The 56387-nt window shown below is 72.4% G+C and carries 54 protein-coding genes (1 of these 54 running past the window's edge); 28 read left to right on the top strand and 26 right to left on the bottom strand.

Annotation, left to right across the window (positions count from 1 at the left end; all coding sequences use genetic code 11):
* Nucleotides 1-471, top strand: partial view of an aldo/keto reductase gene (locus BZB76_RS18450; protein ID WP_170180674.1) — the 3' portion only. The gene continues 489 nt to the left of window position 1, outside the view; the window shows 471 of its 960 coding nt (coding positions 490-960); its start codon lies off the left edge, out of view; its stop codon occupies nt 469-471.
* A gap of 13 nt (nt 472-484) precedes the next feature.
* On the opposite strand, the gene BZB76_RS18445 is transcribed toward BZB76_RS18450, so the two are convergent.
* The 9 genes from BZB76_RS18445 to BZB76_RS18405 all read right to left on the bottom strand — a co-directional run bounded on the left by BZB76_RS18445 (nt 485) and on the right by BZB76_RS18405 (nt 7830).
* On the bottom strand, nt 485-1702 hold the full coding sequence (locus BZB76_RS18445) for an RNA polymerase sigma factor (RefSeq protein ID WP_121435653.1): 1218 nt from the start codon (nt 1700-1702) through the stop codon (nt 485-487).
* Nucleotides 1699-2034, bottom strand: a complete 336-nt coding sequence (locus BZB76_RS18440) for a YciI family protein (RefSeq protein WP_121435652.1) — start codon at nt 2032-2034, stop codon at nt 1699-1701. Before BZB76_RS18440 ends, BZB76_RS18445 begins: the two co-directional genes overlap by 4 nt.
* Nucleotides 2031-2456: a rhodanese-like domain-containing protein gene (locus tag BZB76_RS18435; protein WP_246007039.1), complete on the bottom strand. Its 426-nt coding sequence runs from the start codon at nt 2454-2456 to the stop codon at nt 2031-2033. Before BZB76_RS18435 ends, BZB76_RS18440 begins: the two co-directional genes overlap by 4 nt.
* Nucleotides 2453-2905, bottom strand: coding sequence for a cysteine dioxygenase (locus tag BZB76_RS18430; RefSeq protein WP_121435650.1), 453 nt, complete (start codon nt 2903-2905; stop codon nt 2453-2455). The genes BZB76_RS18435 and BZB76_RS18430 overlap by 4 nt, the downstream gene beginning before the upstream one ends.
* Before the next feature lie 27 nt (nt 2906-2932).
* The gene (locus BZB76_RS18425; protein ID WP_121435649.1) at nt 2933-3907 is read right to left on the bottom strand and encodes a sulfate/molybdate ABC transporter ATP-binding protein; all 975 of its coding nucleotides are present in this window, start codon (nt 3905-3907) and stop codon (nt 2933-2935) included.
* Entirely contained in the window at nt 3907-4695 is a 789-nt protein-coding gene (locus BZB76_RS18420) for a sulfate ABC transporter permease subunit (protein ID WP_121435648.1), read from the bottom strand. The genes BZB76_RS18425 and BZB76_RS18420 overlap by 1 nt, the downstream gene beginning before the upstream one ends.
* Nucleotides 4688-5668 (bottom strand): sulfate ABC transporter permease subunit CysT, encoded by a 981-nt coding sequence (gene cysT, locus BZB76_RS18415; protein ID WP_211343066.1) that lies wholly within the window; start codon nt 5666-5668, stop codon nt 4688-4690. Before cysT ends, BZB76_RS18420 begins: the two co-directional genes overlap by 8 nt.
* Before the next feature lie 6 nt (nt 5669-5674).
* A complete protein-coding gene (locus tag BZB76_RS18410) occupies nt 5675-6679 on the bottom strand; it encodes a sulfate ABC transporter substrate-binding protein (protein ID WP_121435647.1) in 1005 nt (334 codons plus the stop codon).
* Nucleotides 6680-6795: 116 nt separating this feature from the next.
* Nucleotides 6796-7830 (bottom strand): LacI family DNA-binding transcriptional regulator, encoded by a 1035-nt coding sequence (locus BZB76_RS18405; RefSeq protein WP_211343065.1) that lies wholly within the window; start codon nt 7828-7830, stop codon nt 6796-6798.
* A gap of 126 nt (nt 7831-7956) precedes the next feature.
* On the opposite strand from BZB76_RS18405, the gene BZB76_RS18400 reads away from it, so the two are divergent.
* The 4 genes from BZB76_RS18400 to BZB76_RS18385 all read left to right on the top strand — a co-directional run bounded on the left by BZB76_RS18400 (nt 7957) and on the right by BZB76_RS18385 (nt 13122).
* Nucleotides 7957-9183: a hypothetical protein gene (locus BZB76_RS18400; protein WP_121435646.1), complete on the top strand. Its 1227-nt coding sequence runs from the start codon at nt 7957-7959 to the stop codon at nt 9181-9183.
* Nucleotides 9180-10826, top strand: a complete 1647-nt coding sequence (locus tag BZB76_RS18395) for an amidohydrolase (protein ID WP_121435645.1) — start codon at nt 9180-9182, stop codon at nt 10824-10826. Before BZB76_RS18400 ends, BZB76_RS18395 begins: the two co-directional genes overlap by 4 nt.
* A gap of 23 nt (nt 10827-10849) precedes the next feature.
* Nucleotides 10850-12193: an amidase gene (locus BZB76_RS18390; protein ID WP_211343064.1), complete on the top strand. Its 1344-nt coding sequence runs from the start codon at nt 10850-10852 to the stop codon at nt 12191-12193.
* 80 nt (nt 12194-12273) lie between these two features.
* Nucleotides 12274-13122, top strand: coding sequence for a S1 family peptidase (locus BZB76_RS18385; protein WP_121435643.1), 849 nt, complete (start codon nt 12274-12276; stop codon nt 13120-13122).
* Nucleotides 13123-13176: 54 nt separating this feature from the next.
* Here BZB76_RS18385 and BZB76_RS18380 read toward each other — a convergent pair whose 3' ends face one another.
* Genes BZB76_RS18380 through BZB76_RS18365 form a run of 4 tightly spaced genes read right to left on the bottom strand, consistent with a single transcriptional unit; the run spans nt 13177 to nt 17234 of the window.
* The gene (locus BZB76_RS18380; RefSeq protein ID WP_121435642.1) at nt 13177-14466 is read right to left on the bottom strand and encodes an FAD-dependent oxidoreductase; all 1290 of its coding nucleotides are present in this window, start codon (nt 14464-14466) and stop codon (nt 13177-13179) included.
* Between the two features lie 22 nt (nt 14467-14488).
* The gene (locus tag BZB76_RS18375) at nt 14489-15205 is read right to left on the bottom strand and encodes a maleylpyruvate isomerase family mycothiol-dependent enzyme (protein ID WP_121435641.1); all 717 of its coding nucleotides are present in this window, start codon (nt 15203-15205) and stop codon (nt 14489-14491) included.
* Complete coding sequence (locus BZB76_RS18370) at nt 15205-16053, bottom strand: fumarylacetoacetate hydrolase family protein (RefSeq protein WP_121435640.1); 849 nt, start codon at nt 16051-16053, stop codon at nt 15205-15207. The genes BZB76_RS18375 and BZB76_RS18370 overlap by 1 nt, the downstream gene beginning before the upstream one ends.
* Nucleotides 16050-17234 (bottom strand): cupin domain-containing protein, encoded by a 1185-nt coding sequence (locus BZB76_RS18365; protein WP_121435639.1) that lies wholly within the window; start codon nt 17232-17234, stop codon nt 16050-16052. Before BZB76_RS18365 ends, BZB76_RS18370 begins: the two co-directional genes overlap by 4 nt.
* Before the next feature lie 69 nt (nt 17235-17303).
* Between BZB76_RS18365 and BZB76_RS18360 the strand changes: the two genes are divergently transcribed.
* Nucleotides 17304-18080 (top strand): IclR family transcriptional regulator, encoded by a 777-nt coding sequence (locus tag BZB76_RS18360; protein WP_121435638.1) that lies wholly within the window; start codon nt 17304-17306, stop codon nt 18078-18080.
* Nucleotides 18081-18105: 25 nt separating this feature from the next.
* On the opposite strand, the gene BZB76_RS18355 is transcribed toward BZB76_RS18360, so the two are convergent.
* Nucleotides 18106-18765, bottom strand: coding sequence for a TetR/AcrR family transcriptional regulator (locus tag BZB76_RS18355; RefSeq protein WP_211343063.1), 660 nt, complete (start codon nt 18763-18765; stop codon nt 18106-18108).
* A gap of 153 nt (nt 18766-18918) precedes the next feature.
* Between BZB76_RS18355 and BZB76_RS18350 the strand changes: the two genes are divergently transcribed.
* The 3 genes from BZB76_RS18350 to BZB76_RS18340 all read left to right on the top strand — a co-directional run bounded on the left by BZB76_RS18350 (nt 18919) and on the right by BZB76_RS18340 (nt 22340).
* Complete coding sequence (locus tag BZB76_RS18350) at nt 18919-20493, top strand: bifunctional 3-(3-hydroxy-phenyl)propionate/3-hydroxycinnamic acid hydroxylase (RefSeq protein ID WP_121435636.1); 1575 nt, start codon at nt 18919-18921, stop codon at nt 20491-20493.
* Between the two features lie 63 nt (nt 20494-20556).
* Nucleotides 20557-21483, top strand: a complete 927-nt coding sequence (locus tag BZB76_RS18345) for a VOC family protein (protein ID WP_121435635.1) — start codon at nt 20557-20559, stop codon at nt 21481-21483.
* Nucleotides 21483-22340: an alpha/beta fold hydrolase gene (locus BZB76_RS18340; protein WP_121435634.1), complete on the top strand. Its 858-nt coding sequence runs from the start codon at nt 21483-21485 to the stop codon at nt 22338-22340. The genes BZB76_RS18345 and BZB76_RS18340 overlap by 1 nt, the downstream gene beginning before the upstream one ends.
* 94 nt (nt 22341-22434) lie before the next feature.
* Here the strand turns inward: BZB76_RS18340 and BZB76_RS18335 are convergent, their stop codons facing one another.
* Nucleotides 22435-23043 carry a dihydrofolate reductase family protein gene (locus BZB76_RS18335; protein WP_121435633.1) on the bottom strand — a complete coding sequence of 203 codons (609 nt, stop codon included), beginning with the start codon at nt 23041-23043 and terminating at the stop codon, nt 22435-22437.
* Between the two features lie 227 nt (nt 23044-23270).
* On the opposite strand from BZB76_RS18335, the gene BZB76_RS18330 reads away from it, so the two are divergent.
* The 6 genes from BZB76_RS18330 to BZB76_RS18305 all read left to right on the top strand — a co-directional run bounded on the left by BZB76_RS18330 (nt 23271) and on the right by BZB76_RS18305 (nt 30192).
* Nucleotides 23271-23945 carry a hypothetical protein gene (locus BZB76_RS18330; protein ID WP_246007038.1) on the top strand — a complete coding sequence of 225 codons (675 nt, stop codon included), beginning with the start codon at nt 23271-23273 and terminating at the stop codon, nt 23943-23945.
* Nucleotides 23942-24964, top strand: a complete 1023-nt coding sequence (locus BZB76_RS18325) for a heme/hemin ABC transporter substrate-binding protein (RefSeq protein ID WP_211343062.1) — start codon at nt 23942-23944, stop codon at nt 24962-24964. The genes BZB76_RS18330 and BZB76_RS18325 overlap by 4 nt, the downstream gene beginning before the upstream one ends.
* Nucleotides 24961-25992, top strand: coding sequence for a FecCD family ABC transporter permease (locus tag BZB76_RS18320; protein ID WP_121436184.1), 1032 nt, complete (start codon nt 24961-24963; stop codon nt 25990-25992). Before BZB76_RS18325 ends, BZB76_RS18320 begins: the two co-directional genes overlap by 4 nt.
* Nucleotides 25989-26819: a heme ABC transporter ATP-binding protein gene (locus tag BZB76_RS18315; protein ID WP_121435632.1), complete on the top strand. Its 831-nt coding sequence runs from the start codon at nt 25989-25991 to the stop codon at nt 26817-26819. Before BZB76_RS18320 ends, BZB76_RS18315 begins: the two co-directional genes overlap by 4 nt.
* A gap of 95 nt (nt 26820-26914) precedes the next feature.
* Nucleotides 26915-28591 carry an alkaline phosphatase family protein gene (locus BZB76_RS18310; protein ID WP_121435631.1) on the top strand — a complete coding sequence of 559 codons (1677 nt, stop codon included), beginning with the start codon at nt 26915-26917 and terminating at the stop codon, nt 28589-28591.
* On the top strand, nt 28495-30192 hold the full coding sequence (locus tag BZB76_RS18305; protein WP_121435630.1) for a phospholipid carrier-dependent glycosyltransferase: 1698 nt from the start codon (nt 28495-28497) through the stop codon (nt 30190-30192). The genes BZB76_RS18310 and BZB76_RS18305 overlap by 97 nt, the downstream gene beginning before the upstream one ends.
* On the opposite strand, the gene BZB76_RS18300 is transcribed toward BZB76_RS18305, so the two are convergent.
* From BZB76_RS18300 to polA, 3 genes are all read right to left on the bottom strand, one after another.
* Nucleotides 30173-30448 (bottom strand): hypothetical protein, encoded by a 276-nt coding sequence (locus BZB76_RS18300; protein ID WP_147449463.1) that lies wholly within the window; start codon nt 30446-30448, stop codon nt 30173-30175. The genes BZB76_RS18305 and BZB76_RS18300 overlap by 20 nt on opposite strands.
* A 225-nt stretch (nt 30449-30673) precedes the next feature.
* Entirely contained in the window at nt 30674-31174 is a 501-nt protein-coding gene (locus tag BZB76_RS18295) for an inorganic diphosphatase (RefSeq protein ID WP_121435628.1), read from the bottom strand.
* A 48-nt stretch (nt 31175-31222) separates the two neighbouring features.
* Complete coding sequence (gene polA, locus BZB76_RS18290) at nt 31223-33868, bottom strand: DNA polymerase I (protein WP_121435627.1); 2646 nt, start codon at nt 33866-33868, stop codon at nt 31223-31225.
* Nucleotides 33869-33930: 62 nt separating this feature from the next.
* Between polA and BZB76_RS18285 the strand changes: the two genes are divergently transcribed.
* Nucleotides 33931-34779 (top strand): LLM class F420-dependent oxidoreductase, encoded by an 849-nt coding sequence (locus BZB76_RS18285; RefSeq protein WP_121435626.1) that lies wholly within the window; start codon nt 33931-33933, stop codon nt 34777-34779.
* Nucleotides 34780-34862: 83 nt separating this feature from the next.
* Here the strand turns inward: BZB76_RS18285 and BZB76_RS18280 are convergent, their stop codons facing one another.
* Nucleotides 34863-36374 (bottom strand): M20/M25/M40 family metallo-hydrolase, encoded by a 1512-nt coding sequence (locus tag BZB76_RS18280; protein ID WP_121435625.1) that lies wholly within the window; start codon nt 36372-36374, stop codon nt 34863-34865.
* A gap of 246 nt (nt 36375-36620) precedes the next feature.
* Between BZB76_RS18280 and BZB76_RS18275 the strand changes: the two genes are divergently transcribed.
* The 4 genes from BZB76_RS18275 to BZB76_RS18260 all read left to right on the top strand — a co-directional run bounded on the left by BZB76_RS18275 (nt 36621) and on the right by BZB76_RS18260 (nt 40785).
* Entirely contained in the window at nt 36621-39227 is a 2607-nt protein-coding gene (locus BZB76_RS18275) for a sensor histidine kinase (RefSeq protein ID WP_121435624.1), read from the top strand.
* The gene (locus BZB76_RS18270) at nt 39224-39664 is read left to right on the top strand and encodes a roadblock/LC7 domain-containing protein (protein ID WP_211343061.1); all 441 of its coding nucleotides are present in this window, start codon (nt 39224-39226) and stop codon (nt 39662-39664) included. Before BZB76_RS18275 ends, BZB76_RS18270 begins: the two co-directional genes overlap by 4 nt.
* Before the next feature lie 7 nt (nt 39665-39671).
* Nucleotides 39672-40046, top strand: coding sequence for a DUF742 domain-containing protein (locus BZB76_RS18265; RefSeq protein WP_121435622.1), 375 nt, complete (start codon nt 39672-39674; stop codon nt 40044-40046).
* A 130-nt stretch (nt 40047-40176) separates the two neighbouring features.
* Entirely contained in the window at nt 40177-40785 is a 609-nt protein-coding gene (locus BZB76_RS18260) for a GTP-binding protein (protein ID WP_121436183.1), read from the top strand.
* Here BZB76_RS18260 and BZB76_RS18255 read toward each other — a convergent pair.
* Nucleotides 40777-41397 (bottom strand): TetR/AcrR family transcriptional regulator, encoded by a 621-nt coding sequence (locus tag BZB76_RS18255; RefSeq protein WP_121435621.1) that lies wholly within the window; start codon nt 41395-41397, stop codon nt 40777-40779. The two genes, BZB76_RS18260 and BZB76_RS18255, sit on opposite strands and share 9 nt — an antisense overlap.
* Before the next feature lie 71 nt (nt 41398-41468).
* Here BZB76_RS18255 and BZB76_RS18250 point away from each other — a divergent pair, with 71 nt between their 5' ends.
* Entirely contained in the window at nt 41469-42611 is a 1143-nt protein-coding gene (locus BZB76_RS18250) for an acyl-CoA dehydrogenase family protein (RefSeq protein ID WP_121435620.1), read from the top strand.
* Here the strand turns inward: BZB76_RS18250 and BZB76_RS18245 are convergent.
* From BZB76_RS18245 to BZB76_RS18235, 3 genes are read right to left on the bottom strand one after another with little or no spacing between them, the layout of a single operon-like run.
* Nucleotides 42586-43686 (bottom strand): ABC transporter ATP-binding protein, encoded by a 1101-nt coding sequence (locus BZB76_RS18245; RefSeq protein ID WP_121435619.1) that lies wholly within the window; start codon nt 43684-43686, stop codon nt 42586-42588. The two genes, BZB76_RS18250 and BZB76_RS18245, sit on opposite strands and share 26 nt — an antisense overlap.
* The gene (locus BZB76_RS18240) at nt 43683-45194 is read right to left on the bottom strand and encodes an ABC transporter permease (protein WP_121435618.1); all 1512 of its coding nucleotides are present in this window, start codon (nt 45192-45194) and stop codon (nt 43683-43685) included. The genes BZB76_RS18245 and BZB76_RS18240 overlap by 4 nt, the downstream gene beginning before the upstream one ends.
* Before the next feature lie 6 nt (nt 45195-45200).
* Nucleotides 45201-46178 carry an iron ABC transporter substrate-binding protein gene (locus tag BZB76_RS18235; RefSeq protein WP_246007037.1) on the bottom strand — a complete coding sequence of 326 codons (978 nt, stop codon included), beginning with the start codon at nt 46176-46178 and terminating at the stop codon, nt 45201-45203.
* 106 nt (nt 46179-46284) lie between these two features.
* Between BZB76_RS18235 and BZB76_RS18230 the strand changes: the two genes are divergently transcribed.
* The 4 genes from BZB76_RS18230 to BZB76_RS18215 are packed head-to-tail and all read left to right on the top strand — an operon-like array spanning nt 46285 to nt 51351.
* Nucleotides 46285-48810 (top strand): AMP-binding protein, encoded by a 2526-nt coding sequence (locus tag BZB76_RS18230; protein ID WP_211343060.1) that lies wholly within the window; start codon nt 46285-46287, stop codon nt 48808-48810.
* A 45-nt stretch (nt 48811-48855) separates the two neighbouring features.
* Entirely contained in the window at nt 48856-49695 is an 840-nt protein-coding gene (locus BZB76_RS18225; RefSeq protein WP_121435615.1) for a 4Fe-4S dicluster domain-containing protein, read from the top strand.
* Nucleotides 49692-50717, top strand: coding sequence for an NrfD/PsrC family molybdoenzyme membrane anchor subunit (gene nrfD / locus BZB76_RS18220; RefSeq protein ID WP_121435614.1), 1026 nt, complete (start codon nt 49692-49694; stop codon nt 50715-50717). Before BZB76_RS18225 ends, nrfD begins: the two co-directional genes overlap by 4 nt.
* A 40-nt stretch (nt 50718-50757) precedes the next feature.
* The gene (locus BZB76_RS18215) at nt 50758-51351 is read left to right on the top strand and encodes a TetR/AcrR family transcriptional regulator (RefSeq protein WP_170180673.1); all 594 of its coding nucleotides are present in this window, start codon (nt 50758-50760) and stop codon (nt 51349-51351) included.
* Here BZB76_RS18215 and BZB76_RS18210 read toward each other — a convergent pair whose 3' ends face one another.
* On the bottom strand, nt 51352-51879 hold the full coding sequence (locus BZB76_RS18210; protein WP_246007036.1) for a DoxX family protein: 528 nt from the start codon (nt 51877-51879) through the stop codon (nt 51352-51354). It abuts the gene before it with no gap.
* A 167-nt stretch (nt 51880-52046) separates the two neighbouring features.
* Between BZB76_RS18210 and BZB76_RS18205 the strand changes: the two genes are divergently transcribed.
* Nucleotides 52047-52685: a hypothetical protein gene (locus tag BZB76_RS18205; protein WP_121435612.1), complete on the top strand. Its 639-nt coding sequence runs from the start codon at nt 52047-52049 to the stop codon at nt 52683-52685.
* Between the two features lie 115 nt (nt 52686-52800).
* The gene (gene qcrB, locus BZB76_RS18200) at nt 52801-54489 is read left to right on the top strand and encodes a cytochrome bc1 complex cytochrome b subunit (RefSeq protein WP_121436181.1); all 1689 of its coding nucleotides are present in this window, start codon (nt 52801-52803) and stop codon (nt 54487-54489) included.
* 2 nt (nt 54490-54491) lie between these two features.
* On the opposite strand, the gene BZB76_RS18195 is transcribed toward qcrB, so the two are convergent.
* On the bottom strand, nt 54492-55052 hold the full coding sequence (locus tag BZB76_RS18195; RefSeq protein WP_121435611.1) for a TetR/AcrR family transcriptional regulator: 561 nt from the start codon (nt 55050-55052) through the stop codon (nt 54492-54494).
* A gap of 91 nt (nt 55053-55143) precedes the next feature.
* Here BZB76_RS18195 and BZB76_RS18190 point away from each other — a divergent pair, with 91 nt between their 5' ends.
* Nucleotides 55144-55530, top strand: a complete 387-nt coding sequence (locus BZB76_RS18190; RefSeq protein WP_121435610.1) for a DUF3291 domain-containing protein — start codon at nt 55144-55146, stop codon at nt 55528-55530.
* A gap of 28 nt (nt 55531-55558) precedes the next feature.
* On the opposite strand, the gene BZB76_RS18185 is transcribed toward BZB76_RS18190, so the two are convergent.
* Nucleotides 55559-56263: a Crp/Fnr family transcriptional regulator gene (locus BZB76_RS18185; RefSeq protein ID WP_246007035.1), complete on the bottom strand. Its 705-nt coding sequence runs from the start codon at nt 56261-56263 to the stop codon at nt 55559-55561.
* Nucleotides 56264-56387 lie beyond the last annotated feature (124 nt).

Raw genomic sequence — 56387 nt, 5'->3', positions numbered from 1 at the left:
CTCATCGACCAGTCCGGTGACCGTGACGTTCGCGAGTACTGCGCGCGGAACGGGATCGGGCTCGTCCCCTACAACGTCATCGAGTGGGGCCTGCTGACCGGCAGGACGCTCGACGGATGGTCGCTGCGGGACGGCGACATCCGCGGCGGGCTGCCGATCTTCGCGGACGAGCCCCGCGCCGTCCTCCGGGAGTGGGTGGTCAACGACCTGCGGCCCATCGCGGCGGACTGCGGTCAGTCCATCGAGGCGCTGGCGATCCACTGGGCGCTCAGCCAGCCCGGGGTGGCGTTCTGCCCGGTCGGCGCCACCAATGTCGACCAGATCACGTCGTCGCTCCGGGCGGCGGAGTTGTCCGGACGTACCGACATCGTCTCCGCGCTCGACGAGGCGTACGAGCGGCTCGTCCAGCAGGTGCGTGACAAGTCCGGCAAGGAGCTCAACGAGTTCCTGCGGAACTCCTACGGGGGGTGACCGGCCGCGAGGGTCAGAGGTCGCGGAGGCGGGCGGTCAGGTAGCGGCGTTCGGGCTCGGTGGGCGCGAGGTTCAGCGCCTCCTCGTAGGACGCCCTGGCCTCGGCGGCGCGGCCGTCCCGGCGGAGCAGGTCGGCCCGGGTCGCGGGCAGCAGATGGTAGCCGGCGAGCCGGCCCGACGCCGTGAGCTCGTCGACGAGGGCGAGGCCCGCCGGGACGCCGTCGGCCATCGCGACCGCGACGGCGCGGTTGAGCTCCACCACCGGGGACGGCGCCAGCCGTGCCAGCTCGGTGTACAGGACGGCGATCTGCGGCCAGTCCGTGCTCGCCGCGTCGGGCGCGGTGGCGTGGCAGGCCGCGATGGCGGCCTGCACCTGGTACGGGCCGGGACGGCCGAGGGCCAGCGCACGGTCGAGCGCCGCCACGCCCTCGGCGATCAGCTCCCGGTCCCATCGGGACCGGTCCTGGTTCTCCAGGGTGACCAGGACGCCGCCGCGGGTGCGTGTCGCGCGGCGGGCCTCGTGCAGCAGCATCAGCGCGAGCAGTCCGCGCGGCTCGGGCTCCCCCGGCATCAACGTCACCAGGACCCGGGCGAGGCCGATCGCCTCCGCCGTGAGCGCCGGGTGCCGGTCGTCCTCGTCATAGCCCTCGTTGAAGATCAGGTAGAGGACGGCGAGGACGGCGGCGAGCCGTTCCGGCAGGTGCTCGGCGGGCGGGACCCGGTACGGGATGCCGGCCTCCCGGATCTTGCGTTTCGCGCGGACCAGGCGCTGCGCCATGGCGGGCTCGGCGGTCAGGAAGGCTCGGGCGATCTCGGCGGTGCTCAGCCCGGCGAGCGTGCGCAGGGTGAGCGCGACCCGGGCCGGGAACGGCAGCGCCGGATGGCAGCAGGTGAAGATCAGCCGGAGTCGTTCGTCCGGGATCGGCTCCGGCGCCGGCTCTTCCGGCGGAGTCAGGGTGGCGAGCCCACGGAGTTTGTCCGTCCCCGTGGCGTCGCGGCGCAACCGGTCGATGGCACGGTTGCGGGCGGTCGTGGTGAGCCACGCGCCGGGGCGGCGGGGAATCCCGTCCCGCGTCCAGGTGGCCAGCGCGGCGGCGAACGCGTCCTGGGCGCAGTCCTCGGCCAGGTCCCAGTCGCCGGTGAACGCGATCAGCGTGGCGACCACCTGACCCCATTCGTCCCGGTAGGCGGCGTCGACCGCCGTCCGTACACGCTCTTCCGGGGCGGTCATTCCCAGAGGGGACGGATCTCGACGCCGCCCCAGCGGGCGTAGGGGTGGCCGGCGGCGATCTGGATCGCCTCGTCCAGGTCGGCGCAGTCGATGATCACGACTCCGCCGACGAAGTCCTTGGTCTCGGCGTACGGCCCGTCGGAGATCAGCGTCTCGCCGTCGCGTACCCGGACCGATGTCGCGTCCACCACGGGGCGCAACCTGACACCGGTCTCCCTGATGCCGCGCCGTGCCAGGTCGGCGCACCACGCCTGGTGCACCGGGTCGGCCGCGATCTCCTCGTTGCTCGGTGCGACGGACTCGTCGTCGCAGATCAACAGCGCATATCTCACACAGCCGATTCTGCCCGACCGGGCGCCGTGCGGTCACCACCGGTGACGGGCAGGCCCGCGGCGCGCCAGGCGCGGAAGCCTCCGGCCACGTCGGTCGCGTGGCTCAGGCCGAGGTCCTGCAGCGACGCGGCGGCCAGGCTGGAGGTGTAGCCCTCCGAGCACAGGACGATCACGCGCACGTCATGCCCGGTCGCCTGGGGAATGCGGGCGTCGGAGGCCGGGTCCAGACGCCACTCCAGGACGTTGCGTTCGATCACGAGCGCGCCGGGCACCTCGCCCTCGTCCGCACGCTGGGCGGCGGGCCGGATGTCGACCAGCAGGTCGCCCGCCTCCCACCGGGCGTGCGCCGCCTCGGGGGTCAGGCGCCGCAGGCGCGACCGCGCGTCGGTCAGGACGTCGTCGATGGTCCGTGGGCTGCTCACCACTGCGCGGCCTCCTCGGTGGCCAGGCGCACCAGCCGGTCGCCGACCAGGTCGTAACGGTTCATGGTCGCCAGGGGCGGCGAGTACACGTGCACGCTGACCGCGGGCGCGAACGACCCGTTGCGGACCTCGTGCACGTACTCGGGCCCGAACGCGCGGGCCCGCCCCGGCGTGATCTCGCGCACTCCGCTCAGATCCCGCTCCTGGAGACTACCGAGAGCGACCGCGAAGGCACCGCGCGAACCGCCGTGATCATGCAATCCCGTCGTCTGGCCGGGCAGCCAGCTGATCAGCCAGATCTCCTGATCGTCGTACCGGTGCAGGCGCTCGTACCAGCGCCCCTGTGGATCCAGCCGCACCCGCGGCAGCCATTCGGCGGAGCGTTCCGCCAGCTCGGCGGCGGTAGCGGCCAGTCCAGAACCCCGTGATGTGGTCGTGCTGATTGTCATGGGACGAGCATGGCAGCTATTTCCTACTTAAGCAATCTGAATACTATGCTTGATCGTCGGGCGGGGGCGAACGTGCACCTCGGCGCCCTCCTCGATCGCGATCCGCTCGACGGTCTCCCTGGTCAGCTGGGCCCAGGCGGCGTGTTCCCCGCCCGAGGCCCGCACCGTGAACTCGACCCTGACCTCGAACCCGAGGCGCACCACCCGCGTGATGACGGCCGGGCTCGTGCCCTCCCCCGGCTCGGTCCGGATCTCCACGTCGTGCGGCCGGATCAGCCGACGGTCGATCTCGGTGACGGGCCCGAGGAAGCGCATCACGAACGGGCTCGCCGGGTTGTCGTAGATCTCGGCGGGCGCCCCCTGCTGCTGGACGACCCCGTCGGCCAGCAACACGATCGTGTCGGCGACCTCGATCGCCTCCTCCTGGTCGTGGGTGACGAAGACGGTCGTCACGTGCACCTCGTCGTGCAGGCGGCGCAGCCAGGCCCGCAGCTCCTTGCGGACCTGGGCGTCGAGCGCGCCGAACGGCTCGTCCAGCAGCAGCACCTCGGGGTCCACGGCCAGCGCCCGCGCCAGGGCCATGCGCTGCCGCTGCCCGCCCGAAAGCTGCGCCGGGTACCGCTCGGCGAACTGGTCGAGGTGGACCAGGTCCAGCAGCTCTCCGACGCGCTTCTTGATCTCGTCCTTGGGACGCTTGCGGATCCGCAGCCCGAACGCGACGTTCTCGAAGACCGTCATGTGCTTGAACGCGGCGTAGTGCTGGAAGACGAACCCGACGTCGCGGCGCTGCGGCGGCAGCTGGGTCGCGTCCCGCCCGGAGATCACCACCTGGCCCGAGTCGGGACGTTCCAGGCCCGCGATCACGCGCAGCAACGTCGACTTGCCGCCGCCGCTCGGACCGAGCAGCGCGGTCAGGGAGCCGGAGGTCACGTCCACCGACACGTCGCGCAGCACGGCGGCGTCGCCGAAGGACTTGTTCACACCACGAATCTCGATCGCCATCAGGAGCCGTCCCTGGGTCGCAGAAGTTTGGTCGCCAACAGCCCGGCGACCGCGAGGACCGCCAGCGCGAGCGCGGCGGAGTAGGACGCATGTACGTCGAAGTTCTCGAATCGCTCCTCGACGAACAGGGTCAGGGTCTGGGTCTCGTCGACCGTCCGGCCGGAGACGACGGCGACCGCGCCGTACTCTCCCAGCGCGCGGGCGAGGGACAGCACGATGCCGTAGCCGAGCGCCGCCCGGATGCTGGGCAGGGTGACGCGACGGAAGGTCTGCCAGCCGCCCGCCCCCAGCGTCCGCGCGGCCTGCTCCTGCTCGTCTCCGAGCTCCTCCAGGACCGGGACGATCGAGCGCACCACCAGGGGCAGACACACGAACACCGTCGCCAGCACCATGCCCGGCGTGGAGAAGATGATCTGGACGCCGCGGCCCTCGAACCAGCCGCCGACCGGGCTGAACGTGCCGTACACGAGGATCAGCGCCAGGCCCACCACGACCGGGGACACCGCGAGCGGCAGGTCGATCAGCGCGTTGAGCAGGCGTTTGCCCGGGAACTCGTGCCGGGCGAGCAGCAGCGCGGCCACCACACCGAACACGGTGTTGAGGACCACGGCCCAGCCCGCGACCACGAGGGTCACCTGGAAGGCGTGCAGCGCCGAATGCGTCGTGAGCGCGTCGATGAACGGGCCGGGCCCGTCACCGAACGTCCGCCAGCCGATCAGCGCCACCGGCAGGATCAGCAGGAACAGCAGATAGAGCAGGACGATCACGCGGAGCACGTGCTTAACCACGGCGGGCCCCCCATCGGCGCAGCAGGTCGATCGCCAGCAGGACCAGCAGCGACAGCGTGAGCAGCGTCGTCGAGATCGCGGCGGCGGCGGCGGTGTTGTCGCTCTCGATCTGGCCGAAGAGGTGGACGGCGGCGACCTGGGTCTTGAACGGAACGTTCCCGGAGATCAGCACCGTCGAGCCGAACTCCGCGACGGCGCGGGTGAAGGCCAGGGCGGTGCCGGCCAGCATGGCCGGGACCAGGTTCGGCAGGATGATCCGCCGGAAGATCGTCCAGTTTCCCGCGCCCAGCGACGCCGCGGCCTGCTCCATCTCCTTGTCCAACTCCAGCAGGACCGGCTGGACGGTGCGGACCACGAACGGCAGCGTCACGAACAGCAGCGCCACCACCACGCCGATCCGCGTGTAGGCCAGCGTGATGCCGACCGGGCTGTCGGTCCCGTACAGCGTCAGCAGGACGAGACCCGCCACGATGGTGGGCAACGCGAACGGGAGGTCGATCAGCAGGTCGATCACGCCCTTCCCGGGGAAGGAGTCGCGCACGAGCACCCAGGCGATCAGCGTGCCCATGACCAGGTTCACCAGCGCCACGAACAGGGAGGCGATGACGGTGAGCTTCAGCGCGGCCCAGGCGTCCGGGGTGGTGATCGCGTCCCAGAACCCGCCGGGGCCCAGTTCGGCGCTTTTCCAGATCACGGCGCCCAGCGGAATCAGGACCACCGCGCTCAGGAAGATCGTCACGGTGCCGAGACCGATCGCGGTCCCGCCGCCGACCGGCCACCGCCCGGTGCCCGTGAACCTGCGGGACCGCCCGGCCGACCTGCCCCGCCTCGTCACGTCCCGGGGCACGTCATGCGTCGTCTCGTCATGCGTCGTCTCGTCCCGCGCCGTCTCATCCGGCGCCGTCCCGGTCGAGGGCGCGTCCTGGGACACGCCCTCGACCGACACGTCCGGGGTCGTCTCGCTCGTCGCCACGGAGTCCTAACCCTCCACCGAGACGCCGATGCTCTTCTCGACCTCGGCCATGATGCCGCTCTTGGGGTTGAAGAACTCGCTGGTGACCTTCTTCCATCCGCCCAGGTCGGCGATGGTGAACAGGCCGGACGGCCGCGGGAACTTCTCGGCGCCGGGAACGCCGTCGGTCACGGGCCGGTAGCCGTTCTTGACGAAGATCTCCTGCGCCTTCTTGGTGTACAGGAACTTGAGGAAGGCGCGGGCCTCCTCCGGGTTGGCGCTGTTCTTCGTCACCGCCACCGGGTTCTCGATCAGGAGCGTGGCGTCGGGCACCGTGTAGTCGAGGGGCTGCTTGCTCTGCTGCGCGAAGATCGCCTCGTTCTCGTAGGCGAGGAGCACGTCGCCCTTGCCGCCCGAGAAGGTCTGCAGCGACTTGCGTGCGCTGGAGTCCTGGACCGGAACGTTCTTGAACAGGGTGTGCAGGTACGCGGTGCCCGTCGCCTTGTCGGCGCCCTTGTTCGCCTTGGCTCCGTAGGCGGCCATCACGTTCCACCGCGCCCCACCCGAGGTGAAGGGGTTGGGGGTGATGACCTCGACACCGGGCCTGGTGAGGTCGTCCCACGTCCTGACGTTCTTCGGGTTGCCCTTGCGGGTGGCCAGGACCACCACGGAGTCGGTGACCATCCCCTTCTCCGGCCCGGTGTTCCAGTCGGGGGCGACGAAGCCGCCGTCGACGAGGCGCGTCATGTCCGGTTCCAGGGACAGCGCGACGATGTCGGCCTTCAGGCCGGACGCCACGGCCCGGCTCTGCTCGCCGGACGCGGCGAACGACTTGGTGAAGGTGACCTTCTTGCCCTCCGGCGTCTTGCGGTACTCCTTGATGATCTCCTCGTACGCGGCCTGGGGCGTGGAGTAGGCCACCAGCGAGAGCCGGACCTTCCCGCCCCCGGCGTCGGCCGACCCGCCGCAGGCCGCCGCCCCCGCGACGATCGCGGCCATCCCCAGCAGCCACCCGATCGTGCGTCCAGGCATGCCGTTACCCCACTTTCTATACATGTTCGGTCAAGAAAGGATGATACAGGCGTCTCCGCGTCGTCAAGGCGTGACTACGTGAGGTAAAACATGGCCGGTCACGGCCACGAAAGAGCTCAGGCGCCGGTGTGTGGACGCGCGCTCGATTCGCGGACGCGAAGTTCGGGAGTCAGTGTGATGTGTTGGACCGGTTCGCCGCGCATCAGTCGGACGAGAAGGTCGACGCCCCGCGCGCCGACCTCGTGCATCGGGTTGCGGACGCTGCTGAGCGGAATCGTGAGCTGCGCGGCGATCGGCACGTCGTTGAAGCCGACCACGGCGACGTCCCGTCCGGCGCGCAGCCCGCGCTCGCGGAGCACGCCGAGCACGCCGATGGCGGCGAAGTCGCTCACCGCGAAGATCGCCGAGGGACGGGGGTCGAGGTCCAGCAGCCGTTCGGCGGCCAGCGCGCCGCCCGCCGCGTCGAAGCTGGCGTGCACGACGCGGTCGCCGGGCACGGGACGGCCCCGTTCGGCGAAATAGCGGGTGAAGCCGGTCGTGCGGTCGATGCCGTTGGCCGCGTAGGGCAGCCCGGCCACCACGCCCACGTCGCGATGGCCCTGCGCGTAGAGGTGCTCGGCGGCCAGGCGGCCGCCCTCGACATCGTCGCAGGTGACCGAGGGATGGTCGGCGGCCCGCCGGTTGACCAGCACGAACGGGACGCCGTGCGTGGCGAACTCGGCGAGGAACGTCCCGTCCACATGCGCGTCACCGAAGATCATCGCGTCGACGCGACGGGACAGCAGCATCGCGATATGGGCCTGCCGGGTGGCCGGATCGTCCCAGGTGTTGCTCACCATGGTGTGGAAGCCGTGGCGGGTCGCGGCGCGTTCGACGCCTTCATATATGGAGGCGAGCACCTGGTCGGTGAGCCTGGCCATCATGACGCCGAGCAGCCGGGAACTCTGCCGGCGCAGCCCGGCCGCCTGGATGTCGGGCACATAGCCGACCTCGCGGGCGACCTGTCTGATCCGTTCGGCGGTGGCCGCCGACGCGGCCCGCGCGCCGGTCGTGGTGCCGTTCAGCACCCGGGAGACCGTGGACACGTGCAGCCCGGTGAGCTCGGCGATCGTCTTCAGCGTCGCCCGTCCACTCGCCCCTTGCAAGACCACCCGCTGACATCCGCTTTTCGTGCACCGGCTCTTGACAGCGCCCAGGGTAGCAGTCTGGAATTGAGCAAACGTTATAGCCAAACGTTTGCGCAGAGTGGCGCGGCGCCGTCCGAGGAGGTCACAGCCATGGCGACCGAGATCGTCGCACCGCCCCGGTCACGGCTGACGACCCAGTTGCTGCTCGTCTGCGGCGGCGCGGTTCTGCTCAATCTGGCGATGAGGGCCGTGGCGGACGACCTGCCCGGAACCGCGCCGGAGGCGGCGAGCCCGGCGGGCCGCGGCGTCCACGAATGGATCGTGTGGATCCTGGGCGACACCAACGAGGCCCAGTTCTACAAGACCTCCCTCGGCGGCGTCGGGCTCCTGGTTTTCGCCGCCGGCGCGCACCACGCATCGCGGCGGCGGCTGCGCGCCCGGGGCTTCGACATCGCCTACGGCACCGGGCTGTGGCCGTGGTTGCTGGCCGCCTCCGGCGCCGGCCTGCTGCTGTCGAACCTGCTGTGGGGCTGGACGCTCGCGCCCGACACCTGGCAGCCGACGTTCGTGCCGTTCGTGTCGGTGGCGCCCGCGGTCGTCCTCGTGTACGGGGCCGGGTGGCGGGTCGCGCTCACCGCCGCCGGGCTCGGCGCCGTTCTCACGACGCCGGTGTCGATTCTGGTCGTCGAGTACGTCTGCGGGCCGCTCGAACTCCCGGCGGTCGTCGGGAACGTCACCGGCATGTGGGTCGGCGCGCTCCTCGCGTTCCTGATCTGCCGGGGGTTGCCCTGGATGTCCGTCCCGCCGCCCGCTCCGCAGACCCCGGACGCCGAGACCGACCCCGTCACGGCCGAGCCCGATCCCGTCCCCGACCGTCACCCGGATCACGACGCCGACGCTTCGGGTTGGTGGCTGCCGCGTCGGGCGCTGGCGGACTTCACGGAGGCGCAGTTCTACGGCAACGAGTGGGCGTCCCTCGGGCTCGTCGGCGGGGCGGTGCTGGCCTGGGCGGTCGACACGATGGGTCCGGCCTATGGCAGCGGCGTGTTCCCCGACCTGCTCACCGCGCAGATCCTCACCGCCGTCCTTGGCGTGTGGCTGTACGCCGGGCAGTGGCGGCGGCACGGCTGGTACCCGACGTTCGTGCCCGTGGTGTCGTTCGCCCCGGCGGCGGTGATCGTCATGGGCGGCGGCTGGCCGGTGATCCTGCTGGCCTCCGTCACCGGCGCCGCCGCCGGTCCGCCGCTGGCCCGCGCCATCGCCGCGCGGCTGCCCGCCGACTTCCATCCGTTCGTCGGCAGCGTCATGTCGATGACCGTCATCACCTCGATCGGAGTGCCCGTGCTCAAGCTGCTCGACTCGGCGGGGCTCATATGAGCCCGCACGCCACCGTCCCCGCCGCCGACCGGTCCCGGGCCAGGATCTTCTCGGCCCGCCGGATCATCACCATGAACGGCGACGAGCCCGAGGCCGTCGCCACGCTCGGAGAGCGTGTCGTGGCGGTCGGCGCCCGGCGCGACCTGCGCGACCGGTTCCCCGGCGCCGAGGACGTCGATCTCGGGTCCGGGGTGCTGCTGCCCGGGTTCGACGACGCGCACGCCCATCCCTCCGTGCTCGCCGACGGCGGTCTGTACGTGGATCTGGCGCCGACCGTCACCGGCAGCGCGGAACAGGTGCGGCGGGCGCTCGCCGAACGGGCGGCCGGCACGCCCGAGGGCGCGTGGGTGGTCGGGCACAACTTCGACGTCTCCCGTACCGAGGACGGCGGGCGCGTCGACCGGGACCTGCTGGACCGGGTCTCCGACCGGCACCCGGTGCTGATCATCCACTACTCCTACCACGGCGCCGTCGCCAACTCCCGGGCGCTGGCCGCCGCCGGGTACGGCGAGGACACCCCCGACCCGGTGGGCGGCGAACTGGTCCGCGACGGCGGTGGCCGGCTGACGGGCGTGCTGTACGAGCGGGCCTGGATGGAGGGCTATCTCGGGCACGGTTCGCGGGCGCCGCTCGTCCCGCAGCCGACGATGGAGGCGCGGGTGGAGTCGCTGCGGCGGATGCTCGCCCGGATGAACGCCGCCGGGATCACCTCGGTGTGCGACGCCATGGTGCACCCCGCGGACTGGGCGCTCTACCAGGCCGCGCGGGCCGCCGGGGCGCTGACCGCGCGGGTCGGGATGCTGCTGTGGTACGAGTTCTTCGACCCGGCGCGGGCCCTCGGGATGCGCACCGGGTTCGGCGACACGAGGCTGCGGTTCACCGGCGTGAAGATGATGACCGACGGCGCGGTCTCCGGCGGCACGTGCCTGTGCCGGACCCCGTACCGGGGCGCGCTCGGCGAACGCACCGCCGGGATCCAGGTCATGCCGGACGAGGAGATCGCGGAGGTCGTCCACCGGGTGCACGCGGCGGGCAGCCGGCTCGCCGTGCACGCCAACGGCGACCTGGCCATCTCCAAGGTGCTGGACGCGATGGAGGCCGCGGTCGCCGCCACTCCCCCGCGTCCCGGCCAGACCCACCGCATCGAGCACTGCTCGGTGGTCGATCCCGGGCTGGTGGAGCGCATCCGCGCGCTCGGCGTGATCCCGGTGCCGTTCGGCGCGTTCATCTCCTACCACGGTCGCAACCTCGTCCATCACTACGGACCGGACCGCGCCGCGCGGATCAGCCCGCACCGCGCCTTCCGCGACGCCGGGATCACGGTCGCGGGCTCCTCGGACTACCCGTGCGGCCCGCTGGAGCCGCTGTACGCACTGCGGTCCCTGACGACGCGGCGCGCGCAGGACGGCACCGTGCTCGGCGACGACCAGCGGCTCACCCCGTACGAGGCGCTGGAGGTGTACACCGCGGGGTCCGCGGCGGCCTCCGGCGAACAGGACGACAAGGGCCGGATCACCGTGGGCCGCCTCGCCGACTTCACCGTCCTCGGCGACGACCCGCTGACCGTCGAGCCGGACGCGCTGGCGGAACTCCCGGTGCTGTCCACATGGGTCGGCGCCGAGCAGGTCTGGCACGCCGGATGAACCGACACCCCCAGGAGGTCCCCATGTCCACCACCGCGTCGCGGGCTCCGCGCACGATCGGCGAACTCCGCGACCTTTACGACGCCGGGGAGCTCACCCCGGTCGACGCCGTCGAGGACGCGCTGGCCCGGATCGCCGGCGACGAACTCCGCGCGTTCGCGCACCCGCGCGCCGCCGAGGCGAGGGAGGAGGCGCAGCGGGCGGCGCGGCGGCTGGCGGCCGGGGCGCCGCTCGGCCCGCTCGACGGGGTGCCCGTCGCCGTCAAGAGCATGGTGGCGATGGCGGGCATGCCGCAGGACGCGGGCTCCCGCGTCCTGGAGGGCCGGTACGCCTACCGTGACGCGACCCTGGTCGGCGCGCTCCGGCAGGCCGGTGCCGTGATCGTCGGCACGACCACGATGGACGAGTTCGCGCTCACCACGCTCGGCCCGGCCCGCAACCCGTTCGACCCGAACCGGACGGCGGGCGGTTCCAGCGGCGGCTCGGCGGTGGCCGTGCACGCCGGGATGTGCTTCGCGGCGATCGGCACCGACACCGGCGGCAGCGTCCGGATCCCGGCGGCGTGCTGCGCGGTCGTCGGCCTCAAACCCACCTACGGTCTCCTCCCCACCGACGGGATCATCCCGCTGGCCTGGTCGCTCGACCACGCCGGTCCGATCGGCCGCACGGTGGCCGACGTCGCCCTGATGCTGGACGTCCTGCTCAGCGGCGCCGGTGACACGGGCGGCCCGGGCGACCCGGCGGCGGGCGCGGGGCTCGCCGGGACGCGCATCGGCGTCCCCCCGGACGAGTACCTGAGCATCGCCGAACCGCACGTCCTCCAGGACCTGCGCGACGCCCTCGACGCCGCCCGCGCGCGGGGCGCCGAGATCGTCCCGGTCGAGCTGCCCGACCAGGACGAGGTCAAGGCGGTTCACTGGCCGGTGCTGTCCGCCGAGATGGCCGCCTACCATCTGCGGCGTTTCGGCGCGGCCGAGGACCGCTACGACGCCCCGATGAGGGACGGCATCGCGGCGGGCGCGGCCGTCACGACCGAGGAGTACCTGCGGGCCCAGCGCGGCCGTCCCGTCCTGCGCGCCAAGGTGGACGAGGCCCTGACCGGCGTGGACGTCATCGCCCTGCCGACCCTGGCCGTCGACCCGCCCGAGCTGGGCCGCACGGAGGTGGAGCTGGACGGACGTTCCGAGGACGCCGTGGCCGCCATGGTGAGGCTGACGTCCCTCGCCAACCACACCGGCCACCCGGCGGTGTCCGTCCCGCCCGGCACGGCGTCGCGGGGGCGTCCCGCCGGGGTCCAGCTCATCGGGCGCCACTACGACGAGCGGCGCCTCCTGGCGGTGGCCGCGGGCCTGGAGGCCCTTTCGTAGCGGGACCGCGGCGGCGGGGCCGTGTCAGGGGGGCGTGGCACGATCTAAATCGTAATGATCTTCAAGAAGGGATTCGTGCCTTGCGCAACCTTCGTTCAGCTCTGATCGCGGCGCTCGCGGCGCTGTTCTGTCTCGGTTTATCCGCACCGGCCGCCTCGGCCGCGCCCGCCGACCCCGGCCCGCCCGGTCCCGGCGGCACCGTCCGCCCCATGATCATCGGCGGGAGCGACGCGACCGCGCCGTACTCGTTCATGGTGTCCCTGCAGACGGCCCAGGACGGGCATTTCTGCGGGGGCAGCCTGCTCGCCGCCGACTGGGTCGTCACCGCCCAGCACTGCGTGTCGGGCAAGTCGCCCGAGGACGTCCAGCTCCGCGTCGGAAGCCTGCGCCTCGACGGCGGCGGGAGCGCCCGCCGGGCCGAACGGTTCGTCCCGCATCCCGAGGGCAGCCCGGCGCGCTTCGACCTGGCGCTCGTCCGGCTCGACCAGCCGGTGCCGAACGCGCCGGTCCGCCTGGACGTCCGGCAGCCCGTCGGCGCACCGGTCCGGCTGCTCGGCTGGGGGTGCACGCAGCCCGGCGTGTTCTGCGGCGACGAGGGCAGGCCCGAGGTGCTGCAACAGCTCGACTCGGCCGTCCGCCGACCCGCGGCCTGCGTGAACATCAAGGCGCCCATCGACGCGAACTCCGAGGTCTGCACCGGCAACCCCGACACGGCGACCGGTCCCTGCTTCGGGGACTCCGGCGGCCCGATGCTGCGCCGCACCTTCCGCGGCTGGCGCCTCATCGGAGCGTTCAGCCGGGTCGAGGTTCTGGAGCAGGACCCCAGTGAGCCTCCGCAGCTTCCTGACTGCCGTACGGGCAAGGGCGTCTACACCGATCTGACGGTCCACGCGACCTGGATCAACAGCGTGATCACAGGCTCGGGCTGACGCCCGGCGCGGCGGCCGCCTCCCCTCGCCTTCCGAGGGGAGGCGGCCGCCGGCTCACACGCGTGATCGCAGCCCGGCCTCCGCGTCCTCGACGACCGCCGACGACAGCGGGATCGGCGCGAACATGGGCGGCAGCTCGTCCGGTGTCAGTGCGGTCGGGCCGTACACCCAGTCGATGAAGGAATAGTCGTGGACGTCCCGTTCCCGCAGGAGCGCGTTGCGCTGGAGCCGGGGCGTTCCGTCGAGGTGCCACAGCTCGCCCCAGGCACGGGCCGTGGTCTGCACCCGGCGGCAGTGCTCCACCCGGACCGTCTCGTACGCCGCCAGTGCCGCGTCCCAGTCCGGCGTGGCGGTTCCGACCTGCCGGGCGAGGTGGGCGGCGAGCACCCAACCGTCCTCGATCGCCATGATCGCGCCCTGTGCCATGTACTGGAGCGGCGGATGCGCGGCGTCGCCGAGCAGGACGACGCGTCCGTGCACCCAGGTGTCGATCGGGTCGCGGTCGAGCATCTGCCACCGGCGGTCGCGCCACATCAGCGGAATGCCCCGGCGTACCGTGTCGCAGGTGCCCGCGAAGGCGGCGTCGAGTTCCTCGGGGGTGCCCCAGTCGGTCTCGCCCGCCAGGGCCCCGGGCGACTCGAACACGGCGACCTGGTTGAACATCTCGCCGCCGCGCAGGGCGTACTGGACGAAGTGGCAGTGGGGGCCGACGTAGACGGTGACGTCCCGTTCCGCGACATGGTTGCCCCGGACCCGCTCGATCGGGACGGCCGCGCGGTAGGCGACGTAGTTGGAGCTGACCACGTCGTCGCCCACCAACTGACGGCGGGCCACCGAGTGCAGCCCGTCCGCGGCGACGACCAGCGGCGCGTCCTCGACCCGTCCGTCGTCGAGGACGACCCGGGCGCCGCCCTCGACGTTCTCGTAGCCGACGACGGTCCGGTCGGTGAGCAGCTCGACACCGGCCCGTGCGCAGGCGCGCAGGAAGATGCCCTGCAGGTCGGTGCGGTGGATGACCATGTACGGGTGGCCGTAGCGGCGTTCGAGGTCGCGCAGGTCCAGCCGGGTCAGGACCCGTCCGTCGAGCGCGTCGCGCATCACCATGTCGCGCGGGACGACGCCGAGGGTCCTGGCCTCGTCCAGCAGCCCGTACTCGGCGAGGATGCGGGTGCAGTTGGGCGCGATCTGCAGCCCGGCGCCGACCTCGCCGAACTCCCTGGCCCGTTCGAGGACGCGGACGCGCAACCCCCGGCGGGCCAGGGCGTAGGCGCAGCTGAGACCGCCGATGCCGCCGCCGACCACGAGGACGTCGGGCCGTCCGGCGGAGCCGGGTTCAGGCTTCATGTTCTCCTCCTCCGGTCACGGGTCACAGCCAGGCGCCGAGCGCCGGGGCGGGCGCGCCGTCCACGCTGAGCGGGGCGGCGGGCCGTCCGGTCAGGTAGGCCGCGATGTCGTGCAGGTCGCCCGTGACCTCGGCGGGTTCGCCGTCGCCCGGCAGTTCCCAGACGGCGGCCGGTGCCCGCAGGGTCAGGGCGGGGCCGGGTGCGGTGGCGGTGGCGGTGGCGCGCTTGGCGACGGCGTCGTCGCACAGGGCGGTCAGGAAATCGGGAGGCAGGTCGGCGAACGACGCGCCGTTCGCCAGGTCGACGGCGTGCACGCACACCTCGCGGCTGCGCAGCCAGGGGATCTCGGTGGCGGGGACGGTACGTCCCTGCGCGGTGACGACCCGCGCGTTCCACTGTTCGTCGTCGAGTGCGGTCATGCCCGCCTCCAGCGCGTCCGACGCGCGGCGCAGCCACGCGGTCAGCTCGTCGGCGGGCAGTGCGCGGCCGCGTTCGATGTCGGCGGCGCGCTGCTCGGACGAGGCGTACATCGGGGTGGGTTCGCCGGTCGCGGCCCAGTGCACCAGGTTGGACAGGGCCTCGGCGTTGGCGGCGACGTGCGCCGCCACGTGCGCCCGGCTCCAGCCGGGCAGGGCGCTCGGCGCGGCGAACCCGTCGTCGTCGAGGCCCTCGACGGTCCCGAGCATCAGATGGGTGCCGAGCCGGACCCAGCGGCGGGTGTCGTCGAAGGTCCGGCCCATCAGGACGCCGCCTCCTTGACGACCCGGTTCGTCAGCCGGCCGATGCCCTGGATCTCGGTGACGACCGTCTCGCCGCCGAGCAGGTAGCGCTCGGGTCTGCGGGCGTGGCCGACACCACCGGGGGTGCCGGTGGCGATGATGTCACCCGGGTTCAGCCGGACGACCGTGGAGACGTACTCGACCAGGTCGACCGGGTCGAAGACCAGGTCGCCGGTGGAGTCGGACTGCATGACCTCGCCGTCCACGAGCAGCCGCACGTCCAACTCCGGACGGACCCCGCCCGGCAGTTCGTCGGGCGTGACGAGGTACGGGCCGACGGGGGTGCTGGAGTCCCACATCTTGCCCTGGAGCCATTCGCGGGTGCGGAACTGCCAGTCCCGGCAGGTGATGTCGTTGAGCACGGTGAAGCCCGCGATGGCCCGCTCCGCGTCCTCGCCGCGCGCCCGGCGGGCGGGCGCGCCGATGACGACGGCGAGTTCGACCTCCCAGTCGAAGCGGTCGGTCTCCGCCGGGCGCACGATGTCGTCGCCCGCACCGATCAGCGTGTCGGCGAACTTGGCGAACAGCGTGGGGTACTCGGGCAGGTCCCGGCCCATCTCCTGGATGTGGTTCCGGTAGTTGAGCCCGACGCACACGATCTTCGACGGGCGCGGGACCACCGGGGCGAAGTCGGCCCCCTCGACGGGGTAGGTGGTCGCTGCGGTCGAGGTGGCGGACGCCGCGCGGTCGGCCCACCCGTCCTGGCCGAGCAGGGCTCCCAGGTCGGGGGCGCCGAGGTCGACGAGGACCTCCCCGTCGTGCCGGACGGCCCTGGTGGCGCCGTCGACGCGGAGGGTGGCGAGCTTCATCGGGTGGTTCCTTCCATGGGGGTCCGGTCAATGTGGGCGCGGTCGAGCCGCAGTGCTTCGAAGATGGGCGAGTCGCTGAACCTGAACAGGTCCAGGGCGCCCGAGTCGGAGTCGTCGGCGCCCGCCTCGGAGCGGATCGAGAGCGGCTGCCAGGACGGGACGACGAACAGGTCGCCGCGCGAGACCGACCAGGTGGTCCCGCCGACGGTGACGCGGCCGGAGCCGTCGAAGACCTGGTAGACGGACGAGCCCGTCTCCCGCACTGGCGCGGTCTCGGTGCCGCGCGCGATCCGGTGCATCTCGGCCCGGATCGTCGGCAGCACGTCGCCGCCGGTCGCGGGGTCGGTGAACCGGACGGCGGCATGGCCGGGCTCGACCGTGCCGCCGTATCCCTCCGCCTCCAGGGCGAGCTGGTCGGTCAGAGCGCGGTCGGTGTGCTCCCAGCGGTAGGCGAGCAGCGGCGAGCCGGGGCCGGTGGCACCGGCGGACACCGGGCGCAGGCCGGGGTGGCCCCACAGGCGCTCGGCGCGCGAACGGTCCGGGGTGACCCGTTCCTCGTCGCCGATCTCGTCCCGGCCGAACTCGAAGAACTGCGCGTCGGTGGCGTACTGGAACGGGATGTCCAGGCCGTCGATCCAGGCCATCGGTTCGGCGGTGGCGTTGTGGTGGGCGTGCCGGTTCCAGCCCGCCTGCGGGAGGAAGTCGCCGCGCCGCATGGCCACCGGGTCGCGTTCGACGACCGTCCACACGCCCTCGCCCTCGACGACGAAGCGGAAGGCGTGCTGGGTGTGCCGGTGCTCCGGGGCGTCCTCGCCGGGCATCAGGTACTGGATGGCCGCCCACAACGTCGGGGTGGCGAACGGCCGCCCGCCGAGGGACGGGTTGGCGAGCGCGATGGCGCGGCGTTCGCCGCCACGGCCGACGGGGACCAGGTCACCGGCGCGGGCCGCCAGGTCCCGCAGCGGCCCCCACCGCCACAGGTGCGGCACGGCGCGCGGGCGCGGATGGGACGGCATGAGGTCGCCGATCTCGGTCCAGAGCGGCACGAGCGACTCGTGCTCGAACCCCCGGTACAGCTCTTCGAGCGCCGGGGTGACCTCGGGCCGTCCCTCCCCGGGGACGGCCCGGAGCCGCACGGGCGAAGCCGGGGCGGTATCGGTGCCGGTGGCGGGCTGCGTCATGCCTCCAGCCTCTCCCGTTTCCGCTGGAAGACCTGGTAGATTCTGGACACCAGAATCCTGGGGAACGCCATGGACAAACCGCTCAAGACACCACCGCCCTACCCCATCGCGAGCGTGGATCACGCGCTGCGGACCGCGACCATCCTCCAGTTGGAGGGCGGCGCGACCGTCTCGCAGATCGCCGAGCGGCTCGGCGTCGCCAGGTCGACCGCCCACCGGGTGCTCGCGATGCTCGTCTACCGCGATTTCGCCGTCCAGGACGAGGACCGCGTCTACCGCGCCGGGCCGGTGCTCGAACTCGCCTCGCACTCGCAGTCTCTGGTGTCCCGGCTGCGCGCGGCGGCCCTGCCCCATCTGCACCGGGTCGTCGATCTCCTGGACGAGACCACGAACCTGATCGTGCGCACCGGGGACACTGTCCGGTTCGTCGCCAGCGTCGAATGCGGGCAGGCCCTGCGGGTCGGCTCCCGGGAGGGCATGGTGTTCCCGGCCCACCGGACGACGGCGGGGCTGCTGCTGCTCGCCGACCTGTCCGACGCGGAAGTGGACGAGCTCTACGCCCCCGAGCGCTACCGCGACCGTCCGGCCGACCGGCCTGATCTCGCCCGGCTGCGCACGGAGCTGAAACGCCTGCGCCGCAACGGGTTCGCCGTCAACCGGGAACGGTCCGAACGCGGCCTCATCGCGGTCGGCGTGCCGGTGCGCGACCGGGACGGCACCGCACTGGCCGGGGTGTCGGTGTCGATGCCGAGCATGCGCTACGACCCGCACCGCCTCCAGTCCCTGGTCGCCGCGCTCAACGCCACGGCACGCGCCGTGGAGCAGGACCTCCGGGAAGGAACCTGAAGCGCGCGCCGACCGGGTCCGGGGGTCAGCGCGACGCAGTGTCGCGGGCGCGCAGGACGGCCACCCGGGCCTCCCCGAGCGCGGCCACGGCCTCGGCGAGCAGCGCCATCTTGTCGGTGAGACCGCGTTCGGGCTCGGCCTGCAGCGCGACGAACGCGCCGTCGAACCCGGCGATGCCGAAGTAGTCGAGTTCGTCCGCGACGGCCTGGGCGATCTCCGGGCCCTCCGGGGCGAAGGACGCGGCGATCATCTTGTTCATGTGCGCCCGGCCGTCGCGTCGCACCCGCTCGATGATGGCGTCCACCTCGGCCTCGGTGGCCTCGGCGCTCATCAGCAGGATCAGGTGCAGGCGCAGGAACTCCGGGCGCGCCATGAACACCTCGCCGGTGCGCTGCAGGAACCACGTCAACCGCTCGCGCGGCGTGTCCCCCACCGGGCCGCCCGCCTGCGCCTCCCGCATCGCCGCGAAGAACTCGTAGGCGCCGCGCGCCATGACCGCCGAGAGCAGGCCGGCCTTGGAGTGGAAGTGGTGGTACACGGCGCTCTTCGGCAGGCCGGTCTCCCGGCTCAGCACCGACAGCGAGGTGGCGGCGTATCCGCGCTCGGCCATGACGCGGGACGCGGCGTCCAGGATCTCCTCCCGGGATCTGCGGCCGCGCCGGTTGCCGCCCGTCTCGTCCGCCACGCGTTGAAGCATAGATGTCCCCCGTTCCCCGGCCCGCCACCTGCCGTTCTGCACAGCGGAACTGGATGGACGGCAGCCGGACGGCATGTGAGGCTGAACACGTTCGTACCGAACGATCGGTACAATACTTGCTCAGAGCCGTCCGGAGACCGTATGACCCAGCACTTCGACGCCGACGTCGCGATCGTCGGCTACGGCCCCACCGGCGTGACCGCCGCGCTCACCCTGGCCAGGCACGGCGTCTCCGTCGTCGCGATCGAGCGGGACGCGGACATCTATCCCCGCGCCCGCGCCGTCACCGTCAACGACTGGACGATGCGGATCTTCCAGGATCTCGGCATCGACGAGCGGATCACCAAGGTGATCGAGCCGCAGCGGGCGCTGCGCTGGTTGACCTACGACGGAACGGAGATCATGCGGGTCGAGCATCCGCCGTCGACGCTGGGCGCCAGGCCCCGCTTCTACAACATCTACCAGCCGCTCCTGGAGGCCGAACTGCGCGCCTGCGCCGAGGAGTACGGCGATCTCGTCGACGTCCGCTACGGCGCCGAGGTGACCGGTCTCGCGCAGGACGCCGACGGGGTCACGGTGACGGCGACGGACACCGCGACGGGCACGGCGAGCACCCTGCGCGCCCGCTACGTGATCGGCGCGGACGGCGGCGCCAGCGCCACCCGCGGCATGATCGGCGTTCCGCTGCTCGGCGACACCCTCGACGTGCTGTGGATCGTCATCGACTGTCGCGTCAAGCGCTGGTGGCCCGACCGCGACTTCCTCACGTTCTGGTCCGACCGGCAGCGCCCGGTCGTCGACATCGCGCTCTCCGCCGGCAACCACCGCTGGGAGATGCCGCTCAAACCGCACGAGTCCGAGGCGGACTTCGCGACCGAGGCCGACGTGTGGCCGCTGCTCAAGGCGATGGGCGTCACCACCGAGGACGTCTCGATCCACCAGTGGGCCTTCTACCGCCACCACAGCCGGATGGCCGAGACCTGGCGGGCCGGACGGATCTTCCTCGCGGGCGACGCCGCCCACCTCATGCCGCCATGGGCCGGAGCGGGGATGCAGACCGGGATGCGGGACGTCCACAACCTCGGCTGGAAGCTGGCCCGCGTCCTCAAGGGCGAACTCGACGAGGGCTGGCTGGACACCTACGAGACCGAGCGGCGTCCGAGCGCCGCGTTCTTCACGGGTCTGGCCGTCCAGCTCGGGCGCGTCATCAAGCAGGAGGCGACGCCGGAGGAGATCGAGGAGATGAACCGGGTGCCGGCGAACACCGTCACCCCGTTCGAGCCGCCGCTGATCGCGCCGCCCGTGCTGGAGACGGGGTGGATCCGCGGCCCGGTCGGGGACGCCGGCATCGTCGGTCGCATGGTCCCCCAGCCCATCGCGGGCGACACGACCGGACGGATGGCGCGCCTCGACGACCTGCTCGGCGACGGCTTCGTCCTGCTCGGCGCTGACGTCGACCCGGCCGAGCTGCTCACGCCGGAGGAGCGGGCCCGGTGGGACGCGCTCGCGGCCCGCTACGTCGCGATCCGCCCGAAGACGGCGTACACGCAGGGCCCGGACGAACTCGTCGACCTCGAAGAGGTCCTGCTGCCGTGGCTGGCCCGGTACGGCGTCCGCGCCGTCGCGGTGCGCCCGGACCGGTTCGTGGCGGCCGCCGACGTCTCCGGCCTCGCCACCCCCGAACTTCCCGCGGCAGACCTGCCCGCGTCCGCCTGACCGGTCGCGTACGCATCCGCCCGATCGAGAAAGCCTGTTCGAGAAAGCAAGGAGCACGACCATATGACCGGAGTCAAGGAACTCGCGTACGTCGTGTACGAGGCGAGCGACCTCGGCGACTGGGAGCACTTCGGCGTCGACCTGCTCGGCATGCAGCTCGCGGACAAGACCGCCGACTCCCTCGCCCTGCGGACCGACGAGAAGGCCTACCGCTGGCTGGTCCGCCGGGGTCCGGCCGACGATCTGGCCGCCAGCGGCTACGAGGTGGCGGGCGACGCGGCCCTCGACGAGATCGTCGAGCGGCTGACGGCCGCCGGGGTCGAGGTCACCGAGGGCGACGCCGCGCTCGCCGCGTCCCGCAAGGTCGACCGGATCGTGGTGACCACCGACCCGATGGGCAACCGTCTCGAGCTGGTCACCGGCTTCGCCGACGCCGACGAACCGTTCCACTCCGACGTCCTGCTCGGCGAGTTCGTCACCGGCTCCGGGGGCGCGGGCCACCAGGTGCTGCTCGCCCAGGGCGTCGCCCGCGAGACCTACCTGGAGTTCTACCAGGGGCTGCTCGGCTTCCGGATCTCCGACACCATCGTCGAGGAGGTCGAGCCGGGCGTCGTCGCCGACCTGATCTTCCTGCGCTGCAACCCCCGGCACCACTCCGTCGCGTTCGGGGACATGCCGCACCCGAAGCGGACCCACCACTTCATGGTGGAGGTCACCGACATCCGCGACGTCGGCACGGCCTACGACCGCTGTATGCGGGCCGGGCAGCCGTTCGAGATGACGCTGGGCATGCACCCCAACGACCACATGTTCAGCTTCTACGTGCGGACGCCGTCCGGCTTCAGCGTCGAGTACGGCTGGGGCGGCCTGCTCGTCGACGAGGAGACCTGGCAGATCGGGACGCTGGACCGGCTGCACAGTTGGGGCCACCAGCCGCCCGAGGTGGTCGCGGGCCTGCTCGCCGCCGCGTCCGGAGAGGACGGCCGCTGATGGCGCTCACGCGGTCCGGGGCGGCGCGGACCGTCCAGACCAAGGAATGGACGCTCCGCTACTACGAGGCGGGCGAGGGGCATCCGGTCGTCCTGCTGCACGGCAGCGGTCCCGGTGCCACCGGGTGGAGCAACTTCTCCGCCAACATCGAGGCCCTCGCCGAGCGCTTCCACGTCTACGCGGTGGACATGCCCGGCTGGGGCGACTCGGACGCGGTCACGGTCGACCGTCTCGACCACGTCGACGCGGCGATCCAGTTCCTGGACGCCCTCGGCATCGAGAAGGCCGCGTTCGTCGGCAACTCGATGGGCGGGCAGACCTCGATCCGGCTCGCCATCGAGCATCCGGACAGGATCACGCACCTGATCACCATGGGCCCGCCGGTGGGACGCAGGCCCGCGCTGTTCGCTCCCGGCGACGGCCCGTCCGAGGGTCTGAAGGCCCTCATCCAGGCGTACCGGGATCCGAGCCCGGAGAACATGCGCGAACTCGTCGAGATCATGTGCTTCGACAAGGCGAGGTTCGCCACCCCGGAGCTGTGCCAGGCCCGGTCGGAGGCGGCACTCGCCCGCCCCGAACACCTGCGCAACTATGTGGAAGGGCTGCCCAAGGGCGCGCCGCTCCCCATCTGGGCGGATCTGGAGAAGCTGCCCGGCATCGAGGTGCCGACCCTTCTCATCCACGGCCGGGACGACCGGGTCGTGCCGTTCGAGAACTCGCTCTTCCTGCTCTCGGCCATTCCCGACAGCCGCCTGGTGGTCCTCAACCGCTGCGGGCACTGGGCGATGATCGAGCACGCCGACGAGTTCAACCGGCTCGTCATCGACTTCGTCGCCAACGCCTCCGGGGCACGGTGACGACGGGCTGACACGGATGGCCGCGGTGGACACGGGCGCCCACCGCGGCCGTTCGCCGTCCGCGCGGGCGCCGAAGTCCGGTTCCCGGCGGGGGTCAGTCGCGGTGCGGGCCGACGCGGTAGGTGACGTGTGTGACGAGTGCGGTGTGCGACACCGCGGTCGGTTCGAGCGCGAGGTCACCGACGTCGGTGAACAGCCGTTCGCCCGCGCCGAGGACGATCGGCGCGATGTGCAGGCGGAGTTCGTCGATCAACCCCGCCGCCAGGTACTGGTTCACCGTCTGAGCGCCGCCGGCGACGGCGACGTTCCTGTCACCGGCAGCGTCACGCGCGCGGGAGAGGGCCGCCTCGATCCCGTCGGTGACGAAGTGGAACGTGGTGCCGCCCTCCATCGGCACCGGCTCGCGCGGGTAGTGGGTGAGGACGAACACCGGCGCGTGGTACGGCGGCTCGTCGCCCCACCATCCCCGCCAGGACAGGTCCCATTCGCCCCGCCCGGAGGCGAACATGTTGCGGCCCATGACGAACGCCCCCGCGTCGACGATGCCCTTGACGACCTCGGCGTTGACCTCGGCCTCGCCCTCCTCGAACATCCATCGGTGCAGCCGTTCGCCGCCCTCGCCGAGCGGCGTGTCCAGGCGCTGGTCCGGGCCCGCGACGTAGCCGTCCACGGACACCGTGATGTCACAGGTGACCTTGCTCATTTTCGCTCCCCTCACATCCCGGGTTACCCGGTCGGCGCCGTCGAAGCGGGGGCGGAGCCGTGTTCGCGTCCGCGGCGTCCCTTCGAGGATCTTTTCGGAGTCGCCGCGCCCCGGTCAACAGAGACTCCCCCCTTGAACTTAGGCAAGGCTTAGCTAAGGTAAGGGCCACTCTCGATCAAAAAGGCCCTGGTGGGCCGCGGATCTCCTCCCGAGGGGGCTGACGCCCGATGCCCGTGACACGCCCTTATGTGAAGCACTCCCACGTGAAGCACACGGCCGCGCGTCCGGCCGCGGCGCTCGCCCTGACGGTCGCCGCCTGCCTCGCCGGTGGCGGCGCGTTCGCCCCCGCCGCATACGCCGACCCCGGCAAGGCCACCGGCCCGGCGGGGCAGACGATGACCGTGTCCAAGGTGGACGGCCTGCCCGAGAAGGGCGCCACCGTCCGGGTCACCGGCTCCGGGTTCGACACGAGCAAGGGCATCTACATCGGGCTCTGCAAGGACAACGGGGCCGGGAAGCCGCCCGGGCCGTGCGGCGGCGGCGCCGACACGTCCGGGAAGGCCGGGGCCTCGCAGTGGATCTCGTCGAACCCGCCGCCGTACGGGAAGGGGCTGACGGTCCCCTACGGGCCGGGCGGCACCTTCGACGTGACGATCCGCGTGGGGGCGGCGCTGGACAAGTCCGTCGACTGCGCCGAGGTGCGGTGCGTCGTGGCGGCCCGGACCGACCACACGCGCAGGGGCGACCGTTCGCAGGACGTCCTGGTGCCGGTGAAGTTCGGCGAGGACGGCGGAGTTCCCGTGTGGGTGTGGGCGGTGGCGGGCGTCGGCGTGCTGGTCGTGGTCGGCGGCGCGGTCCTCGTGCTGCGTCGACGCCGGGCTCCCGCCGGGGCGGCCGCGTGACCCGACCGGCGAGGGCGGCGGCGCTCGCGCTGGTCGGTGCGCTGCTGCTCGGCGGATGCGCCGCGGGGACGGCGGGCCGGCCGTCCGCCGGCACCGACACCGCCGCCCGCTGCGGGGCGGGCACCGTCGCCGCGCCGCAGGGCGACCCGGAGCCCGTCGCGTCACCGGAGGCTCCGAGGCTGCCGGTCACCGTCCGGTCCGCCGACGGCAGGGAGGTGACCGTCCGCGACGCGCGGCGGATCCTCGCCGTCAACCTGTACGGCTCGCTGGCGGAGATCGTCCACGGGCTCGGCCTCGGCGACCGGCTCGTCGGACGCGACGTCTCCACCACGTTCCCGGCGGCGCGGCGTCTCCCGCTCGTCACCGGGCAGGGGCACGACCTGTCCGCCGAGGGCGTGCTCAAGCTGAACCCGTCCGTCGTGATCGCCGACGGGAGCATCGGGCCGCCGGAGGCGCTGGAACAGCTCCGCAGGTCCGGCGTGCCCGTCGTGCTCGTGGACGACCGGCAGACGCTGGGCGCGATCGGCCCGCACATCCGCGCCGTGGCGGAGGCGCTCGGCGTGCCGGGCGCGGGCCGGGCGCTCGCCGACCGGGTCGACGACCAGATCAAGGCCGCCGCGAAGTCCGCGCCCCGCGACCGGCCCACGGTCGCGTTCCTCTACGTTCGCGGCACCGTCGGCGTCTACCTGGTCGGCGGCGACGGCGCCGGATCCGACGCGATGATCGAGGCGATCGGCGCGACCGACGCGGGCACCGCCATCGGTCTGTCCGGGTTCCGGCCGATCACGAGCGAGGGGCTGATCAACGCGGCGCCCGACGTGCTGCTGGTGATGACCGCCGGGCTGAAGTCCGTCGGCGGCGTGTCCGGGCTGGTCAGGTTGCCGGGCATCGCGCAGACCCCCGCCGGGCGGAACCGGCGGATCATCGACGTGGACGACGGCACGCTGCTGTCGTTCGGCCCGCGCACCGGGGAGACGATCTCCGCGCTCGCCGCCGCCGTGTACCGGACGTGCGGATGACCCGCGGAGCCGTCCTGCTCGGAGCCCTCGGTGTCACGCTGGTGCTGCTGTGCCTCGTCGCGGCGAGCGTCGGGCAGGTGAACGTCCCGCCCGACCAGGTGATCGGGTCGATCCTGCACCGCGTCGGCCTGGACTTCGGGCCGCGTCCCACCGCCGCGCAGGGCGACAACGCGCTGTGGGTGGTGCGGTTCCCGCGCGTCGCGCTGGCCGTCGTGACCGGCGCGGCGCTCGGCTGCTCCGGCACCGTCATGCAGGGCGTCTTCGGCAACCCGCTCGCCGAGCCCGCCGTCATCGGCGTGTCCTGGGGCGCGGCGGTCGGCGCCGCCACCGTGATCGTGTTCGGCCTGACCGTGCTCGGCGACTGGACGATCGTCGCCGCCGCGTTCGGCTGTGGCCTCGGCACCACCCTGCTGGTGTACACGGTGTCGCGGTTCGCGGGACGGACCGAGGTGGTCACGCTGCTGCTGACCGGCATCGCGGTGAACGCGGTGGCGAGCGCGCTGCTCGGGCTGCTGATGTTCGCGGCGGGGAACGACGCGCTGCGCGCCATCACGGCCTGGAACCTCGGCAGCCTCGCGGGCGCGAACTGGGGCGCGGTCGCGACCGTGACGCCGCTGGCCGCGGCGGGCTGCGCGGTCGCGTTCGGCTGCGCGCGGCGGCTGGACCTGCTGTCGCTCGGCGAGCGCACCGCCCGTCACCTGGGCGTGGACGTGGAGCGGCTGCGTTTCACCGCCATCGTCGTGATCGCGCTGCTGACGTCGTCGGCGGTCGCGTTCGCCGGGGTCATCGCGTTCGTCGGGCTCGTCGTGCCACACCTGATCCGGATGGTGGTGGGCCCGGGGCACCGGACGCTCATCCCGGCGAGCGCGCTCGGTGGCGCGGTCGTGCTGGTCGCGGCCGACCTGGTCGCCCGGACCGCGATCGCCTACCAGGAGCTACCGCTGGGGGTGCTGACCGCGCTGATCGGCGGGCCGTTCTTCTTCTGGTTGCTGCGCCGCGCCCGGAGCGGCTCGGGAGGCTGGGCATGATCGGCCTGCGCGTCCGGAGGCCGATCATGCCGCGTCCCGTCCCGCCGGGCTCGGCGGCGGTCGAGATCCGGGGCCTGCACGTGGAGCGCGGCGCCCGGACGGTCCTCGACGGCGTCGACCTGACGGTCCGGACCGGTGAAGTGCTGGCGCTGGTCGGCCCGAACGGCGCGGGGAAGTCGACGCTGCTGGCGGCGGTCGGCGGGGACGTCGCCTTCACCGGCGACATCGCGGTCGACGGCGCCCCGCTCGCCACGTGGGGCCACACCGAGCTGGCGATGCGGCGCGCGATCCTGCTCCAGCGGCAGACCGTGTCGTTCCCGTTCACCGTCGCGCAGGTCGTCCGGATGGGACGGGCTCCCTGGGCGGGCACGCCGCTGGAGGACGACGACGATGCCGCCGTCGCCGAGGCGATGCGCGAGACCGACGTCTCCGAGTTCGCGGACCGTCCCCACCCGCGGCTGTCGGGCGGCGAGCAGGCCAGGGTCGCCCTGGCCCGCGTCCTGGCCCAGCGGACCGGCACGCTCCTGCTGGACGAGCCCACCGCCGCCCTCGACCTGCACCACCAGGAGATGGTGTTCCACGTGGTCGGGGAACGCGCCGCCGCCGGAGCCGCCGTGGTCACCGTCGTACACGACCTCGGGCTCGCCGCCGCGCACGCCGACCGGGTCGCGGTGCTCGCCGAGGGCCGTCTCGTCGCGTGCGGCCCGCCCGGCGAAGTCCTCACCGCCGAGTTGCTCAGCACGGTGTACCGGCACGAGATCGAGGTCTTCCCGCATCCGCGCACCGGCCGCCCGCTGATCCTGCCGCGCCGCGCCGCCCCGGGGTGATGGCCGCCGCCGGGTGAAACGTGGAAGCGTTTGAACCCGCGAGCCTCGCGGGCCCGTGCTGTGGTTGTCACGGGAGCGGCGGGGCGGGGGAGGACGTGCTGACCACCGAAAGCGACACCAGGAACGAGACCGAACCCGACACGGGGGGCGAGCCTCGGAGCGGAGGCGGGACGTGGCGCCGGGTCGCGGCGCGGGCCGTCACCGTCTCGGCGTTCCTGTTCGTGCTGGTCGCGCTCGTCATGCCGGACGAGTACGCGCGGCTGACCCCGGCCGCGTTCGTGCGCGTCCCGGTCGAGGGCATCGTGGGCGTCGCGCTGATCCTCGCGGCGCCGGAGCGGGCGAGGCGGTACGTGGCCGTGCCGGCGGGCGCGCTCCTCGGGCTGCTGACCGTGCTGAAGGTCCTGGACCTCGGGTTCGACGCCGTCCTGGTCCGGCCGTTCGACCTGGTGCTCGACTGGCCGCTGCTGCGTCCCGCCGTGGAGTTCGTCGGCGGGTCGGCGGGACGGGCCGGGGCCGTCGGTGCCGTGCTCCTGGTGGTCGCGCTGGTCGTCGCCGTGGTCGTGCTGATGGCGCTGTCGACGCTGCGGCTCGGCCGGGTCGCGGTCCGCCACCGCGGCGGGACCGCCCGGACGGCCGCCGTCCTCGGCGTGGTCTGGGTGGTGTGCGCCGCTTTCGGGGTCCGGTTCGTCGACGGGGTCCCGGTGGCGTCGCGGACCGACGCCGTCCTCGCCTACGACCACGTCCGGCAGGTGCGGGCGAGCCTGCACGACCGGGAGGAGTTCGCGCAGGCCGCCGCCGTGGACGCCTTCCGCGACACCCCGCCCGGGAAGATGCTGACGGGCCTGCGCGGCAAGGACGTCGTGCTGGCGTTCGTGGAGAGCTACGGACGCACCGCCGTCGAAAGCCCGCAGTACGCGCCGCAGGTCGGAGCGGTCCTGGACGCCGGGACGCGGCGCCTGCGCGACGCCGGGTACTCCGCGCGCAGCGGCTGGCTCACGTCCCCGACGGCGGGCGGCGGGAGCTGGCTCGCGCACGCCACGCTGCTGTCGGGGCTGTGGGTCGACAATCCGCAGCGGTACCGCACCCTCGTCAACAGTGACCGGTTCACGCTCAACCGGGCGTTCCACCGCGCGGGTTCCCGGACGGTCGCGCTCATGCCCGCCATCACCCGGGCCTGGCCGGAGGGGTCGTTCTTCGGCTACGACAAGGTCTACGACAACCGCAACCTCGGGTACCGGGGGTCGCGCTTCAGCTTCGCCACCATGCCCGACCAGTACACGCTGTCGGTCCTGCGGCGCACCGAGCTGGCCCGGACGGACCGGGCGCCGGTGATGGCGGAGACGGCGCTGGTGTCGAGTCACGCGCCGTGGGCGTCCATCCCGCGGCTCGTCCCGTGGGAACAGGTCGGGGACGGTTCGGTCTTCGCCGGCATGGGCAAGGGCTACGACGCGCCGTGGCCGTCCGGCGGCCGGATCCGCACCGAGTACCGGAAGTCGGTCGAGTACACGCTGAACACGCTCGTCTCGTACGTGGAGACCTACGGCGACGACGATCTCGTGCTCGTCTTCCTCGGCGACCACGAGCCGGCGCCGCTCATCACCGGCCCGGACGCGGGCCGCGACGTGCCGATCACGATCGTCGCCAAGGACACCGCCGTCCTGGAAAGGATCTCCGGATGGGGCTGGCAGGACGGGCTGCGCCCGGCGAAGGACTCCCCCGTCTGGCCGATGAGCGCCTTCCGCGACCGGTTCCTCGCCGCGTTCGGTGGCTGACCGCCCTCGCCGTCGCGGCGCTGCTGGCGGTGATGGCCGTCGCGATGACGTCCACGGCCGTGCGGCAGACCCCCACGATCGACGAGCCGGTGTACATCGCGACCGGCGTGGTCTACCTGAAGGAACACGATCTTCGCTACAACGCCGAACACCCGCCGCTCGGCAAGCTCCTCATCGGCGCCGGGCCCGTGCTCGCCGGGACGCACCTGAACGCCGCGTTCACCGGCACCGAGCAGGAGGTCGGACGGCACCTGCTGTACGAGTCGGGCAACGACGTCCAGCGGGTTCTGCTCGCGGCGCGGCTGCCGGTGATCGTGCTGACACTGCTGTTCGGGCTGGTCGTCTTCGCCTTCGCCCGCGACCTCACGGGCCGCCGAGTCGGCGGGCTCGCCGCGCTCGCCCTGTACGCCTTCTCCCCCGACGTCGTCGCGCACGGGTCGCTGGCCACGCTGGACGTCCCGATGGCGGGGTTCCTGCTGACCTCGGTGTGGCTGGTGTGGCGGGCGCGGTCACATCCATGGTTCTGCGTGCCGCTCGCGGGCGCGGCGCTCGGCGCGGCCGTCGCGACGAAGATGAGCGCGCTCCCGGCCGTCCCGGTGCTGCTGGTCCTGGCGGCGGTTTCGGCCCGGTCGGCGTCGCGGCGGCGGGCCTGGGCGGATATCGCGGCGGTCGCGGCGGTGACCGTCGCCGTGGTCTGGGCGACGTATCTGGCCGTGGACCCGCGGCTCCACTGGACGACCCCCGCCCACGTTTCTGCCATCGGCGGGACGCGCGGTCTCGTCACCGGCCTGCTGCCTTTCCCGGAGCCGTTCCGCGACGGGATGCGCATCCAGTTCGGCTTCGAGGACAGACCCTGGACCGGCTTCCTGTTCGGACGGGTCTACCAGGGCTCGCTCTGGTACTACCTCCCGGCCGCGCTGCTGGTGAAGACCCCGCTCGGGGCGCTCGCGCTGTGGACGGTCGGCATCGTCGCGCTGTGGGTCGTGCCCCGGTTGCGTCCCGCGGCGCCCTACGTCCTCGTGCCCGCGGTCGTGCCGCCGGTCGTCGCCATGACCGGCGTCCGTGACCTCGGCGTCCGGTACGTCGTCCTCCTTCCGATGCTGCTGGCGGTCGCGGCGGCCGGGGCGACGCGACTCCGAATGCGGTGGGCCCCGGTCGTCGCGGGCGTGCTCCTACTGTTCGTCGCCGTCAGCTCCCTACGCGCGTACCCGTTCTACCTGCCGTACTCCAACGAGGCGTTCGGCGGCCCGGCGAAGACCCACCGGCATCTGCACGACTCCAACGTCGACTGGGGCCAGGATCTCGGCCGTCTCGCCGACCGTCTCCGCGCCCGGTATCCGGGCGAGCGGGTCTGGCTCGCTTATAAGGGCAGCGGCGTCCCGTCCCACTACGGCATCCGCGCCGCCGACCCGTTCGCCGTACCGCCCGGCCGGGTGCGCGGGCTGCTGGTGGTGTCCGACAGCTGGATCGCCAGGTCGGACCCGAGGCTGACCCCGCTGATCGACACGAGCGAGCCGATCGACGAGGTCGGTCATTCCATCACCATCTTCCGCCGTCCGCACGCCCGGTCGAGAGCGGCGGTCACCGCCTCCGGATCGTAGGAGGGGAGGACGGCGGCGAGGTGGCCGTCCGGGCGGACGACATGGACGGTGTCCGGCCCGGCGTCCAGGGCCTGCCGCGCGACGCCTTCGTGTCGATGCCGCCCAGAGCGTGGACCCGGTACGGAACGTCGGTCGGAAGCTCCCCCGCGTGCCGCGCCGGGGTCAGGATCACGAAGGTGGTGCCGAACAGGCGACGCAGCCGGGTGGACGCGCCGGAGACGACGCACGGGCCGTCCGGGCAGATCACCCCCGGCACCGGCGGACGGACGGCGCCCGCCTCGCGCGCAAAGCCGTCCGTCGGACCGGACGGAGTCGTCAGCGGCGAGTCCAGAAGGGTTCGGCGAGCCCGCCCGAGTCGATGGTCGTGCCGGCGTCCGGGTGGGTCCGGGCGGTACGCCCTGCCGGGCCGGTAGCGGCGCCGTGACCAGACCGACCGGCCCCGCCCCGACGATCACGACCGGGTCGACGTCGCTCCGCGCGCTCACTCGGTCGTGGCGGCGGGCGTGGTGCGGGCGCGTTCGAGGGCCTCGACGATCGTGCGGTCCGCGACCTCCTTGTCCTGCCAGCCGCGCACGTCACCGCCCTTGCCCGGCTCCAGGCTCTTGTAGATGTCGAAGAAGTGGCCGATCTCGTCGCGGACGTGTTCGGGCACGTCCGACAGGTCGCGGTACTCGGCGTAGCGGACGTCCTTGGCCGGCACGGCGAGGATCTTCGCGTCGGGACCGCCCTCGTCGTGCATCCAGAACACGCCGAGGCTGCGGACGACGACCTCGCAGCCGGGGAACGTCGGCTCCTCCAGCAGCACCATCGCGTCCAACGGCTCCCCGTCCTCGGCGAGCGTGTTCGGGATGTAACCGTAGTCGGCCGGGTACTGCGTCGAGGTGAACAGCATCCGGTCGAGCCGGATACGGCCGAGCCGGTGGTCCATCTCGTACTTGTTCCGCGATCCCCTCGGGATCTCCACGACCATCTCGATATCCATCGGTTCCCTCCCGGGATGGCCCTACCCCGGTGCGGGCGGGCGTGATCGTCAGTGGGCGGCGGCGTCCCAGTCTGCGCCGGTGCCGAGGGCCACGTCCAGACCGACCGACAACGGATACGCGGTCGTCATCCGGTCCTTGACGATCTCCGCCACGGCGGCCCGCTCCCCCGGCGCGATCTCCAGCACGAGCTCGTCGTGGACCTGCAGGAGCAGCCGGCTGCGGAGCCCGGCGGCGGTCAGCGCCTCGTCCACCCGCAGCATCGCGATCTTGACGATGTCGGCGGCGGAGCCCTGCACCGGGGCGTTCAGCGCCATCCGTTCGGCGGTCTCGCGGCGCCGCCGGTCGTCGCTGGTCAGGTGCGGCAGGTAGCGGCGGCGGCCGAGGATCGTGCGGGTGTGGCCGGTGACGCGGGCCTCGGCGACGACATGGTCGAGGTAGTCGCGGACGCCGCCGAGCCGCTCGAAGTAGGCGTCCATCAGCGGCCGCGCCTCCGCCATCGGCACGCCGAGCTGCCTGGCCAGCCCGAACGCCGACAACCCGTAGGCCAGCCCGTACGACATCGCCTTGATCCGGCGGCGCATGTCCGGGGTGACGGCGCCCGGGGCGACGCCGAACACCCGTGCCGCCATCGTGGTGTGCAGGTCCTCACCGGACTCGAACGCGGCCAGCAGCGTCGGATCCCGCGACAGGTGCGCCATGACGCGCAGTTCGAGCTGCCCGTAGTCGGCCGTCATCAGCGCTTCGTAGCCGTCGCCGGGCCGGAACGCGCGGCGGATGCGGCGGCCGTCCTCCGTCCGGATCGGGATGACCTGCAGGTTCGGCTCGATCGAGCTGAGGCGTCCGGTGGCGGCGACGGTCTGCTGGAACGTGGTGTGGATCCGGCCGTCCGCGCCGATCTCCCTGATCAGCCCGGCGACCGTGGTGCGCAGCCGCGCCTGGTCGCGGTGGCGGAGCAGCACCTGCGGCAGGCCGTTGTCGGTCTGGGTGGCGAGCCAGGTCAGCGCGTCCAGGTCGGTGGAGTGGCCGGACTTGATCTTCTTGGTCTTCGGCAGTCCCAGCTCGCCGAACAGGACCTCCTGGAGCTGCTTCGTCGACCCCGGGTTGAAGCGCCGCCCGGCGATCTCGGCGGCCTCGTCGGCGGCGCGTTCCATCGCGTCGGCGAAGTGCCGCTCCAGCTCGTCGAGCAGACCGGCGTCCACGTGGACGCCCGCGCGTTCGGCGCGGGCCAGCAGCCTCGACAGCGGCAGCTCCACGTCGCGCAGCACCTCGTCCATGCCGGTGGCGGCGAGTTCGCCGGCGAACGTGTCCGCGAGGTCGAGGACGGCGCGGGCGTTCGCCATCAGCCCCGCCGCGCCGTCGCCGGACGGGCGGCGGCCGAGATGCCGCCCGGCGAGGTCGGCGACGCCGTAGGCGGCGAGGCCCGGTAGCAGCAGGTAGGCGGCCAGCGCGATGTCGCTGGAGACGCCGTCCAGCGGCCAGCCGCGCTCACCGAACACGCACAGCAGCGCCTTCAGGTCGTGCACCGCCTTCGGACGGTCCGGGTCGGCGAGCCAGCCGGTGAAGGCGCGTTCGTCGGCCTCGGTGAGGCGGGACGGTTCGAACGCGGCGGCGAACCCGTCCCCGGTGGCCAGCGCGATCCGGGTGACGTCGCCCGCGCCGCGCGTCCACGTGTGGTCGGCGGCGAGGCCGGTCGGCCCGGTCGCCCGGGTCGAGAGCCAGTCCGGCAGCTCGCCGGGCTCCAGCTCGCGTCCCGTGATCGGCTCGGGTTCGGTGGTTCCGGCCGCGCCGCCCGGGGCGTGGCCTCCGCCGGGGTCGGCGGCGAAGAGCCGCTGCCGGAGGCTGGCGTTGCGGAATTCCAACTCGTCCAGCAGGGACGTGAACGCGGCCAGGTCGTAGGGCCGCCGCCGCAGGTCGTCGAGCCCGACCGGCAGGTCGAGGTCGCGGACGAGTTCGGTGAGCCGCCGGTTCAGCCGGACCGTGTCCAGCGCGGCCCGCAGCTTCTCGCCCGCCTTGCCCTTCACCTCGTCCGCGCGGTCCACCAGCGCGTCGAGGGAGCCGAACTCGCGGATCCAGCGGGCGGCGGTCTTCTCCCCGATGCCGGGGATGCTCGGCAGGTTGTCGGACGGGTCGCCGCGCAGCGCCGCGTAGTCCGGGTACTGCGCGGGCGTCAGCCCGTACCGCTCCTCGACCGCGGCGGGTGTGTAGCGGATCATCTCGGACGCCGTCCGGTAGAAGTACAGGACGGTGACGTCGTCACCGACGAGCTGGAGCGCGTCCCGGTCACCGGTGACGATCAGCACCGGAAGGCCCGCGGCCTCGGCCCTGGCGGTGACGGACGCGATGACGTCGTCGGCCTCGTATCCGGGGACCCGCAAAGCCGGCAGGCGCATGGCGGCGAGGAGCCGGTCCAGGATCTCCACCTGGCCGCCGAACTCCGGCGGCGACTTGGCCCGGCCCGCCTTGTACTCGGGGAACGCCTCCGTCCGGAACGTCCGCCGCGACACGTCGAACGCGACGGCCGCGTGCGTCGGACGCTCGTCGCGCAACGCGTTGGCGAGCATGTTGGCGAACCCGTACACCGCATTCGTGGGCTGGCCGGTCGTCGTGCTGAAGTTCTCGACGGGCAGCGCGTAGAACGCCCGGTAGGCCAGCGAGTGGCCGTCCAGGAGCAGCAGCCGGGGCCGGTCCGTCATGGCCACATCCTGACACCTGGAACCTCGGGCATGAAGTAGCGGGTGAAGGTGTTGCGACGATCATGACTGAGATCGATTTGGGCAGGATCGGAATCTGGCGTACCCAGGGTGACCTCGACCCCGGGCTGGCCAAGGACGTCGAGGACCTCGGCTACGGCACCATCTGGGTCGGCGCCTCGCCCGGCGGCGACCTGGACGTGGTGGAGCGGCTCCTCGCGGCGACCGACCGCATCGTGGTGGCGACCGGCATCGTGAACGTGTGGGCCACGCCGGCCGACGAGGTCGCGGCGTCCTACCACCGGCTCGCCGACGCGTACGGCGGGCGGTTCCTGCTCGGCGTCGGGATCGGCCATCCGGAGGCGACGCGGGAGTACCGCAGCCCGTACGAGACGCTCGTCCGCTACCTCGACGACCTGGACGCCGCGAACGTGCCCGCCGAGAGGCGGGTGCTGGCCGCGCTGGGGCCGAAGGTGCTGCGGCTGTCGGCGGAACGGGCGGCGGGCGCCCACCCGTACCTGACGACGCCCGAGCACACCCGCCAGGCGAGGGAGACGCTGGGCTCCGGCCCCCTCCTCGCCCCGGAGCAGAAGGTCGTGGTCGACGGCGATCCCGGCCGCGCCCGCGTGTTGGGCCGGGAGGGGATCACCTACTACCTCGGCTTGGGCAACTACGTCGCCAACCTCAGGAGGCTCGGCTTCACCGACGAGGACGTGGCGGGCGAGGGCAGCGACGCGCTCGTGGACGCGCTGGTCGCGCACGGCGAGCCGGCGGCGGTGGCGGCGCGGCTGACCGCCCATCTGGACGCGGGCGCCGACCATGTGGCCGTCCAGGTGCTGACCGAACCCGGCGGCGACCCTCGTCCCGCCCTGCGCGCGATCGCCGAGGCGACCACGTTGGCCTCTCCCCGCTGACCCCGCCCCGCTGAACGCGCTGAGGGACGCGCCCTGAAGCGGGCGCGTCCCTCAGACGGATCGGAACAAGGATCAGGCCGGGGTCACCGGGTCGCGTAGGACCCGATCATGCTCGGCGGGGCGAGCCGGGCAGGCGCCTGCCTGCGGGTCAGCTCGTTGCCGTTGACCGTCAGGGTGCTGTGGGCGAAGAACTGGGTGATCGCGGCGGCGCCGTCGAGCATCTCGTCGTAGCCCTGGAGGTGCACGTTGTCGTAGCGGTCGCAGACGGAGTGGTAGCACGGGTCGTACGCCTGACCGGCCGTACCGCCGTACACCTTGGCCTGCTCGGCCGTCTTGATGCCCTCGGCTCCGGTGGCCAGGCCACCGGCGGGGATGCCGACGCTGATGAAGGCGTTGTAGTCCGACCGTCCGTCGAACGCCGACTCGTCGGTGGCCAGCTTCCGCTGCGCGAAGTAGTCGGTGAACGCCTTCTCGATCGCGCCGGACCCGGCGGGCGGCGGGATGTTGCTCGCGCCCGTGCTGTTGTCACCGTCGTAGACGAACCGCACGAAGTTCGGCGAGCCGATCATGTCGAAGTTGAGGTTCAACGCGATCTTGTCGCGTTCGGCCTGGGAGAGGCTGTCGACGTAGTACTGCGAGCCGAGCAGGCCTTCCTCCTCGGCGCCCCAGAACGCGAACCGCACCTTGTTGCGGAGCTGCTTGTCGTTGAGCTTGCGGATCTGCTTGGCCAGCTCCAGCACCGCCGCGGTACCCGACGCGTTGTCGTTGATGCCGGGGCCTTCGGCGACGCTGTCGTTGTGGGCGCCGACCACGACGATGTTGTCGGCCTTGCCACGGTCGGTGTCGGCGATGACGTTGGCCGCCTCGCGCTTCTCGGACAGGGTGTCGGTCTTCACCCGCAGCGTCACGCCGCCGTTCTGCGCCTGCTCGACGAGGGCGCGTCCAAGGGCGTTGGTCGGGCCGATCACCGGAACACCGTACGGCTTGCCGAGGGTGCCGGCGACGGGCCCGGGCTGGTCGGGGAGCTGATAGATGACGACCGCGGCGGCGCCCGCGGCGATCGCGTTGTCGGTCTTGAGGGCGAACAGGCAGCCACCGCGCTGGATCAGCGCGATGTGGCCCTTGGGGAAGCCGGCGAAGTCGTCGGCCTCGCATCCGCTGCCGAGGCCGGTCGCGCCGGGGTCGACGGGCGACGCGACCGCGGTGACGTCACCGGTCCCGGAGTACTGCATGGTCCGGTAGTCGGTACCGGGCTCGAACGTCTTGGCGTCGGGCTCGGTCCGGGCGAAGGTCGGTTCGCTCAGCTCCTGCCAGAAGTCGAAGCCGAACTTCTGGACCGTGGGGGTATATCCGGCCCGTTTCAGCTGGTCGGCGATGTACTTGACGGTGATCACGTGGCCGGGAAGTCCGGCGGCCCTGTTCCCGCCGTTGGCGTCCGCGATCTTCTGCAGGTTCAATTGGTGATGGCGGGCGTTCTTGAGCGTGACGAGCTGGGCCAACTTCGACTGCGTCGGCGCCGCCTGGGCCGGCGCCGCCGCCAGGGATGTGGCGGCGAGCGACAGCCCGAGGAGCGTGGCAAGCGCGGCTCTGCGCATGGCTCGGTCTCCGATTGGATGAGGGATGGAGCAGACCGAAGCCTGCCATGCCGACATTTCGCACAACAAGTCACAACTCGGCCAACATCGGCCTCATCCGGAATCGGACGGTAAGCGGCACGTCGCCGTCCGCATTCCGAAAAGCACAGATGTTGTCCAAATGCGGTTTTTGCTCTGGCTTTACGCACGTCGGCGTCTATAGGCTCCGTGGGCTTCGGTGAGGCGGAACAACGCAGGGAGTGACCAGTGTCGAAGTCGGAGAACCCCGGCGGGACGCACGGGCGGCCGCGTACACGACCGATCTGGCGCAGGATCGCGCTGCTTCTGGCGGTGCCGCTGTCGGCGCTGTTCGTGTTGTGGGCCATCCCGGCCACCGTGAGCGTGTCCAACGCGCTCCAACGCTTCGACTTCTCCACCGTCTACAACAACGTCGCCGTGCCGGCCACGACCGTGACCGAGGCGCTCCAGGAGGAGCGCGCGACGGCCGTCCGGCTGCTGCACCGGTTCAGGGTCGCGGACAGGCAGCGCTTCGGCGAGCAGGTGGCCAAGACCGACGCCGCCGTGACCGCGTTCCGCAAGCGGGCCCTGTCGGGGGACACCAGGGACGCCATGGACGACACCATGACGTCCCGCGTGCGCAAGCTCAGCGACGCCTACAACGAACTCGTGACCCTTCGGGAACGGGTCGGCATCGGCGGCACCACGGCGTTCGGGGCCATCGACGGGTACAGCAAGGTCGCCGACATCACGATCCGGCTGCTGACCACGCTGGTGAGCGTCGACGACGTCACGGTCTACCAGCACACCGCCGCGCTGTTGCACAACTACTGGGCCCGGGAGTTCATGCTCCGCGAGGACGCCTTGCTGTCCACCATGAGGGCCGGGCCGATGAGCCCGAGCGACCGGGCGGCCTTCGCCGCCTGGGCGGAGAGCCGCGCCCAGTTCTTCGAACTCGGTCGCGCCGAGGCCGATGGCGAGATCGAGCGGATCATGTACGATCTGGCGAACTCGTCGGAGTTCACCTCATATACGACGCTGGAGAACAACGTCGTGAACAACGGTCTCGTCCCCGACCCCGGGGAGTGGCGGGCCTCCATCGAGGCCCTCTCCCCGGTGTGGCTGGGCGCCGCCGCGAAGGCGGAGGCCGTGGTGAACGACGACGACGTCCGACCGGCCGGACGCCGCGTCATGCTCGGTTTCTTCCTGATCGGCGTGGTCGGCCTGCTGGGCCTGGTGGCCTCGGTGGTGCTGTCGCTGCTGTTCGCCCGCCGGCTCAGCGACGAGCTGCGCGAACTCCAGAACTCGGCGCAGCGGCTGGCGCACGAGCGGCTGCCGCGGGTCGTGGCGAGGCTGCGCCGCGGCGAGGTGGTGGACGTGGAGGCCGAGGCGCCGATGCCCTCGACCGGCCGGACGACGGAGGTCGCCCTGGTCGGTGAGGCGTTCGGCGCCGTCCAGCGGACCGCGGTCGCCACCGCCGTCGCCGAGTCCGAGCTGCGCGCGAGCATCAACCGCGTCTTCATCAACCTGTCGTGGCGAAGCCAGTCGCTGCTGCACCGGCAGCTCAGGCTGCTGGACCAGATGGAACGGCGCGCCGCCGGGCCGGAGGAGCTCGACGACCTGTTCCGGCTCGACCACCTCACGACCCGGATGCGGCGCCACGCCGAGGGCCTGGTCATCCTCGCCGGGTCGCCGACCGTCCGGGCCTGGGACCATCCGGTCGCCGCCGAGGACGTCGTCCGCGCCGCGGTCGCGGAGATCGAGGACTACACGCGGGTGGAGCTCACCGGCGCCTCCTCCGTCGCCGTGACCGGGGACGTCGTCGCCGACATCATCCACCTGCTCGCCGAGCTGATCGAGAACGCGACCGTGTTCTCCCCGCCCACCACCGAGGTGACGGTCAAGGTGGAGACCGTCGCCAACGGCCTCGCGATCGAGGTCGTCGACCGCGGCATCGGCCTGCACCCCGACGAGCTGGACCAGCTCAACCTGCGGCTCGCCGGCGCGGGCGAATTCGACCTGGTCGACACCGAACGCCTCGGCCTGTTCGTCGTCGCGCGGCTGGCCGCCCGGCACGGTGTCAAGGTGTCGCTCCAGCCGTCCGCGTACGGCGGGACGACCGCGGTCGTGCTCGTCCCGCACGCGCTGGTGACGCTCGACGACGACCTGGCACGCGTCGGCTCCGCCCCCGGAACGGCCCGGACGATGGCGACCGCCCTGATCTCCGGCAACGCGGCCTCCGGTGACACCCGGCAGCGCCTCGGCCGCCCGTCCCGTCCGGCGCTCCCCCGCGCGGTCGTCGGGCAGACCGAGGCGGAACCGCAGGACGAGCCGTACGCCGAGCCGTACGCCGAACCTCACGCCGAGCCGCAGAACGGGCAGTGGGACGACCCCCAGAACACGCGGTGGGACCAGCCCCAGGACGGGCAGTGGAGCGAGCCGCCCGCCGGGCCGCCACCGGCCGCCGTCCCGGTGTTCGAACAGCCCGCACCCGCGTTCCAGCAGGACGGACCACCCGGTCCGGTCCATCACGATCCACCACCGCCCGCAGCGGAGCCGGAGGAGACCGGCGTGGAGTCCAGCGAGGTCACCGGCAGACTCCCCAAGCGGGTACGACAGCGCAACCTCGCCCCACAGTTGCGCAGGGGCAACTCACCCGAGCGCGCGGCACCGGCCGCCGCCGCGCCGAACGGCATGACGGACGGGCCCGACGACGACTTCGAGGAGCCGAGCCCGGAACTCAGCCGCGACCTGATGTCCTCCCTACAGTCGGGATGGCAGCGTGGCAGGGACGTCGACGATGATCAGGACGATCCCGGTCCACGCGATGAATGGGATGAATGGGGGGAACGATGACCCAGTACGGTCACGCCTCGGGCGAGTTCGATTGGCTCCTGGAGGATCTGGTGCAGCGGGTCGGTGAGGTCCAGCAGGCCGTCCTGCTGTCCCGGGACGGCCTGGTCATGGGCGCCTCGGGCGGTGTCACGCGCAAGGACGCCGAGTTCCTCGCGGCGCTGTCGTCGGGGTTCCACAGCCTCGCCAACGGCGCCCGCGAGCATTTCCAGGCCAAACATGTGCGGCAGACGGTCGTCGAGCTGGACGGCCTGCTGTTCTTCGTCATGCCGGCGGGCAACGGAAGCTGTCTGGCCGTGCTCAGCGACGCGGGCGGCAACGCCGGGCTGGTGGCCTACGAGACCACCATGCTGATCAAGCGGGTGCGCAGACAGCTGTCGGCGTCGCCGCGCGGCGCGGCCCAGCAGGATCCGTCACTGCGCTCGGGCGCCTCGGGCTGATCCCGCCGTGGACACTCCGCGAGAACGCTGGATCGGGCAGGACGCCGGCCCGGTCGTCCGGCCGTACGCGGTGACCCGGGGACGGACCCGTCCCCGGGGAGTCGTCATCGACCTGGTGACCATCCTCGTCGCGACCGGCCGGACCCCCGGCGAGAAGGTGTGGCTGTCCCGCGAGCAGCGGCGGCTGCTGGAACTGTGCCGGCGGCCGTCCACGCCCGCCGACCTCGCCTCGGAGATCGACCTGCCGTTCCGGGTCGTGCAGATCCTCCTGGAGGACCTGTACCAGTACGGGCTGATCGAGGAGACGGCACCGGCCGAGCAGTCCGACCGCCCCGACCCCCGAATCCTGATGAGGGTGCTCGATGAACTCCGCCGCCTTTAATCCCGCTTCGGGGAAGGCCCCCGGCGCCTGGGAACCCGCTCCCGCTCCCCCACGTGCTCCTGCTCCCGCTCCCGGACACGACGTCCCGACGTCCATGTCCCCGTCGACGTCCCCGTCGACGTCCCCGTCGATGCCATCGTCGCTGTCCCCGGCAAGGGCGCCGTCCCCGGCACCGTACGCGCCGGACGCCGACGTCCCGCTGCACACGTTGAAGATCCTGGTGGCCGGTGGCTTCGGGGTCGGCAAGACCACGCTCGTCGGCTCGGTGAGCGAGATCCGCCCGCTGCGCACGGAGGAGGCCCTCACCGACGTGTCCGTCGGCGTCGACGACCTCGGTGGAGTGGAACGCAAGACCACCACGACCGTCGCCATGGACTTCGGGCGGCTGACGTTCTCCGGCGGTGTCCGGCTGTACCTGTTCGGGACACCCGGTCAGGAACGGTTCTGGTTCATGTGGGACCAGATCTCCTACGGCGCGGTCGGCGCGATCGTCCTGGTCGACACGCGGCGGCTCACCGCGAGCTTCGCGTCCATCGACTTCTTCGAGCAGCGGCGGATCCCGTTCGTCGTCGCCGCCAACGTGTTCGACGGCGCCCGCCGCTACCACGCCGAGCAGATCCGTGAGGCGCTCGACGTCGACCCGGACGTCCCGATCCTGCTGTGCGACGTCCGGCAGCGGGAGTCGGCGAAGGGCATCCTCGTCGCGCTGGTCGAGCACGCGCTGCGGTCGTCACGCTGACGGCGCGGCGGGCGGCGCGGGCCCGGCGGACATGCCGGCGACGATCAGGGCCGCGAGCGCGGCGTAGGCGGCGGAGTCGTCCAGGCCCGTCCGCGCCCTGATCTCGCCCCGGTGGATCGACTCCATGACCTGCCCGGCGACGGCGCCGACGAACACGGGGTCGACCCCGTCCGACGCCTCCCGGACGAGGCCCTGCACGCGCTCGACGGCGAGCCGCGTGTTGCGCCGGTACACCTCACGGGCGGGCGCGAACGCGTCCAGGTCGGCGAAGAACGCGGGCGACGCGGCGGCGAGCTCACCGGAGATCGCGTTCAGGTAGGCGCCGACGCGTTCCCGCGGGTCGGCGTCCGCGCTCGCCTCCAGCGCGGCCTCCACGCGCTCGGTCGCCCGGCGGAAGAACGCGCGGACGACGGTCACGACGATCTGCTCCCTGCTGGCCGCGACGCGGTACAGGGTGCTCTTGGAGCAGCGCAGGGCGGCCGCCAGTTCCGCGACGCTCAGCTCGGCGAAGCCCCGGTCGAGGAACACGTCCATGAGCCGGTCGACCAGCGCCTCGCGCCGCCGCGAGGCCCGGGTGGCGCGCGTCCGGAGGCGCTCGTCCACGGAGGTCATGACCGTGACGGTACCAAAACCGGTTCGCCGGTACCGTTCTTGGTACTTTGGAGTCCGCGAAAGGAGCCGCCATGCCCGCCACCCGGAACCTGCCCACCCCCGAGGCCGCGGACCTCATCGCCCTCACCCGTGAGATCGCGGCGAAGGAGCTGGCGCCGCGCGCGGCGGACGCCGAGCGCACCGGCACGTTCCCGCGCGAGGTGTTCACCACGCTGGGCCGGGCGGGGCTGCTGACGCTGCCGTACCCGGAGGAGTTCGGCGGCGGCGACCAGCCGTACGAGATCTACCTCCAGGCCCTGGAGGAGATCGGCGCGGCCTGGGCCAGCGTCGGCGTGGGCGTCAGCGTGCACGCGCTGTCCTGCTTCCCGCTGTTCACCTACGGGACGGACGAGCAGCGCGCCCGCTGGCTCCCGGACCTGCTGTCGGGCGAGCGGCTCGGCGCGTACTGCCTGTCGGAGGCGCACGCGGGCTCCGACGCGGCGGCGATGCGCACGCGGGCCGTCCGGGACGGCGACTCCTACGTCCTGAACGGCGCCAAGGCGTGGACCACCCACGGCGGCCACGCCGACTTCTACACCGTGATGGCCCGCACCTCCGACGACGGCGGGCGCGGCATCTCCTGCTTCCACGTCCCCGCCGACACGCCGGGCCTGGAGTTCGACCGGCCCGAGGACAAGATGGGCCTGATGGGCTCGGTGACCGCGACCGTCCGGTTCGTGGACGCGCGGATCCCGGCCGACCACCGCGTCGGCGAGGAGGGGCAGGGCCTGTCGATCGCGCTGGCCGGTCTCGACGCGGGCCGTCTCGGCATCGCCGCCGTCGCCACCGGCCTCGCCCAGACCGCGCTGGACACGGCCGTCGCGTACGCCAGGGAACGCGAGGCGTTCGGCAAGGCCGTCATCGAACATCAGGGGCTCGCGTTCGTCCTCGCCGACATGGCCGTCGCGGTCACGTCGGCCCGCGCGACGTACCTGTCGGCGGCGCGGCTGAAGGACGCGGGCCGCCCCTACGGCGCCGAGTCGGCCATCGCCAAGCTGCTCGCGACCGACAACGCGATGAGGGTGACCACCGACGCCGTCCAGGTCCTCGGCGGCGCCGGGTACACGCGCGACTTCCCCGTCGAACGGTTCATGCGCGAGGCGAAGGTGATGCAGATCTTCGAGGGCACCAACCAGATCCAACGCCTGGTCATCTCCCGCCACCTCGCCCGGTGAGCAGCCCGTCCACCTGGTGTTCTTCGGGCGGCGCCGGGTGGAAGGCGGCCCGCCCGGTGAGGCGGACGCCGGCCCGGTCGCCGGGACGGAGGCGCAGGTCTCCGACGACCCGGACGTCGACCGGGCGTTCGAGCCCCTCCACGGCGAGGGTGACCATGGCGTCGTGCCCGTAGTAGCGCACCTCGGTCACCGTCCCGCCGGGAGCGCCTCCGTCGCCCGTTCCGGTGGATTCGGTGAGCCGTAGCTGCTCGGGACGCAGGATCACGGTGCCGTCGCCGGGGACGTCGGCGGGGGCACGCAGTTCGACCGTGCCGAGCACGGTCGTGGCGGTGCCGTTCGCGGCGGTTCCCGGAAGGAGGACGGCGTCGCCGACGAATCCGGCGACCCAGGGGCCGGCGGGGCTGCCGTACACGTCCTGCGGGGTGCCGCACTGCGCGACTCGCCCTTCGTGGATGACCGCGACGAGATCGGCGACGGACAGGGCCTCCTGCTGGTCGTGGGTGACGAGAACGGCCGTGGCGCCGGTCGCGCGCAGAGCGGCGCGGACGTCGGCTCGTACTCCGGCGCGCAGCGCGCTGTCCAGCGCGTTGAACGGCTCGTCGAGCAGGACCAGCGTGGGCTCGGGGGCCAGGGCGCGGGCCAGGGCGACGCGCTGCTGCTGACCGCCGGACAGTTCGTGCGGCGTCCGGTCGCCGTATCCGGCCAGGCCCACCAGTTCGAGCATCTCCTCGGCGCGACGGCGGCGTGCCGAGCGGTCGGCGACACCGTAGGCGACGTTGCGGGCGACGCTCAGGTGGGGGAACAGCGCGCCCTCCTGGGGCACGATGCCGATGCGGCGGCGTTCCGGGGGGACGTGCGTTCCGGGGCCGGTCAGGGTCCGTCCGCCCACGGTGACGGTGCCCGCGTCGGCGCGCAGGAAGCCGGCGATGACGCGGAGCAGGGTGGTCTTCCCGCAGCCCGAGGGGCCGAGCACGGCGGCCAGCGAACCGCTCGGAACGTCGAGGTCGAGCCCGTTCAGGACGGTGGCGTCCGCGCCGTACGCCTTGGTCAGGCCCTTGATGCGCAGGTCGGTCATGGACGCTGCCTTCCGAGGAGGTAGGAGGGTACGGCGGCGAGCAGGATCAGCGCGGCGGCGTAGGGAGCGGCGTCGGCGTAGGACCCGACGCCGGTCTCCGTCCACAGTCTGGTGGCGAGGGTGTCCATGCCGGTCGGACGCAGCAGCAGGGTGGCCGGCAGTTCCTTCATGCAGATCACGAAGGTCAGCGCCGCGCCGGCGGCGACGCCGGGGGCGGCCAGCGGCACGGTCACGCTGCCCAGGACGCGCAGGGGCCCCCGCCCGAGAGAGCGGGCGACGTCCTCCAGGACGGGCGGCGCCTGCAGGACGGCGGCGCGCGTGGCGGCGACGGCGACCGGCAGGAAGAGCACCGCGTAGGCGCAGACCAGCAGCGGCAGTTCCTGGTAGATCGGGGCGGCGTACCGGACCGCGAAGAAGACCATGGCCAGTGCGACGGTGATGCCCGGTAGGGCGTGTCCGGCGTAGGCGGCCTGTTCGACCAGCTCGGCGGTCCGTCCCCGATGGCGGGCCGCGAGCACGCCGACGGGAAGGGCGAGGACGGTGGTGAGCGCGGCGCCGGCCGCCGCCACGCCGAGGGTGGTGCCCGCGGCGCCCAGGAGTCCGGGCGTGTCCCAGGTGGAGCGGTTCCCGGTGGCCAGCCAGTAGGCGAGCGTGGCCAGCGGGAACGCGACGGCGGCCGCGGCGACCGTTCCGCACCAGGCCAGGGCGGGGACCGTGAGCCGTCCGAGCGGCGCCGGGACGGCGGGACGCGCGGTCCCGGCGCCGGTCCTGGCGTGCCCGCGCCGCCCGCGGGTCCGGGTCTCCAGGGCGACGAGGGCGATGGTCATCACCACCAGCACGACGCTCAGCGCGGCGGCCGGGGTGCGGTCGAAGCTGGCCTGGTAGGACGTGTAGATGCCGCGCGTGAACGTGTCGTACCGCATCAGCGACACCGCGCCGAAGTCGGACAGGACGTACAGCGCGACCAGGAGCCCGCCGCCGGCCGCGGCCGGGCGGAGTTGCGGAAGGACGACGCGGAGGAAGGTGCGCGCCGACCCCGACCCGAGCGAGCGGGACGTCTCCTCCTGCGCGCGGTCGATGCCCCGGAGCGCGGCGGCCACCGGCAGGTAGACGTAGGGGTAGCTGACGAGGGTCAGCGCCAGTGCCGATCCGGTGAAGCCGGACAGGTCCGGCACGGCCGACAGCCACGCGAAGGCGGCCACGTAGCTGGGCACGGCCAGTGGCAGGGTGGCGATCACCGACCAGGCGCGGGCGCCGGGCAGGGACGTGCGCACGGTGAGCCAGGCCAGTGAGACGCCCAGCACGAGGCAGGCCGCCACCACCGCGCAGGCCAGGGCCAGGCTGCGGCCCAGGAGATGCGCGGTGCCGCCGGTGGTGACGACGCTCCAGGCGAAGTCGGGTCCCCGCTCCAGCGCCCGCACGGCGAGGTAGCCGAGCGGCAGCAGGGCGAAGGCTCCGGCCAGGCAGGCCGGAGCGAGCAGACTCCTCGGGATGCGGGCCGCCGCCATCGGTTCTCAGACCATTCCCGCTTCTCGCAGCATCGTCAGGGTCTGCTGGAGCGAGTCGAGCTTCCCGAGGTCGATCTCGGGGGCCTTCAGCGAGTCCAGCGGAGGCAGGCCGGGGACGGTGCCGGCGACACCGTTGGCCAGCGGGTACTCCTTGGTCTCGTCGCTGAAGTAGGTCTGCGCTTCCTTCGCCAGCAGATAGTCGACGGCCTTGAGAGCGGTCGCCCGGTGCTCGCTGCCCTTGAGCATTCCGACACCCGCGACGTTGATCAGCGCGCCGGGGTCGCCGCCCGGAAGGTAGTGCAGCTTGGCGGTGACGCCTCCCTCGCCCTTCTCGGCGACCTTCTCGTACCAGTAGTAGTGGTTGATCAGTCCGATCGAGACCTGCCCGGAGTTCACGGCGTCCAGCACGGCGATGTTGTTGTCGTACGCCTTGACTCCGTTGGCCTTCATGCCCTTGAGCCAGGCGCGCGTGGCCTCGTCGCCGTCCAGGACGCGCATGCCGGTGACGAATGCCTGGAAGGAGGCGTTGGTCGGCGCGTAACCGACCTTGCCCCTCCACTCCGGCCTGACGAGGTCGCGCACGGTGTCGGGCGCCTTGGAAACCTGGTTGGGGTTGTAGGCCAGCACGCGGACGCGTCCGGAGAGACCGACCCAGTCACCGGCGCTCCCGCGGAACTTCGCGGGCACCTTGTTGAGGGACGGCTCGGGCAGTCTCTCCAGGCGCCCCTCCTTCGCCAGGGCTCCGAGCGCACCGGCGTCCTGGGAGAGGAAGAGGTCGGCCTTGGACTTGTCCCCCTCCTCCAGGATCTGCGCGGCCAGTTCGGCGCTGGAGCCGTACCGCACCTCGACGTCGGTGCCGAGGGTCTTCTCCAGCTTCTCCAGCAGCGGCTTCACCAGCCCCTCGTTGCGGCCGGAGTAGATGACCAGACCGGCGTCGCTCCCGAGGCCGCATGCGGTCCCGAGTGAGAGAACGAGGGCCGTCAAGATCAAAACGGATGAGTAACGACGCAGGGGGTTTCGCATGCTTTCCTCGAAGGGGGGATCGAAGAGGGAATTGTCGTTTAGATTAGCCTTACCTAAGATGCCCAGCGTGAGCAACCCCCACCCCAAGGTGCCCGCGGTCGTCCCCTTCGCCCGCGACCTCGCCGCGCACGGCGACCGCACGGCGGTCATCACCGCCGAGGGCGCACTCTCCTACCGTGAACTCGCCGACCGGGTGGCGGCCACCGGACGGCGGCTCGGCACCGGACGGCGACTCGTCCTGCTCGGCGGCGCCAACACCGTCGACACCCTCGTCGTCTATCTGGCGGCGCTGGCGTTCGGGCATCCCGTCCTGCTCGCACCGCACGACCGGCCCGACTTCCTGCGGTCACTGACCGACACCTACGACCCGGACGTCGTGGCCCACCCGGACGGGACGCTCGACGAGCGACGCACGGGCACCGCGCACACGCCGCACCCCGACCTCGCGCTGCTGCTCAGCACGTCCGGCTCCACGGGCTCACCGAAGCTCGTCCGGCTGTCGCACGAGAACCTGCAGGCGAACGCCGCGTCCATCGCCGTCTCGCTGGGCATCCGTGGCGACGACCGCGCCGCCACGACGCTGCCGATCTACTACTGCTACGGTTTGTCGGTCATCAACAGCCACCTCCATCGGGGGGCGGGCCTCGTCCTCACCGACCTCTCGGTGAGCGACGACCGCTTCTGGACGCTGTTCCGCGACGCCCGTGGCACGACGCTCGCGGGCATCCCCTACACCTTCGAACTGCTGGACCGGGTGGGCTTCGCCGACATGCGGCTGCCGGACCTGCGCTGTGTCACCCAGGCCGGCGGACGGCTTCCACCCGCTCAGGTGGAACGCTACGCGGCGCTCGGGCGGCGGCACGGCTGGAACCTGGTCGTCATGTACGGCCAGACCGAGGCGACCGCCCGCATGGCCTACCTGCCGCCCGACCTGGCGTCCCGTCATCCGGAGGCGATCGGCGTCCCGATCCCGGGCGGCTCCTTCCGGCTGGAGCCGCTGCCGGACGTCCCCGGACCCGACACCGGCGAACTCGTGTACACGGGACCGAACGTCATGCTCGGATACGCCGAGCACCCCACCGACCTGGCCCTGGGCCGCACCGTCGACGAACTGCGCACCGGCGACGTCGCGCGGCGCCTCCCGGGCGGGCTGTACCAGATCGTCGGACGCCGCAGCAGGTTCGCCAAGCCCTATGGCCTGAGGATCGACCTCCAGCGCGTCGAGGAGACGCTCGCCGGACACGGCCTGACCGCGTGCTGCGCCGGCGACGACACGGGACTGGTCGTGGCCGTCACCGGCGACACCGCCGCCCGGAGCGTCCGGCGACTGGTCGCGGCCGAATGCGGCCTGCCCGCCAGGGCGGTCAGCGTGCACGTCCTGCCCGCCCTGCCCCGACTCCCCACCGGAAAGCCCGACCACGGTGCCGTGCTCCGGCTGGCCCGCGCCGAACCGGTGCCCACCACGGACCTGTGCCATCTGTACGCCGAGATCCTGGACCATCCCGGCGTCACCGAGAACGACACCTTCGTGGGCCTCGGGGGCGACTCGCTGTCCTATGTGGAGATGTCGCTGAAACTGGAGGAGGCCCTCGGCCACCTTCCCCCGGACTGGCCCACACGGCGCATCCGCGACCTGCGACGCACGGCCCGCGGCACCAGGCTGCGGACTCTGGAGACGGGCATCGCGCTGCGCGCCACCGCGATCGTCCTCATCGTCGGCTCCCACATCGGCCTGTTCTGGATCCAGGGCGGGGCACACGTCCTGCTGGCGGTGGCGGGCCACAACTTCGCCCGCTTCCACCTCACCTCCGCGGGACGGGCCGAGCGCCGCCGGCACGTCCTGGGCACACTGGCCCGGATCGCCGTGCCGAGCGTCGTCTGGATCGTCCTCGCGGCGCTCCTCACCGCCGACTACCACCTGGTCGACGCGCTGCTGCTGAAGAGCGCGACCGGGCACAACAGCAACTACTGGTTCATCGAGGTGATCGTCTACGTTCTGCTCGCCATGGCCGCGTGGCTCGGCGTCCCGGCCGTGGACAGGCTGGAACGACGCTCGCCCTTCACCTTCGCCCTCGGCGTTCTGCTGGCCACGCTGGTCGTCCGCTACGACTTCGCCGGCCTCACGAACCTGCCGGACGCGATCACCGCACTGTGGATGTTCCCCCTCGGCTGGGCCGCGGCGAAGGCGACCGGCATGGGCCGACGCCTCCTGGTGACCGCGATCGGCCTGGCCACGATCCCCGGATACTTCGGCCCGGACGAACAGCTCAGGACGACCGTCCTCATCGTCGGCGTGAGCCTGCTGATCTGGCTCCCGCTCTTGCCGAGCACCGCCTGGCTCAACCGCCTCACCGCCCTGCTGGCAGCCGGATCGCTCTACGTCTACCTGGTTCACTGGCAGGTCTACCCGCTGCTCGAGGAGCGCTCCGAACTCCTGGCCCTGCTCGCCTCGCTCGCGGCGGGCCTGGCCTACACCGCCGTCGCCACGAGGGCCGTCCGCCATGCGACACGGCGAACCGGCGGGACGACGCGATCCGGTTCGCCGACGAGGCGACACCCGCCGCGCGACCGACGGCGGCTCGAACGGGTGTAGGGAGCGTGTCGGCGGGAAGGCGCACCGTGGGACGGAGGTGGTGGCATGGGAGGTCTGGTCGGACGGAACCTGCTCGCCGGAGCCGAACCCGACGCGACGCCGCGGATGGGGTTCTTCACCGACACGTCGGTGTGCATCGGGTGCAAGGCGTGCGAGGTGGCGTGCAAGGAGTGGAACGCCGTGCCCGAGGACGGGCTGGAGTTCACCGGCATGTCCTACGACAACACCCAGGGCCTCGGCGCCGACACCTGGCGGCACGTCGCGTTCATCGAGCAGGACAAGCCTGTGGGCCGGGCCGACAGCGACATGCGCTGGCTGATGGCGTCCGACGTCTGCAAGCACTGCACACGCGCCGGTTGCCTGGACGTCTGCCCGACCGGTTCGCTGTTCCGGACGGAGTTCGGCACCGTCGTCGTCCAGGAGGACATCTGTAACGGCTGCGGGTACTGCATCCCGGCCTGCCCCTACGGCGTCATCGACCAGCGCAAGGGCGACGGGCGCGCGTGGAAGTGCACGATGTGCTACGACCGGATCGGCGTCGGGATGGAACCGGCGTGCGCGAAGGCGTGCCCCACCGACTCCATCCAGTACGGCCCCCTCGACGAACTGCGCGAGCGCGCCGCGATGCGCGTCGACCAGCTGCACGAACTCGGTGTCGACGACGCGCGCCTGTACGGTCACGACCCGGACGACGGTGTCGGCGGCGACGGCGCGTTCTTCCTCCTGCTGGACGAGCCGGAGGTGTACGGGCTGCCACCCGATCCCGTCGTCACCACGCGCGACCTGCCGTCCATGTGGAAGCACGCGGGGATGGCCGCCGCCACGCTGCTCGGCGGGCTCGCCGCGGTCTTCGCCGTCCACGGCCGCGCGGGAGGCGGACGATGAGCGACCCGGACCCGCCTGGGAACACGAGCGAGAGCACGGGCGGGAAGGACATGCGGAAGGCCCGGGTCGGTGAGGGCGTGCGGCACCGCCGCCGGGGGCGGGGTAAGAACCGGGGCGAGAAGGCGATGGTGCCGGAGGCCGAGTTCACGTCCTACTACGGCAAGCCGATCCTGAACCCGCCCGTCTGGAAGTCGTTCGACGTCGCCGGGTACTTCTTCCTCGGCGGTCTCGCCGGGGCGGGTTCGGTGCTGGCCGCGGGCGCGGGGTTCACCGGCCGTCCCCGCGTCGCACGGGCACTGAAGATCTCCTCGCTCGCCGCCCTCGGCGGGTCGACCGCCGCGTTGATCCACGACCTCGGACGGCCCGAACGGTTCGCCAACATGCTGCGGGTCATGAAGCCGACGTCGCCGATGAGCATGGGTTCCTGGCTGCTGGCCGCCTACGGTCCCGCCGTGGGCGGTGCCGCCGTCCTGGACGTGACCGGATGGGGGCCGCGGCTCGGCCGGGCCGCCACCGCCGGGGCCGCGGCGCTGGGGCCGGTCGTCGCCACCTACACCGCCGTGCTGGCCGCCGACACGGCCGTGCCCGGGTGGCACGAGGCGCACCGCGAGCTGCCGTTCGTGTTCGCCGGTTCGGCCACGGCCGCCGCGTCCGGCATGGCGCTGGTCGCGGGCCCGGTCGGCGAGACGGGGCCGATGCGCACCGCGGCGGTTCTCGGCACGGCCCTGGAACTGGCGTCGGCGAAGGTGATGCGGCGTCGCATGGGGATGGTCGCCGAGACGTACACGACGGGCAGGGCCGGCAAGCTCCTGCGCGCGGCCGACATCCTGTCGGTCGCGGGGGCCACCGGCGCCGTGCTCGGCGGGCGCCACCGCGCCGCGGCGGCGCTCGCCGGGGCGGCGCTGCTGGCGGGCTCGGCCTGCACCCGCTTCGGCGTCTTCCACGCGGGAGTCCAGTCGGCGCGGGACCCCAAGTACACCGTGATTCCACAACGGGAGCGGCTCCGGGCCGCCGCTGGGTAGGCTGGCCCCTCACTGGAGGCACAGGAGAGGGGCCCTGCCCGTGCCCGGTCAGCCCGCCGAGAGGGCGCGCATCATCGACGCCGCGTACCGGTGCCTCGCGGAGGCGCGCGGCGCCTCGGTGTCCATCACCGACATCCTGGCCGCGGCGGGCCTGTCGACCCGCGCGTTCTACCGGCACTTCGAGTCCAAGGACGCGCTGCTGCTGGCGCTGTTCCGCCGGGACAGCACCCGGGTGATGACCGAGCTGCGGGAGCTCGCCGCCTCCGCCGCGTCCCCGGCCGAGGCGCTGACCGCGCTGATCGCGGGGATGCTGGCGATCACCGCGGACGAGCGTCGCGAGAGGGTTCTCGCGCTCGCCTCCGGTGAGACGGTCCGCGCCCGTGGCTACGCCGGGGAGCGGGGACGTGTCACCGCCGAGCAGGAGACGATCATCGCGGAGATCCTCGCGGCGGGACGCGCGGACGGCTCGTTCCCCTGGACCGATCCCGGCCCGGACGCGCGGTTCGTCCGCGCCGCGCTCGGCCAGGCGTTCGACGACCAGCTGGCGGGCCTGGCCCGGGCCGAGGCGGCGGAGACCGCGGCCCAGATCACGGCGTTCGCGCTCCGCGCGCTCGGGGCCCGTCCGGCCGGCTGATCAGCTCTGCGGCTCCTTCGCCGGGCGCCAGAAGACCGCCAGGAGCAGCGCGCCGCCGAGCCCGCCCGCGAGCGCGGTGATCGCGAGGCCGGGCCAACCGGACAGGTCGTCCGTCACACCGAGCGCGCGGTCGACGGACACCGCGCCACCGCCGAGGGCTCCCAGCGCGCACGCCACCATGATGATCATCAGGACGTACTCGTAGCCCTGGCCGGGGCGGAAGATGAAGAAGCCGTTGCGCAGGTGCGCGGTGACGAACGCGACCAGCATCGTGCCGACCGCGCCCGCCGCCGCGAGCGGGGTGAGGAGCCCGAGGACGAGCAGGACGCCCGCGCCGAGTTCGGTGCCGGTGGCCATCAGCGCGTGCAGTTTCCCGGGCCGCAGCCCCATCGACTCGAACCAGCCCGCCGTGCCCTCGATCCGGCCGCCGCCGAACGCGTGGTTCCAGCCGTGGGCGACGAGGGTGCCGCCCACGGAGATCCGCAGGATGAGGGAGGCGATGTCGACGCCCGCCGCGTCCATGGCCATGCGCGGCCCCTTTCCGCCCGGAGGATGATTCCCGCCAAGGTACCGCCCGCATACTCCTCGTGCGGTGGGGCAGATCACAGGAGACAGGCTCCGGATCGTGTCACATTCCGCCAGCCCGATCCATCTTCATAGTGGAGGTGCCCGGTCGGGAGAGGTTGGGAGGCGGCATGGGCGAGCCACGGCGGTTCGACCTCACGATGCTGGACGCGACGTACGACGCGTTCCGGCGCGACATGGCCCGGCTGGAGGCCGCGGCGGGGGCGGACGGCGCGCTCACCGGTGTGGCGGTCGCGAACACCTGGTGCCTGTTCACCTCGTACTGGCGCGTCCAGGACATCGCCGAGAAACGCGCCCTCTGGACGGTGATGTACGCGACGGAGGCGGGCGCCCCGGGGCACGTCGGAGCCGTCCTCGACGCCATGGCGGTGCGGGCGCTGCGGGTCGTCCCGTTGATGGACGCCGTCGACGCGGCGCTGGAGCGGCGCGACCGGCCCTTGTTCGCCCGGTACGTGCGGGACCTGCGCGGGGCGGTGTGCGCGCTGCTCGACTTCAAGGAGTCGGACGTCCTGCCGCTGATCTCGTCCACGCTCACGCCGTACGAGTGGGGGACGTTCGACGTCGAGTTCCGTCGCGAACTCGGCGTCCGGAACCTCGGCGTCTTCCTGCCATGGCTGCTGGACGACGCGCCCGAGCCCACCCGCCGCGCGGTGCTGCGGCTGCTGCCGCCGCCGGTCCGGCTCGTCTACCGGACGAGCTGGCGGCCCCGCTACCGGCGCCGCAGCAGGCTCGCCGTACCCGCCTGTTGAGGCCGCCCATCCCCGTGTGACGGGGCCCACATCAGCCGGATGTCACATTCCTCCGCGGTCGTCGGTCTTATCCGCAGAGCGTCGATTTCCACACGCCAAGGAGAGGGACGTGACGATGGCGGGGAATTCAGGGGCCGTCAGCGGTACGGGAGGGCGCGCGCGGGCGTCGGGGAAGCCGCCGCGGGCGGTGGACGCCTCGGCGCGGGCCCTCGACGAGCGGTTCGGCACGACCGGCTTCCTGCGCAAGTCCATGCGCAAGGCGTTCCCGGACCAGTGGAGCTTCCTGCTCGGCGAGATCGCCATGTACTCGTTCGTGATCATCCTGCTCACCGGGGTGTTCCTCACGCTGTTCTTCAAGCCGAGCATGCACGAGGTGATCTACGACGGCTCGTACACGAAGCTGAAGGGCGTGGCGATGAGCGAGGCCTACGCCTCCACGCTCAAGATCAGTTTCGATGTGCGGGGCGGGCTGCTCGTCCGGCAGCTGCACCACTGGGCGACGCTGATCTTCATGGCGGCGATCCTCGTCCACCTGCTGCGCAACTTCTTCACCGGCGCGTTCCGCAAGCCGCGCGAGCTGAACTGGCTGATCGGTCTCGTCATGCTCGTGCTGGTGATGTTCAACGGGCTGTTCGGCTACTCCCTGCCGGACGACCTGCTGTCCGGCACCGGGCTGCGCGTCCTGGAGGGCGTCACGCTGTCCGTCCCGCTGGTCGGCACCTACCTGGTGATGTTCCTGTTCGGCGGCGAGTTCCCCGGCACCGACATCATCCCCCGGCTGTACGTGATCCACGTCCTGCTGATCCCCGGGATCCTGGCCGCGTTGATCCCGCTGCACGCGATCGTGCTGACCTGGCGGCAGACGCACACCCAGTTCCCCGGCAAGGGCAGCTCGAACACGACCGTCCGCGGCTACCCGTTCTTCCCCGTCTTCATCGGCAAGACCACCGCGTTCTTCCTGTGGGTGCTGGGGGTCTCGACGCTGCTGGCGGCGTTCGTCCAGATCAACCCCGTCTGGCTGTACGGGCCGTACGACCCGGGCGCGATCAGCTCCGGGTCGCAGCCCGACTGGTACATGGGCTGGCTGGAGGGCGGGCTGCGGATCATGCCCGCCTGGGAGATCGACGTGTTGGGGCACACGATCTCGCTCAGCGTGGCGATTCCCGGGCTGGTGGTCCTCGGGCTGCTGATCGGCGGGCTCGCCGCGTACCCGTTCGTGGAACGCTGGGTCACCGGGGACCACGAGACCCACCATCTGCTCGACCGGCCGCGCGACGTCCCGGCGCGCACCGGCATCGGCGTCGCCGGCGTCGTGTTCTACGGGGTGCTGTGGCTCGCGGGCGGCAACGACGTCGTCGCCGAACGGTTCCACATCTCGCTGTACTGGACGACATGGATCTTCCGCGGCCTGGTGATCCTCGGGCCGATCCTCGGCTACATCATCGCCTACCGCATCTGCCTGGGACTGCAACGCCGGGACCTCGGCATCGCCGGACACGGGCTGGAGACCGGCATCATCCGCATGTCGCCGGAGGGCCGGTTCAGCGAGGTCGAGCGGCCCATGTCGGACGAGGAGATCGGAGCGATCACCGATCCGCGCCCGCCGGTGGCGGTCCCGCTGGACGTCCCGCCGCCCGTCGAGGGCGTCGAGAGTCCACGCGCCCGCCGCGGGACGCAGCGGGTGCGCGCCGCGCTGAACCGCCGGTTCCGGGCGGACCTGGCCACCGTGCCCGAACGGCACGCGCCGGAGGACGCCGACGACGGGCGACGCGCGATCAACGGCGCGGACTCCGACTCCGGCTGATCTCAGCGCTCGAACAGCCGGGCGATGACGGGACGGGCCAGCGTCACCGGATCGTCGTCCGGCTCCGTGGGGATGGCGCCGCTCAGCCAGAGATGCGCGAACCCGTGGACGATCGACCAGGCGGCGAGCCGGGCGGTCCGCTCGTCCTCGGCTGCGCCCGGTGAGACGGTGTGGACGAGCCGTCCGAGGACCCGGTCGGCGCGGGCGCGGGCGGCGGTGACGTCCGGGTCGTCGGTCCGGTAGAGCGCGGGGGTGAAGATGACCTCGAAGTACGCGCGGTGGTCGACGGCGAAGCGGATGTAGGCGAGGCCGGTCTCGTGCAGGTCGTCGCCCGCGGCCTCGAGCGCGTCCGCGAACCGGGCGTAGCCCTCGGCGGCGACGGCGGTCAGCACGCCCGCCTTGTCGCCGAAGTGGTGGGCGGGCGCCGCATGGGAGACCCCGGCGCGGCGGGCCAGCTCGCGCAGGCTCCAGCCGGCCGGTCCGCGCTCGGCGATCGCCTCGACGGCGGCCTGCAGAACGGCCCTGCGCAGGTCGCCGTGATGGTAGCTCGACTGTTCGGTCATGCACAGGAATCCTATCTTGTCATTGACAAGTCGTCCTCCGATCCGGCAATCTAGCCAGTGACAAGATATCTGCGCGAGATGGGGGGCCGTGATGCCGACACTGCCATGGGCCACGCTGATCGAGGACGAACCGGAGACCAGGGTGGTGGTCATGGCCTCCCGGCTAGAGGTGCGCTCACTGCGCCATGTGCCGGGCTTCCTGCGCGCCTCGCTCCTGCTGCTCCGGCAGGCCCGCCGCGCGGACGGCGCCCACGGCGTGGCGTTGAAGGCCGAACCGTTCAGGCGGACGTTCTGGACGCTCTCGGCGTGGAGCGACCGCAAGTCCCTGGCCGCCTACTCCAAGGCCGAACCGCACGCGTCCACCATGCGCCGCCAGCGCGCGGTGATGCGCGACTCCGCGTTCGTCTTCTGGGAGGCCACGGTCGGCGACCTGCCGATCGACTGGGCCGAGGCACGGCGGCGGCTCGCCGAGTCGTGACCCCGGACCGGTCGACACGGCAGGGTGGTCAGTCGGGTTCCTTGGCGAACTCGCGCAGGCCCGGCAGGTCCACGATGACGATCTTGCGCCAGCCGGTTCTGATCAGGCCCCGGCCGCGCAGCCCGTTGAGGGCGCGGGCGACCGTCTCCCGGGACGCGTCCATCCAGCTCCCGAGCTCCTCCTGCGACAGCGGCGGGCCGATCTCGATCGACCCGTCCGGCGCGGGCGGGGCGTGCAGGGCCGACAGCTCCGCCAGGTCGGTCAGGAGCGCGGCGAGCCGTTGCGGGCCGCGGCTGCTCATCTGGGCCGTCAGCCGCCGGTCGGAGTCGTCGAGACGCTGCACAAAGGTGCTGGTGACGAGCATCCACACGTCCGGGTGCTCGTCCAGGAAACCGGTGAAGCGCGCGGCGGGCACCACCAGCCCGCGGACGGGCGACAGCGCGGTCACCGTCGCCGACCGGGTCCGGCCGCCCAGCACCGCGCTCTCGGCGATCAGATCGCCGGGACCCCGCACGGCCAGCACCACGTCATGACCGTCCTCGGTCGCCGAGGTCACCTTCGCCCAGCCCCGCTCCATGATGATCACATGGTCGGACTCGTCCCCCTGGTACACCAGGGGCGTCTTCACCGGGTACTGCCGGGGCCGCGCCGCCCGGCGCAGCGCCGCCCGCTGCGCCGGGTCCAGCACGGCCCAGAAACCCGGACGCGGGGAGGACGCCGCGTACGGTGGCACCAGCCCGCCTCCCTTGCCTGTGGCCTGACAGCGCCTGTGACTTGACAGCACAGTAACCCGAAGTCGTCACATGGGCACGATGATGACGGACGGTGCGTCCGCAACCGGTCCGGGCGCGGAGGCG

The organism is Actinomadura pelletieri DSM 43383 (assembly GCF_003634705.1).
Taxonomy (GTDB): Bacteria; Actinomycetota; Actinomycetes; order Streptosporangiales; family Streptosporangiaceae; genus Spirillospora; species Spirillospora pelletieri.
This window is presented reverse-complemented; position numbering and strand designations above follow the sequence as displayed.

Coding starts and splice junctions, on each gene's coding strand:
- BZB76_RS18445 (WP_121435653.1), bottom strand. CDS start 1,702: ATGACCGCCCCGGAAGAGCGTGTACGGACGGCGGTCGACGCCGCCTAC.
- BZB76_RS18430 (WP_121435650.1), bottom strand. CDS start 2,905: ATGACAATCAGCACGACCACATCACGGGGTTCTGGACTGGCCGCTACC.
- BZB76_RS18425 (WP_121435649.1), bottom strand. CDS start 3,907: ATGGCGATCGAGATTCGTGGTGTGAACAAGTCCTTCGGCGACGCCGCC.
- BZB76_RS18410 (WP_121435647.1), bottom strand. CDS start 6,679: ATGCCTGGACGCACGATCGGGTGGCTGCTGGGGATGGCCGCGATCGTC.
- BZB76_RS18400 (WP_121435646.1), top strand. CDS start 7,957: ATGGCGACCGAGATCGTCGCACCGCCCCGGTCACGGCTGACGACCCAG.
- BZB76_RS18395 (WP_121435645.1), top strand. CDS start 9,180: ATGAGCCCGCACGCCACCGTCCCCGCCGCCGACCGGTCCCGGGCCAGG.
- BZB76_RS18390 (WP_211343064.1), top strand. CDS start 10,850: ATGTCCACCACCGCGTCGCGGGCTCCGCGCACGATCGGCGAACTCCGC.
- BZB76_RS18380 (WP_121435642.1), bottom strand. CDS start 14,466: ATGAAGCCTGAACCCGGCTCCGCCGGACGGCCCGACGTCCTCGTGGTC.
- BZB76_RS18375 (WP_121435641.1), bottom strand. CDS start 15,205: ATGGGCCGGACCTTCGACGACACCCGCCGCTGGGTCCGGCTCGGCACC.
- BZB76_RS18370 (WP_121435640.1), bottom strand. CDS start 16,053: ATGAAGCTCGCCACCCTCCGCGTCGACGGCGCCACCAGGGCCGTCCGG.
- BZB76_RS18365 (WP_121435639.1), bottom strand. CDS start 17,234: ATGACGCAGCCCGCCACCGGCACCGATACCGCCCCGGCTTCGCCCGTG.
- BZB76_RS18360 (WP_121435638.1), top strand. CDS start 17,304: ATGGACAAACCGCTCAAGACACCACCGCCCTACCCCATCGCGAGCGTG.
- BZB76_RS18350 (WP_121435636.1), top strand. CDS start 18,919: ATGACCCAGCACTTCGACGCCGACGTCGCGATCGTCGGCTACGGCCCC.
- BZB76_RS18345 (WP_121435635.1), top strand. CDS start 20,557: ATGACCGGAGTCAAGGAACTCGCGTACGTCGTGTACGAGGCGAGCGAC.
- BZB76_RS18340 (WP_121435634.1), top strand. CDS start 21,483: ATGGCGCTCACGCGGTCCGGGGCGGCGCGGACCGTCCAGACCAAGGAA.
- BZB76_RS18335 (WP_121435633.1), bottom strand. CDS start 23,043: ATGAGCAAGGTCACCTGTGACATCACGGTGTCCGTGGACGGCTACGTC.
- BZB76_RS18330 (WP_246007038.1), top strand. CDS start 23,271: ATGCCCGTGACACGCCCTTATGTGAAGCACTCCCACGTGAAGCACACG.
- BZB76_RS18320 (WP_121436184.1), top strand. CDS start 24,961: ATGACCCGCGGAGCCGTCCTGCTCGGAGCCCTCGGTGTCACGCTGGTG.
- BZB76_RS18315 (WP_121435632.1), top strand. CDS start 25,989: ATGATCGGCCTGCGCGTCCGGAGGCCGATCATGCCGCGTCCCGTCCCG.
- BZB76_RS18305 (WP_121435630.1), top strand. CDS start 28,495: ATGGGGCTGGCAGGACGGGCTGCGCCCGGCGAAGGACTCCCCCGTCTG.
- BZB76_RS18295 (WP_121435628.1), bottom strand. CDS start 31,174: ATGGATATCGAGATGGTCGTGGAGATCCCGAGGGGATCGCGGAACAAG.
- polA (WP_121435627.1), bottom strand. CDS start 33,868: ATGACGGACCGGCCCCGGCTGCTGCTCCTGGACGGCCACTCGCTGGCC.
- BZB76_RS18285 (WP_121435626.1), top strand. CDS start 33,931: ATGACTGAGATCGATTTGGGCAGGATCGGAATCTGGCGTACCCAGGGT.
- BZB76_RS18280 (WP_121435625.1), bottom strand. CDS start 36,374: ATGCGCAGAGCCGCGCTTGCCACGCTCCTCGGGCTGTCGCTCGCCGCC.
- BZB76_RS18270 (WP_211343061.1), top strand. CDS start 39,224: ATGACCCAGTACGGTCACGCCTCGGGCGAGTTCGATTGGCTCCTGGAG.
- BZB76_RS18260 (WP_121436183.1), top strand. CDS start 40,177: ATGCCATCGTCGCTGTCCCCGGCAAGGGCGCCGTCCCCGGCACCGTAC.
- BZB76_RS18255 (WP_121435621.1), bottom strand. CDS start 41,397: ATGACCTCCGTGGACGAGCGCCTCCGGACGCGCGCCACCCGGGCCTCG.
- BZB76_RS18250 (WP_121435620.1), top strand. CDS start 41,469: ATGCCCGCCACCCGGAACCTGCCCACCCCCGAGGCCGCGGACCTCATC.
- BZB76_RS18245 (WP_121435619.1), bottom strand. CDS start 43,686: ATGACCGACCTGCGCATCAAGGGCCTGACCAAGGCGTACGGCGCGGAC.
- BZB76_RS18240 (WP_121435618.1), bottom strand. CDS start 45,194: ATGGCGGCGGCCCGCATCCCGAGGAGTCTGCTCGCTCCGGCCTGCCTG.
- BZB76_RS18225 (WP_121435615.1), top strand. CDS start 48,856: ATGGGAGGTCTGGTCGGACGGAACCTGCTCGCCGGAGCCGAACCCGAC.
- nrfD (WP_121435614.1), top strand. CDS start 49,692: ATGAGCGACCCGGACCCGCCTGGGAACACGAGCGAGAGCACGGGCGGG.
- BZB76_RS18210 (WP_246007036.1), bottom strand. CDS start 51,879: ATGGCCATGGACGCGGCGGGCGTCGACATCGCCTCCCTCATCCTGCGG.
- BZB76_RS18205 (WP_121435612.1), top strand. CDS start 52,047: ATGGGCGAGCCACGGCGGTTCGACCTCACGATGCTGGACGCGACGTAC.
- qcrB (WP_121436181.1), top strand. CDS start 52,801: ATGGCGGGGAATTCAGGGGCCGTCAGCGGTACGGGAGGGCGCGCGCGG.
- BZB76_RS18195 (WP_121435611.1), bottom strand. CDS start 55,052: ATGACCGAACAGTCGAGCTACCATCACGGCGACCTGCGCAGGGCCGTT.
- BZB76_RS18190 (WP_121435610.1), top strand. CDS start 55,144: ATGCCGACACTGCCATGGGCCACGCTGATCGAGGACGAACCGGAGACC.